Origin of the sequence: Lysobacter sp. Hz25 (assembly GCF_046097045.1) — a bacterium.
Classification (GTDB): Bacteria; Pseudomonadota; Gammaproteobacteria; order Xanthomonadales; family Xanthomonadaceae; genus Lysobacter; species Lysobacter antibioticus_B.
Map to the genome: position 1 here is coordinate 1,043,291 of NZ_CP175666.1, position 56,123 is coordinate 1,099,413.

51 protein-coding genes (2 of these 51 running past the window's edge) are annotated in these 56,123 nt (G+C 67.8%); 33 read left to right on the top strand and 18 right to left on the bottom strand.

Annotated features, from left to right (window positions below; all coding sequences use genetic code 11):
* From ACKN61_RS04330 to ACKN61_RS04360, 7 genes are all read left to right on the top strand, one after another.
* A protein-coding gene (locus tag ACKN61_RS04330) for a hypothetical protein (protein WP_408952462.1) crosses the window boundary here: on the top strand, positions 1-138 show its end. It extends 303 nt beyond the left edge of the window; the window shows 138 of its 441 coding nt (coding positions 304-441); its start codon lies off the left edge, out of view; its stop codon occupies positions 136-138.
* A 226-nt stretch (positions 139-364) separates the two neighbouring features.
* The gene (locus ACKN61_RS04335) at positions 365-985 is read left to right on the top strand and encodes a lysozyme inhibitor LprI family protein (RefSeq protein ID WP_408952463.1); all 621 of its coding nucleotides are present in this window, start codon (positions 365-367) and stop codon (positions 983-985) included.
* Positions 975-2,510: an XVIPCD domain-containing protein gene (locus ACKN61_RS04340; RefSeq protein WP_408952464.1), complete on the top strand. Its 1,536-nt coding sequence runs from the start codon at positions 975-977 to the stop codon at positions 2,508-2,510. Before ACKN61_RS04335 ends, ACKN61_RS04340 begins: the two co-directional genes overlap by 11 nt.
* A gap of 340 nt (positions 2,511-2,850) precedes the next feature.
* Entirely contained in the window at positions 2,851-3,849 is a 999-nt protein-coding gene (locus ACKN61_RS04345; protein ID WP_408952465.1) for a hypothetical protein, read from the top strand.
* Positions 3,850-4,083: 234 nt separating this feature from the next.
* Positions 4,084-4,734: an energy transducer TonB gene (locus ACKN61_RS04350; RefSeq protein WP_408952466.1), complete on the top strand. Its 651-nt coding sequence runs from the start codon at positions 4,084-4,086 to the stop codon at positions 4,732-4,734.
* A gap of 148 nt (positions 4,735-4,882) precedes the next feature.
* A complete protein-coding gene (locus tag ACKN61_RS04355) occupies positions 4,883-5,788 on the top strand; it encodes a LysR family transcriptional regulator (protein WP_408952467.1) in 906 nt (301 codons plus the stop codon).
* Positions 5,789-5,949: 161 nt separating this feature from the next.
* Positions 5,950-6,936, top strand: coding sequence for a cyclase family protein (locus tag ACKN61_RS04360; RefSeq protein WP_408952468.1), 987 nt, complete (start codon positions 5,950-5,952; stop codon positions 6,934-6,936).
* Between the two features lie 4 nt (positions 6,937-6,940).
* Here the strand turns inward: ACKN61_RS04360 and ACKN61_RS04365 are convergent, their stop codons facing one another.
* The 3 genes from ACKN61_RS04365 to ACKN61_RS04375 are packed head-to-tail and all read right to left on the bottom strand — an operon-like array spanning position 6,941 to position 8,456.
* Positions 6,941-7,414: an SRPBCC family protein gene (locus ACKN61_RS04365; RefSeq protein ID WP_408952469.1), complete on the bottom strand. Its 474-nt coding sequence runs from the start codon at positions 7,412-7,414 to the stop codon at positions 6,941-6,943.
* Positions 7,411-7,770 carry an ArsR/SmtB family transcription factor gene (locus ACKN61_RS04370; protein WP_408952470.1) on the bottom strand — a complete coding sequence of 120 codons (360 nt, stop codon included), beginning with the start codon at positions 7,768-7,770 and terminating at the stop codon, positions 7,411-7,413. Before ACKN61_RS04370 ends, ACKN61_RS04365 begins: the two co-directional genes overlap by 4 nt.
* Positions 7,767-8,456 carry a glutathione S-transferase family protein gene (locus ACKN61_RS04375; protein WP_408952471.1) on the bottom strand — a complete coding sequence of 230 codons (690 nt, stop codon included), beginning with the start codon at positions 8,454-8,456 and terminating at the stop codon, positions 7,767-7,769. The genes ACKN61_RS04370 and ACKN61_RS04375 overlap by 4 nt, the downstream gene beginning before the upstream one ends.
* A 266-nt stretch (positions 8,457-8,722) precedes the next feature.
* Between ACKN61_RS04375 and ACKN61_RS04380 the strand changes: the two genes are divergently transcribed.
* Positions 8,723-9,208, top strand: a complete 486-nt coding sequence (locus ACKN61_RS04380; protein ID WP_408952472.1) for a hypothetical protein — start codon at positions 8,723-8,725, stop codon at positions 9,206-9,208.
* A gap of 104 nt (positions 9,209-9,312) precedes the next feature.
* Here the strand turns inward: ACKN61_RS04380 and fabR are convergent, their stop codons facing one another.
* Positions 9,313-9,981 (bottom strand): HTH-type transcriptional repressor FabR, encoded by a 669-nt coding sequence (gene fabR / locus ACKN61_RS04385; RefSeq protein WP_408952473.1) that lies wholly within the window; start codon positions 9,979-9,981, stop codon positions 9,313-9,315.
* A gap of 97 nt (positions 9,982-10,078) precedes the next feature.
* On the opposite strand from fabR, the gene ACKN61_RS04390 reads away from it, so the two are divergent.
* Positions 10,079-11,185 carry a ferredoxin reductase gene (locus ACKN61_RS04390; RefSeq protein ID WP_408952474.1) on the top strand — a complete coding sequence of 369 codons (1,107 nt, stop codon included), beginning with the start codon at positions 10,079-10,081 and terminating at the stop codon, positions 11,183-11,185.
* A gap of 7 nt (positions 11,186-11,192) precedes the next feature.
* A complete protein-coding gene (locus ACKN61_RS04395; protein ID WP_408952475.1) occupies positions 11,193-12,341 on the top strand; it encodes a fatty acid desaturase family protein in 1,149 nt (382 codons plus the stop codon).
* 363 nt (positions 12,342-12,704) lie between these two features.
* On the opposite strand, the gene ACKN61_RS04400 is transcribed toward ACKN61_RS04395, so the two are convergent.
* Positions 12,705-13,409 (bottom strand): glutathione S-transferase family protein, encoded by a 705-nt coding sequence (locus ACKN61_RS04400; protein ID WP_408952476.1) that lies wholly within the window; start codon positions 13,407-13,409, stop codon positions 12,705-12,707.
* A gap of 119 nt (positions 13,410-13,528) precedes the next feature.
* On the opposite strand from ACKN61_RS04400, the gene ACKN61_RS04405 reads away from it, so the two are divergent.
* Positions 13,529-14,419, top strand: coding sequence for a LysR substrate-binding domain-containing protein (locus ACKN61_RS04405; RefSeq protein WP_408952477.1), 891 nt, complete (start codon positions 13,529-13,531; stop codon positions 14,417-14,419).
* Positions 14,420-14,439: 20 nt separating this feature from the next.
* On the opposite strand, the gene ACKN61_RS04410 is transcribed toward ACKN61_RS04405, so the two are convergent.
* Together ACKN61_RS04410 and ACKN61_RS04415 are read right to left on the bottom strand one after the other, a co-directional pair.
* On the bottom strand, positions 14,440-15,489 hold the full coding sequence (locus tag ACKN61_RS04410) for a pyridoxal-phosphate dependent enzyme (RefSeq protein WP_408952478.1): 1,050 nt from the start codon (positions 15,487-15,489) through the stop codon (positions 14,440-14,442).
* A 126-nt stretch (positions 15,490-15,615) separates the two neighbouring features.
* Positions 15,616-16,092, bottom strand: coding sequence for an Lrp/AsnC family transcriptional regulator (locus tag ACKN61_RS04415; protein WP_408952479.1), 477 nt, complete (start codon positions 16,090-16,092; stop codon positions 15,616-15,618).
* A gap of 115 nt (positions 16,093-16,207) precedes the next feature.
* Between ACKN61_RS04415 and ACKN61_RS04420 the strand changes: the two genes are divergently transcribed.
* From ACKN61_RS04420 to ACKN61_RS04430, 3 genes are all read left to right on the top strand, one after another.
* Complete coding sequence (locus ACKN61_RS04420; RefSeq protein ID WP_408952480.1) at positions 16,208-17,626, top strand: M20/M25/M40 family metallo-hydrolase; 1,419 nt, start codon at positions 16,208-16,210, stop codon at positions 17,624-17,626.
* Between the two features lie 110 nt (positions 17,627-17,736).
* On the top strand, positions 17,737-18,354 hold the full coding sequence (locus ACKN61_RS04425) for a glutathione S-transferase family protein (RefSeq protein ID WP_408952481.1): 618 nt from the start codon (positions 17,737-17,739) through the stop codon (positions 18,352-18,354).
* A gap of 221 nt (positions 18,355-18,575) precedes the next feature.
* Positions 18,576-19,016 (top strand): hypothetical protein, encoded by a 441-nt coding sequence (locus ACKN61_RS04430; RefSeq protein WP_408952482.1) that lies wholly within the window; start codon positions 18,576-18,578, stop codon positions 19,014-19,016.
* A gap of 33 nt (positions 19,017-19,049) precedes the next feature.
* On the opposite strand, the gene ACKN61_RS04435 is transcribed toward ACKN61_RS04430, so the two are convergent.
* From ACKN61_RS04435 to ACKN61_RS04445, 3 genes are all read right to left on the bottom strand, one after another.
* Positions 19,050-19,895 carry a sterol desaturase family protein gene (locus ACKN61_RS04435; RefSeq protein WP_408952483.1) on the bottom strand — a complete coding sequence of 282 codons (846 nt, stop codon included), beginning with the start codon at positions 19,893-19,895 and terminating at the stop codon, positions 19,050-19,052.
* Entirely contained in the window at positions 19,895-20,404 is a 510-nt protein-coding gene (locus ACKN61_RS04440; RefSeq protein ID WP_408952484.1) for an SRPBCC family protein, read from the bottom strand. Before ACKN61_RS04440 ends, ACKN61_RS04435 begins: the two co-directional genes overlap by 1 nt.
* Positions 20,405-20,523: 119 nt before the next feature.
* Positions 20,524-21,204, bottom strand: coding sequence for an SIR2 family NAD-dependent protein deacylase (locus ACKN61_RS04445; RefSeq protein WP_408952485.1), 681 nt, complete (start codon positions 21,202-21,204; stop codon positions 20,524-20,526).
* A 370-nt stretch (positions 21,205-21,574) separates the two neighbouring features.
* On the opposite strand from ACKN61_RS04445, the gene ACKN61_RS04450 reads away from it, so the two are divergent.
* The 3 genes from ACKN61_RS04450 to ACKN61_RS04460 all read left to right on the top strand — a co-directional run bounded on the left by ACKN61_RS04450 (position 21,575) and on the right by ACKN61_RS04460 (position 24,185).
* On the top strand, positions 21,575-23,101 hold the full coding sequence (locus ACKN61_RS04450; RefSeq protein ID WP_408952486.1) for an amidohydrolase family protein: 1,527 nt from the start codon (positions 21,575-21,577) through the stop codon (positions 23,099-23,101).
* 45 nt (positions 23,102-23,146) lie between these two features.
* Positions 23,147-23,455, top strand: a complete 309-nt coding sequence (locus ACKN61_RS04455; RefSeq protein WP_408952487.1) for a hypothetical protein — start codon at positions 23,147-23,149, stop codon at positions 23,453-23,455.
* A gap of 85 nt (positions 23,456-23,540) precedes the next feature.
* Positions 23,541-24,185: an HAD-IA family hydrolase gene (locus ACKN61_RS04460; protein WP_408952488.1), complete on the top strand. Its 645-nt coding sequence runs from the start codon at positions 23,541-23,543 to the stop codon at positions 24,183-24,185.
* Positions 24,186-24,210: 25 nt separating this feature from the next.
* On the opposite strand, the gene ftrA is transcribed toward ACKN61_RS04460, so the two are convergent.
* On the bottom strand, positions 24,211-25,233 hold the full coding sequence (gene ftrA, locus ACKN61_RS04465; RefSeq protein WP_408952489.1) for a transcriptional regulator FtrA: 1,023 nt from the start codon (positions 25,231-25,233) through the stop codon (positions 24,211-24,213).
* Between the two features lie 74 nt (positions 25,234-25,307).
* On the opposite strand from ftrA, the gene ACKN61_RS04470 reads away from it, so the two are divergent.
* The 4 genes from ACKN61_RS04470 to ACKN61_RS04485 all read left to right on the top strand — a co-directional run bounded on the left by ACKN61_RS04470 (position 25,308) and on the right by ACKN61_RS04485 (position 28,419).
* Positions 25,308-25,712: a rhodanese-like domain-containing protein gene (locus ACKN61_RS04470; protein ID WP_408952490.1), complete on the top strand. Its 405-nt coding sequence runs from the start codon at positions 25,308-25,310 to the stop codon at positions 25,710-25,712.
* A 568-nt stretch (positions 25,713-26,280) separates the two neighbouring features.
* Positions 26,281-26,709: a RidA family protein gene (locus ACKN61_RS04475; RefSeq protein ID WP_408952491.1), complete on the top strand. Its 429-nt coding sequence runs from the start codon at positions 26,281-26,283 to the stop codon at positions 26,707-26,709.
* 199 nt (positions 26,710-26,908) lie between these two features.
* Positions 26,909-27,463, top strand: coding sequence for an HD domain-containing protein (locus tag ACKN61_RS04480; protein WP_408952492.1), 555 nt, complete (start codon positions 26,909-26,911; stop codon positions 27,461-27,463).
* Positions 27,464-27,537: 74 nt separating this feature from the next.
* Positions 27,538-28,419: an aldo/keto reductase family oxidoreductase gene (locus ACKN61_RS04485; RefSeq protein ID WP_408952493.1), complete on the top strand. Its 882-nt coding sequence runs from the start codon at positions 27,538-27,540 to the stop codon at positions 28,417-28,419.
* A 70-nt stretch (positions 28,420-28,489) separates the two neighbouring features.
* Here the strand turns inward: ACKN61_RS04485 and ACKN61_RS04490 are convergent, their stop codons facing one another.
* A complete protein-coding gene (locus ACKN61_RS04490; RefSeq protein WP_408952494.1) occupies positions 28,490-29,023 on the bottom strand; it encodes an SRPBCC family protein in 534 nt (177 codons plus the stop codon).
* A gap of 24 nt (positions 29,024-29,047) precedes the next feature.
* Entirely contained in the window at positions 29,048-29,482 is a 435-nt protein-coding gene (locus ACKN61_RS04495) for a YciI family protein (RefSeq protein WP_408952495.1), read from the bottom strand.
* A 265-nt stretch (positions 29,483-29,747) separates the two neighbouring features.
* Here ACKN61_RS04495 and ACKN61_RS04500 point away from each other — a divergent pair, with 265 nt between their 5' ends.
* The 5 genes from ACKN61_RS04500 to ACKN61_RS04520 all read left to right on the top strand — a co-directional run bounded on the left by ACKN61_RS04500 (position 29,748) and on the right by ACKN61_RS04520 (position 35,506).
* The gene (locus ACKN61_RS04500) at positions 29,748-30,803 is read left to right on the top strand and encodes an alpha/beta fold hydrolase (RefSeq protein WP_408952496.1); all 1,056 of its coding nucleotides are present in this window, start codon (positions 29,748-29,750) and stop codon (positions 30,801-30,803) included.
* 257 nt (positions 30,804-31,060) lie between these two features.
* Positions 31,061-31,966 (top strand): phosphogluconate dehydrogenase (NAD(+)-dependent, decarboxylating), encoded by a 906-nt coding sequence (gnd, locus tag ACKN61_RS04505; protein WP_408952497.1) that lies wholly within the window; start codon positions 31,061-31,063, stop codon positions 31,964-31,966.
* Positions 31,967-32,187: 221 nt separating this feature from the next.
* Positions 32,188-33,324, top strand: a complete 1,137-nt coding sequence (locus tag ACKN61_RS04510) for a DUF1624 domain-containing protein (protein ID WP_408952498.1) — start codon at positions 32,188-32,190, stop codon at positions 33,322-33,324.
* A gap of 269 nt (positions 33,325-33,593) precedes the next feature.
* Entirely contained in the window at positions 33,594-34,844 is a 1,251-nt protein-coding gene (locus tag ACKN61_RS04515; RefSeq protein ID WP_408952499.1) for a glycosyl hydrolase family 8, read from the top strand.
* Between the two features lie 209 nt (positions 34,845-35,053).
* Positions 35,054-35,506: a hypothetical protein gene (locus ACKN61_RS04520; RefSeq protein WP_057916772.1), complete on the top strand. Its 453-nt coding sequence runs from the start codon at positions 35,054-35,056 to the stop codon at positions 35,504-35,506.
* Between the two features lie 75 nt (positions 35,507-35,581).
* Here ACKN61_RS04520 and ACKN61_RS04525 read toward each other — a convergent pair whose 3' ends face one another.
* The gene (locus ACKN61_RS04525; protein ID WP_031371981.1) at positions 35,582-35,776 is read right to left on the bottom strand and encodes a hypothetical protein; all 195 of its coding nucleotides are present in this window, start codon (positions 35,774-35,776) and stop codon (positions 35,582-35,584) included.
* 290 nt (positions 35,777-36,066) lie between these two features.
* On the opposite strand from ACKN61_RS04525, the gene ACKN61_RS04530 reads away from it, so the two are divergent.
* Entirely contained in the window at positions 36,067-36,855 is a 789-nt protein-coding gene (locus tag ACKN61_RS04530; protein ID WP_408953755.1) for an N-acetylmuramoyl-L-alanine amidase, read from the top strand.
* A 6-nt stretch (positions 36,856-36,861) separates the two neighbouring features.
* On the opposite strand, the gene ACKN61_RS04535 is transcribed toward ACKN61_RS04530, so the two are convergent.
* Together ACKN61_RS04535 and ACKN61_RS04540 are read right to left on the bottom strand one after the other, a co-directional pair.
* Entirely contained in the window at positions 36,862-37,437 is a 576-nt protein-coding gene (locus tag ACKN61_RS04535) for an NADPH-dependent FMN reductase (RefSeq protein WP_408952500.1), read from the bottom strand.
* Between the two features lie 170 nt (positions 37,438-37,607).
* On the bottom strand, positions 37,608-38,843 hold the full coding sequence (locus ACKN61_RS04540; RefSeq protein ID WP_408953756.1) for an APC family permease: 1,236 nt from the start codon (positions 38,841-38,843) through the stop codon (positions 37,608-37,610).
* Positions 38,844-39,457: 614 nt separating this feature from the next.
* Between ACKN61_RS04540 and ACKN61_RS04545 the strand changes: the two genes are divergently transcribed.
* Both ACKN61_RS04545 and ACKN61_RS04550 read left to right on the top strand, forming a co-directional pair.
* On the top strand, positions 39,458-39,640 hold the full coding sequence (locus ACKN61_RS04545) for a hypothetical protein (RefSeq protein ID WP_057916776.1): 183 nt from the start codon (positions 39,458-39,460) through the stop codon (positions 39,638-39,640).
* 219 nt (positions 39,641-39,859) lie between these two features.
* On the top strand, positions 39,860-40,654 hold the full coding sequence (locus ACKN61_RS04550; RefSeq protein ID WP_408952501.1) for a lytic transglycosylase domain-containing protein: 795 nt from the start codon (positions 39,860-39,862) through the stop codon (positions 40,652-40,654).
* Positions 40,655-40,709: 55 nt separating this feature from the next.
* Here the strand turns inward: ACKN61_RS04550 and ACKN61_RS04555 are convergent, their stop codons facing one another.
* Positions 40,710-41,864 (bottom strand): PQQ-dependent sugar dehydrogenase, encoded by a 1,155-nt coding sequence (locus ACKN61_RS04555; RefSeq protein ID WP_408952502.1) that lies wholly within the window; start codon positions 41,862-41,864, stop codon positions 40,710-40,712.
* Positions 41,865-42,064: 200 nt separating this feature from the next.
* The gene (locus tag ACKN61_RS04560) at positions 42,065-42,568 is read right to left on the bottom strand and encodes a hypothetical protein (RefSeq protein ID WP_031371974.1); all 504 of its coding nucleotides are present in this window, start codon (positions 42,566-42,568) and stop codon (positions 42,065-42,067) included.
* A 279-nt stretch (positions 42,569-42,847) separates the two neighbouring features.
* Between ACKN61_RS04560 and ACKN61_RS04565 the strand changes: the two genes are divergently transcribed.
* The 4 genes from ACKN61_RS04565 to ACKN61_RS04580 form a co-directional block, all read left to right on the top strand.
* The gene (locus tag ACKN61_RS04565; RefSeq protein ID WP_057919899.1) at positions 42,848-43,036 is read left to right on the top strand and encodes a CPXCG motif-containing cysteine-rich protein; all 189 of its coding nucleotides are present in this window, start codon (positions 42,848-42,850) and stop codon (positions 43,034-43,036) included.
* Positions 43,037-43,097: 61 nt separating this feature from the next.
* Entirely contained in the window at positions 43,098-44,270 is a 1,173-nt protein-coding gene (locus tag ACKN61_RS04570) for a winged helix DNA-binding domain-containing protein (protein ID WP_408953757.1), read from the top strand.
* Positions 44,271-44,632: 362 nt separating this feature from the next.
* The gene (locus ACKN61_RS04575; RefSeq protein ID WP_408952503.1) at positions 44,633-45,019 is read left to right on the top strand and encodes an EF-hand domain-containing protein; all 387 of its coding nucleotides are present in this window, start codon (positions 44,633-44,635) and stop codon (positions 45,017-45,019) included.
* A gap of 1,201 nt (positions 45,020-46,220) precedes the next feature.
* Positions 46,221-56,123 carry the 5' portion of an isopeptide-forming domain-containing fimbrial protein gene (locus tag ACKN61_RS04580; protein ID WP_408952504.1) on the top strand. The gene runs 2,592 nt beyond the window's last position, so only the first 9,903 of its 12,495 coding nucleotides appear in the window; the start codon lies at positions 46,221-46,223; the stop codon falls past the right edge of the window.

Sequence of the window (56,123 nt, forward strand, 5' to 3'; positions counted from 1 at the left end):
GATGGTTGGTGCGGCACCGAGGTCGCATGGTGGTCCGAGCCCGACGAAGCCTGGCGTCCGTTGGTGGAGGCGTATGAGCGCACGATCGCCCGCCTGGAGGCCAGGCTGCCGGCCAGCACGTTGCGGGCCAAGGCTTGAGCGGTGAAGGCAGGAGCTGGTTGCTGGCAGGTGCCGAACTGAATCAATGCTCGATTAACGTGTCGTGCCGGGGTCAGATTTTTCTGATTGCCAAGCCTCGCCAGTCGCGATAAAGGTGTTTCTCGTTGCCAACCGATGTTTCACTGGCACAACCGGTCACGGGATCTGTACCAGTCGTCCCAGCGTGGTTCGCGTGAGGACGGCGGTGCCTAGCGAAAGGACACGTATGCCGATCCAATCTTTCGACAAGGGGCATCGGAATCGCCGGTGGCCGGCACACGCCGTCTCCGCAATCGCGGGCGCTGTGGCGTTCCTGCTGCTTGGTTGCGCCGCGGCGGCCCCGCCCAGGGTGACACAGCAGAGCAGGGCACCGAACAGCCCAACTGCGCCGAAACCCCAGCGTTACCACCCGGGCGACGACTGCCTGGCGATCGGTGACATAGACGCGCGCGAGGAATGTTTCGCTCTGTCGGAGGACTACCGGCAGTGCACCACCGGCGACCTGCGTTGTGCTCCCTACAAGGAGATGTATGCCCTGCGTGGGGAACTGGCCAAGCTGGAGGCCGACGCCTATGCACTGGCCGATAAGACCTATGGCGGTCTGAAGATGTGGGACCGGGCTTATCTGGCCGATATGAAGCAAAGCTTCGCCGAATCCAACACGGCGTGGCGCACGTATCGCGACAGCCATTGCACCGCCGAGCAGTTCTACGCCGGCACCACACGCAAGGACATCGGCGATCTGGCCGAAGCCTGCAGAGCGCGTCTGACCCAGGCGCGGATCAAGGAAATGAACATGCTGATTCAAGGATTGAAGCCTCTGGAGGATGGAGACCATGAGCGATGAACCGAGCCGGTATGTCTATAACCCGTTGGATCGCACCACTTTTGAAGCCATCGCGTACAACGCCATAGGCCGCGGCAGCGAGGTCAATACGCTGCCGGCCTATCGTCTGAGCCATAGCAGCGCGGCTTCGGGTTGGTCTGTCGGTCTTATGCAATGGGACTTCGGCCAACCCGGGCGACGGGAAAAAGTGCCGGAACTGCTGGCCGGCTATCAGCAATGGGCACGCGGCGAAGATGCATTCACGCCGGCCGAAATCGCTTCGCTGAGCACACGCTTGCAAGCACCGGGGCAAACTGGAAACGCCCTGAGCCGCGACGAGAAAAGCCGGTTGAACGAATACCTGCGTTCCGACCCGGGGCGTGAATTCGTCAACGGGTTGGACCGCGAGCAGATCGCGTACAAGTGGGAGAGCGTCGGGCAGCCTCTTTCGCGGATTTCGTGGCTTCAGCAGCTCAATCGGACCGATCCGGGCCAGGTGGCGGAAATCGTGACGATGGCTGCCAAGCGATTCAATCAGGGCGAAGTGCGAGGACGCGAGCTGATTTCGCACTTGCGGCAGAACGAAACGACTTCGCAGGGGCTGAGCGACTGGATCGCAGACCATAGCGCCCGGGCGCCGGCCAATCGCGAAAGTGTCGTGAGTGGGCGGGATGCGGCGGTGTCGGCGGTGCGCTTGATGAATTCGTTGGAGCTGGGCGACGGCCCCCTCAGTCGGGCTTGGCGCGAGCAAGTTCACAGCCAGGGCGACGTCGGCCTGACTCAGGATTTCAACTCCAGGACGGACTCGCAGTTGCTCGACGCGATGATGCGAGACCCTGCCAGCGGTGGTCGGATCTTCGCCCAGTTCGATGAAGGGGCGCCGGCCACGGCGGTCGCGATCGCTGGCGCGAACGAGCAGGCGCGAATGGAAATGGCCAGCGTCCGGGTCGACCGCGACGGCGTCCTGACGATGAACACCACTCAAGGCATGGACTATTCGCTGACGCAAGACGGTTGGCAGGTGACCCATCCCCAGCCGGAGCGGCGCGCGCCGGACAGCTTGGATCACATGGAACCCGGGATGTTGCCTTTCGGCCCCGCAGGACGCGGCGCTGGCGCCGATGCCGGCGGTACCAGGCCGGATGCACTACCGCAGGCACCGGTCGACAGCCCCGTCATCCGATCCATTCGCGAACGTTTGCCGGATGCTTTCGCCCAGCACGGCCCGGTGCCGCCGGCCCAGGACCTCGACCGCATCGCCGCCGGCCTTGCGGTCGAGTGCCGGCAGAGTGGCATCGGCAGACCGGATCATGTCGTGGTCGGGCATCCCGCGCCCGATGGCTCGGGCCGGCACGTGTTCGCGGTCGCTGGCGCGTTGAACGACCCGGCGCATCTGCGGGCGCAGGTAACCGGACAGCAGGCGGCAATGACGCCGGTGCAGGACTCGTTGTCGAAGCTCGAGGCCTTGCAGGTCCAGCGCGGTGAGGATCAGAGCCTGGCCCAGCAGCAAGCCGAATATCAGCGCCCACCCGCGATGAAGATGTAGCAATACTTCCCTGCGCTTCGAGTCGCCGTCGATGAACGAGCGCGACCCACATCGCGCTTCAGATTCGCCGTAGCGCACGTTGCATCGGAAGCGTTCCCGCCGGCGCCCGATTCGTTCCCGGATTCTTCCTCGAAACCACGTCGCCGACTGCCTAGCGTGGTCGGGCCGGCGCGGTTGCGCGCCGATTCGGTGGTCTCGGGTTCGAACGGCGTGCGTCATGCGCCGCTGCCGGCGCAAGCCGGCCGACGGGCCGCCGAATCGGGCGTGTCGTCCCTTTGCGTTTCGATCGGGCGCCGTTGCCGGCTTTGCTCGCCATGCGCCATCAACTCAAAGGAATGTCATGAACAAGAAAGTGCTGGTCACTGCGCTGTGCGCCCTGGTCGTGGGCCTGCCGCTATCGTCCTGGGCGGAAGAGTCCGAACAGGAAAGCCCCAAGGAAGAATGGGAGCTGGCCGCGGCCACCGATCCGACGCCGCCGCAGGTGAAGAAGTTCGCCTCGATCCTCGAAGACCTGGATCGGCGCTATCCCGACAGCGGCCAGGTCGATGTCGAGAAATTCATGGAAGCCGAAGGCGAGGGCGTGGCGCTGAGCTATTGCGCGGTGCTCGGCTTCGACGGCGCCTGCGTGATCGAAGAGAAGGAGGGCGAAGAGTTCTTCGTGCCTTACGCCCCGGCCCAGACCACCGCCAAGGGCCTGCTGCGCTGGTGGAGCTGGCTGGAGCCGCGCTTGTTCAGCGTCGGCGTGATTCCGCAGAGCAACTACTGCCCGAGCGGCTATTCCTGGTCGCAGATCCACATGGACGACGAAGACCGCCGCAACGCCAATGGCCGCGGCGGCTGGATCGGCGCGACGTCTTCGGGCGGCAACACCACCTGGCGCTTCTGCAAGGTCGACACCGTGCGCGCGCTGTCGTTCCGGCCCTTGCCGAGCACCGGCAACCAGCACGATTACGCGGTGCTCAACATGGGCGTGTTCTGCCCCTCGGGCGCGCGCCGCTACACCCGCGTGCAGGAGAACGAGATCTGGCGCAACGCCAACAGCTCCTCGGGCGTGATCTTCCCGAACTTCCGCGTCTACAACACCTGGTTCACCAGCTACTGCCACTTCGACGGCGGCGCCTCGTCCTGGCTCGGCCACATGTCGAGCTTCCCGAAACTCGGCTTCGCCTATGGCGTGTTCGGCCCGCAGTCGATGCCGAGCAAGTACGCGCTGGCGCGCGGCTGGGTCCATCAGGACGACGAGGACATCCTCAACTGGAACGGCTGGTGGTTCGGCAGCGGCGACGACGTGATGCACGGCGGCCGCAACACCTGGCGCGGTCTGGTCAAGGTCGAGTGAGTTCGGGCCGCACCGTGGCCGTCGCCGGTCTCCCCTGTAGAGCGGCGGCGGTTGCGGCGCGGTTTGGGCCGGCGTCGCGACGGGGCAGGCATGTCCCGTCGCGATGCATAGGTCGCCAATACAAGGCCTCGTCCGGACTATCCGGGGTGGTTGCAAGCCTGGCCGCAAGCGCGCATTTTGGCGGCGTGGAAGCGGCATCGCCCTTCCCAACCACGGCAGTCGAGGGGGCGGCTTATGGAAGGTGCTGGCGTCTTGCGTGGCGGTTCCGGGCTCAGCCTGTCGCGGGCCGTGGTCATCGCCGGTGTCGTCGCCGTGCATGCGGCTTTGTTGGTGTTGCTGTCCTTGCCGGTCACCGATCCCCTGCGTTCGGCGATAGGCCCCGGCGACGATGAAATCGTCACCGTTGCGATGCCGCGTTTCGACCCGCCCATCATCGGCTGCGGTTTCGGCTGGCAGCGCGGGCAGGCGCGCGAGCGCGAACGCAGACTGATGACGACCCAGGGCGCGATCCGTTCGTCGGTCAGCCCCGTCCCGGCAGCGGATCCGATCGTGCCGGATGTGTTCGGTCGGGTCATGACGCCCGAGACAGCCGGCATGCCCGAGTTCGCCGACACGGTGTTGCGGATATTGGCCGCGCCCGCTCCGGCCTATCCGCTGCAGGCACGACGCAACCGCCTCAGCGGCGTGGTCGAGGTCGAAGTCTTGGTCGGGGTCGACGGCAAGGCGCTGTCGGTGTCGATCGTGCACAGCAGCGGCCATCGAGTGCTCGACCTGGCCGCACGCGAGGTCGTCATGAAGCGCTGGCTGTTCGAGCCGGCGACGCGCGGCGGGGTGCCTGCGCAGGCCTTGACCCGGGTGCCGATCGAGTTCGTGCTCGAAGGTTGAGGCTGCTCCCGGTTGGAGCAAGGCCGCGCGACGGCAGCGCTATCGGAGCAGAACCCGATCGACGTGCGCGACGGCTGCAGCCGCGCCGGTTGTCTGCAGGCGCTCCAAGCGGACAATGGCGGGTCCTCCGCTCTCAGTGCCGCTCTTCATGGATGCCTTCACCCTCATGCGTTCGTTCCGCCGCATCGTCGAGCTCGGCGGGCTGGCCAAGGCGGCCGAGGATCTCGGCGTCTCGCCGGCCGGGCTGAGCAAGCAGTTGCGCACGCTCGAAGCGCATCTGGGCGCGGTGTTGATCCAGCGCACCACGCGGCGCATGAGTCTGACCGAGACCGGCCAGGCTTACTTCCGCGAATGCGTGCGGCTGCTCGACGAGCTCGATGCGCTGGAGGCCTCGGTGCGCCAGCAATCGCAACAGGTCGGCGGGCGCCTGCGGGTCAACGCGCCGGTGTCGTTCGCCTTGAGCACGCTGTCGCCCCTGGTGGCGGAGTTCCTGCTGCGTTATCCGGCGTTGAGCCTGGACCTGACCCTGGAGGATCGATTGCTGGACGCGGTCGGCGAAGGCTTCGACGTGTCGATCCGGTTGCGCGCGCAGTTGCAGGATTCATCGCTGATCGCGCGCCAACTCGGTTCGGTCCGCCAGATGCTGTGCGCGGCGCCGTCCTACCTGGCTCGGCATCCGCCGCTGGCGTCGCCCGACGAACTGCAGCGGCATTCGCTGCTGCATTACAGCCTGGCCGAGCCGCCGGGGTTGTGGCCCTTGCATGGGCCGCAGGGGCCGGTGTCGGTGCAATGGCCGGCGCGGGCGACGGTCGGCAACAGCCTGGTGTTGCGCGATCTGCTGGTCGCCGGCCTCGGCATAGGCGCCTTGCCGTCGTTCCTGGCGGCGCCGGCGTTGGCCAGCGGCGCCTTGGTCGAGGTTTTGCCCGAGTACCGGTTCGCGCCGCGCCAGGTGTTCGCGGTGTACCCGACCTCGCGCCACCTGCAGCCGAAGGTGCGGGCCTTCGTCGACTTTCTCGCCGAACGCCTGCCGGCCGCGCTCGCCGCGCATTCCTGAGCCGCAGCGAAAACTGTCGCAACGCCGCGGCGCTGTTTCCGCCGCGGCGGCTTGCGCATCCTGGCGCCTGTTCCGAATCGTCCCACGCTCGCCGAGCGCCGGCGCTTCGGCGCTTCCCCTTCATGCGTCGGCCGCGTTGCCGGCGCGCCTCAGGAGTCGAAATGAAACTGCGTAGCCTATTGCCGCGCCTGGGCCTGTTGGCCCTCGGCGCGATCGCCGCCTTGTCCGTCCATGCCGCCGAAGGCGTCGGCACCAGCCCGTGGGGGGCCGCCGACGAGATCGGCCGGCTCAACCTGATCACGCCCGAGTCGCGCGCGGCGATCCTGTCGCGCGTCGACGGCCGCAAGGCCTATGACCTGGCCACCGACTACTACATCGGCATGCCGAGCTGGCAGGCCGCGGGCGACCCGCACTACCAGTTCTGGATGACCCACACCCCGCGCGGCACCGTGGTCGACGACCCGATGGCCGTGGGCCGCGAGATGAACCACAGGGTCAGTTACACCGGCGCTGCGTTCTCGATGTACAGCCACAGCGGCACCCACATCGACGCGCTCAACCACTTCGGCCTGGACGGCAAGATCTGGAACGGCTTCCGCGCCGACGAGCATCTGGGCGATCGCGGCTGGAAGAAGACCGGCATCGAGAAATTCCCGCCCTTGATCGCGCGCGGCGTGCTGCTCGACGTGGCCGCGGCGCAAGGGCTGCCGATGCTGCCGGAGAACTACCGCATCACCCGCCAGGACCTGCAGAACACGCTGGCCAAGCAGAAGGTCCGCCTGCAGCGCGGCGACATCGTGTTGATCCGCACCGGGCGCATGCAGCGCTTCGGCGACGCGAGCGGCTACATGGCCAACCCGCCCGGACTGGGCCTGGATGCGGCCAAGTTTCTGGTCGAGGACGGCGGAGCGATGATCGTCGGCGCCGACAACCTCAGCCTGGAGACGTTTCCTTCCGAGGTCGCCGGCGACTACATCCCGGTGCATACCTATATGTTGGCCCAGCACGGCGTGCCGATCATGGAGCTGGTCGCGCTGGAGGAGCTGTCGCGCGATAAGGTCTACGAGTTCGCCTTCATCGGCGGGCCGCTGAAGATCCGCGGCGGCGATGCCGCGCCGCTGCGGCCGATCGCCTTGCCGCTGCGCTGAGGGCTCAGTGAGCGACGGCCGGCTCGTCCAGCAACAGCGCGAGCCGGTCGAGTCCGAGTTCGGTGCCGCGGATGCGTTCCTCGCGGTCCTGGTAGCCGTCGAGGAACACCACTTGTTCGGTGAAGCGCATGCGCGTGCCGGCGCCGCCGGCTTCGAACTCGACCGTCGCCAGCGAGATCGACAGGTGGCGTTCGCCGACGTGCATGTCGTAGGCATAGACGATGCGCTGGTCGGGCACGACATCGAAGAAACGCGCCTGGAACAAATGTACGGTGCCGGCCGGCGTGACGACGCGGTTGAGTTCGTTGCCGCCCGGGCGGAAGTCGAGTTCGTAGCCGGTGTTGGCCATGTCGTCGTGGCAGACGAACCAGCGGCGTTTGGCTTGCGGGTCGGACCAGGCGCGGAAAGTCCGTGCCGGCGACGCCGGGAATTCGCGTTCGATGACGAACTGGGTATGGATGGTCGAGCGTGGGTTCATCGCAAATCTCCTGAGCCGGATTCGTCTTCGAGCAAATAGCGGGCGAGGGCGTCGAACTGACGGTTCAACTGCGCCTTGCGCGCGGCGACCCAGGCTTCGACGTCGGCCAGCGCATCGGGTGCGATGCGATAGGTGCGAACGCGCCCGACTTTTTCCGACACCACGATGCCGCCGGATTCGAGCACCGCGAGGTGCTTGACCACCGACGGCAGCGCCATCGCCAGTGGGCGTGCGAGTTCCGACACCGAAGCCGGGCCTTCGCTGAGGCGATCGACCATGCCGCGCCGGCTGGCGTCGGCGAGGGCATGGAACATGCGGTCGAGCCGCGTCGGGTCGACGGCAGGCCTGGGGTTCATGGCGCATCACCTTGCAGGAAGCGTGCAGGCATCGCATCCACGAACGGAAACATAGGGAAGTAAGGGCGCGCCTCTGCGATGGTGCGCTGGACCGACGGCCGCGCCATCAGTCGCTCGAAATACGCGGCGAGGTGGGTGTGGCCCGGCGGAAACGGCGCGACGATGCCCGCATAGAACAGGGCCGGCGATGCCGCGCAATCGGCCAGGCTGAAGTCCTCGCCGCAGGCCCACGTCCGCTCGCGCATGCGCTGTTCGAGCATGTCGTACGCGTTCGCCAGCGTGGCCTGGGCTTCGGCTACGCCGTAGGGATCGCGCGAAGCTGGCGGACGGATGCGGTCGACGACGATCTTCTGCACCGGCACCTGCACGTACAGATCGAAGAAGCGGTCCCACAGCCGCACGTCGAGGCGTTCGTCCTGGCCGGGCGGCAGCAGCGGCCGCGCGCCGGGATAGTGCTGATCCAGGTATTCGATGATGACCGTGGTTTCCGGCACCGTGCGGTCGAGCGCCTCATCGCGCAGCACCGGCATCTTGCCGACCGGCCACAGCTCGCAGAACCCGGCCCTGGCGTCGGGGGTGCCGAGGTCGACCAGATGGGTCTCGAAGGCCGTGCCGTTCTCATACAAGGCGATCAGCACCTTGTGGCAGAACGACGCGAGGGGATGCTGATACAGGGTCAGGGACATGGCGGTTTCCTGGGCGTTGCCTGGGCTTGATCGTGGTTGGGGCTTGGGTGGTCGGCTCGGGGACGCCCTCACCCCAACCCTCTCCTGCAAGCGGAGAGGGCCCCCGGGCTACGAGTATGGTTTCTCTATTGGCTAAGTATTAACCTGAATGTTCGGCCTTGGCAAGAATTGTTTCCAAGATGGCTTAGTGTTGGGCGGCTTTGACCTCACGAAGACGCCTTAGGGCCGGCCGACAATTGCCCATCGGCGAATGGAAGGACCCACCGATGGATCTCATCGCAGAAGGCGGTTCCAAGCCGTCGAAGGCGTGCGCAAACGCAACAGGGCGTGTCGCGACGCTTTGCGCTGCGGCAATCGCCGTTGCCGGCTGCGGTCCGTTCGATTCACGCCTGGAGTGGGAGTCCGGTGCGTATGCGGTGTTGTGGATCGACGAGCCTTCGAACAGCAAGCTGTCGTACCGGGTTCATCCAGACACGTCGGTTTCGGTCGTCGACGCCTGCGTATCGGCGATCGCCGACAGTGCGCAATTCATCGGGGCGAGACAGCAGCCAAGTGCGCAAGATGCCGGCGAACGTTATTTCGTCGTACGCAAACAGGAGTTCGCGAGTGGCGTCTATCCGACGCCGAGCGTAGCCGGGCCGTTGTCAGCTGCCGAGTACGACGCGCTTGTGTCCAGACTGAAGTTGCCTGCGCTGGAGTCGGTAGGCAGCCCGGGCGCGTGCGATCCGAAGGGTGCAACTGGCCCGCGGTAGCACCGTATCGAAACCGGCGATCACGCACTCGCAGTGCGCCCGGGACTGGCTGCCGGCGATGTTCGATTCAACGAAACGTTGCATCGAAACCGTTGCGTAGAGTGCTAGTTCCCAACGTTCGCCGCTTTCCCCACCGCCGCCATCGCCCGCGACCCCGCCAGGATGATCCGCACCATCGTGCTCATCTGTTCGATGAGTTCGTGGTCTTTCTCGCGCGGCATGTCCATCGCGGTGGCGCCCATGGCGAACACCAGGCGAGTGATCGAGCGTGCGACCAGGGCCGGTTCGTGCAGGGTGATCTTGTCGATCGCGGCCAGGCGGATCAGGTCGACGCGCAGTTCTTCCTCGAAGAACGACAGCTCGCGGTCGACCGCGCGCTTGAAGGCGTCCGAGCCGACCGTGCCCTCGCGCAACAACACATGCAGCAATTTGTCGTCGGCGCGTAACTGTTCCATGAAAGCCTCGATGGAACTGCGCACGATGCTGCGCCGGGTCGCGGCGCGGTGGCGCGCCTCGCCGACGATCTTGCGCAGCGACTGGCCGGCCAAGTCGATCAGGGCCACGGCGAGTTCGTCGGTGTCGCGGAACTGGCGGTAGAAGCTGTTCGGCGCGATGCCGGCCTCGCGGGCGACCTCGCGTAGGCTCAGGCTCGACACGCTGCGGTGCGGCCCGATGAGTTTGAGCGCGGCGGCGATCAGGTCCTCGCGCGAAATCGTCGCCTTGCGGCCCGGATGCGAATCGACATCTATGTCTGAATGGAGGCGTTGGCTCACGGGGCTGGCACCAGGACGATGGCGAACATGATACTCCCGGCACGGAATTAATATACGGTTGTGCACACATCTGTGCTCATATGTGTATAGTGCCGCCATGAACGCTGCTCTTCGTCCCTCCCGCGCCCGCCCGCACAGTCGCCTCAAGCGCCTGATCGCGCCGCTGGTGGCGCCGCAAGTCTTTGATTTCTGGGCCTCCCGCTTCCATCCGACCTGGAGCTGGGAGCGCCCGCTGGCGCGCATCGTCGCCCGCGAGCCGGCTTCGGCCGACGCGGTGACCCTGCTGCTGGCGCCGAACCGGCACTGGGCCGGCTGCCGGCCCGGCCAGCATTTGATGATCGGTGCGCGCATCGACGGCGCCCTGGTCTCGCGCAGCTACAGCGCGGCGCAGGCGCATCGCGCCGACGGCCGCATCGCGATCACGGTCAAGGCGATCGAAGGCGGCAAGCTCAGCCGTTACCTGCACGACCACGCGCAGGTCGGCGACGTCCTCGAAATCGGCGCCGCCTTCGGCGAGATGACCTTGCCCGAGCGCGTCGACGGCGCATGGTTGTTCCTCGCCGCCGGCAGCGGCATCACCCCCTTGATGTCGATGGTGCGCGAGCTGGCGGCGAAGGGCATGCCGGCCGAACTGACCGTGCTGTATTGGGCGCGCCGTCGCGAAGAGCTGTGTTTCGTCGACGAGTTGCGCGCGATTGCTGCAGCGCATCCCGGCTTCCGCGTGCGCTTCTTGCTGACCCGGCAGGAGCCGCTGCATGCGGACGAAGCCGCGGGCCGCATCGATGCAGCCTTGTTGTCCGGATTCGTACCCGATCTGGCCTCGCGCCAGGTCTATGCCTGCGGCCCCGGCGGTTTCGTCGACAGCGCACGCGCGCTGTCGCAGACCCAGGCGCGCTCGTTCGCCGCCGAAGCCTTTACCCCGCCGCCGCGCACGCTCGACGAAAGCGGCACCGTCCAAGTCACCCTGGCGCGCAGCGGCCGCACCCTGCAACTGCCGCGCGGCCAATCGCTGCTGACCGCGCTCGAAGCCGAAGGCCTCAAGCTCGCGTCCGGCTGCCGCATGGGCCTGTGCAACACCTGCTCCTGCGGCAAGAGCTCAGGCAGCACCCGTCATCTGCATACCGGCGACGTCCAAGACGAGCCGGTTTCCGCGCTGCGCTTGTGCGTGAACAGCGCCGACAGCGACCTCGTCCTCGATCTGTGATCCGTCCATGACCCGTACTTTCCGCAATCGCGCGCTGACCCCGCAGGAACTCGACCGCTTCGGCGAAGAGCTCGACGCGCTGCGCGCGCGCACCGTCGCCCAGATCGGCGGCGTCGACGCCGCCTACATCCGCCGCGTCGTCGCCTCGGTGCGCTACACCGGCCTGCTCGGCCGCCTGCTGCTCTACGTCGGTGCCCTGGGCCTGGCGCTCGGCGGCGCGTTCGTGACCTGGATGATGGTGCCGGCGTGGATCCTCGGCACCTTGCTGCTGGGCCTGTCGAAAATCCTCGAGAACATGGAAGTCGGCCACAACGTCATGCACGGCCAGTACGACTGGATGCGCGACCCGCACCTGGACGGCAAGACCTACGAGTGGGACATCGTCGCCACCGGCGACAACTGGCGCAGGACCCACAACTACCAGCACCACACCTGGACCAACGTGCGCGGCATGGACGACGACATCGGCTACGGCCTGCTGCGTCTGTTCCCCGAGCAACGCTGGCGGCCGTTCTATCTCGTCCAACCGTTCATCGCCGTGGTGTTCGCGCTGCTGTTCGAGTGGGGCGTGGCGATACAGGATCTGCGCCTGGGCCGCTGGCTGACCGGCAAGACCAAGCACAAGGCGATGTGGCGCAAGTTCGTGCCGGTCGGCCGCAAGATGGGCAAGCAGATGCTCAAGGACTACGTGTTGTTTCCGCTGCTGGCCGGCCCGTTCTTCCTGCCGGTGCTGCTCGGCAACGTGGTCGCCAACGTCATGCGCAACCTGTGGACCTATACGGTGATCTTCTGCGGGCATTTCACCCACGACGCGGAAGTGTTCCCGAAGGAATCGGTGCGCAACGAATCGCGCGGCCATTGGTATCTGCGCCAGCTGCGCGGTTCCTCGAACCTCAGCGGCGGCAAGTGGATGGACCTGATGACCGGCAACCTCAGCCATCAGATCGAGCACCATTTCTATCCCGACATCCCGGCCTGGCGCTACGCCGCGATCGCGGTGGAAGTGCGCGATATCTGCGGCCGTTACGGCCAGCATTACGACACCGGCTCGCTGCCGCGCCAGTTCGGCGAAGTGGTCTGGCGCATCCTGCGCCACGCCTGGCCGAGCCGCCCGCGCGGCCGCAGATCGCTGGTGCGGGCCGAAGCGCAGGCTTGAGGCTGCGGCTGTCGGTCGACGCGGGTTTGTTTGCTGCGGCCATGGCCGCGGGAACCGCAACGACAGCAACAGCAACGACAGCAACAGCAACAGCAACAGCAAATCCCCCGCGCCCGCTGTGCGGTCGCCGCCCCCTTCTAAAAGGGGGCTACGGCATGAGCGCGGTGAGTGGGTCGGTGCGCTTGCTGCCTGGCCTGGCCACCGCGCCCTTTAGGGCCTGCTGCCACCGAGGTCGATTCCTCACGGCCACGCGATCCACCGAGGTCGCCCCCCCCTTTGAAAAAGGCGGGCAGGGGGATTTGCTCTGCACTCCGAAACAGCGGCAACGGCGCTGCCGCCGTTGCCGCCAATCCATCCATCGCATCAAGCCGCGCGCTTCAACCCGGCTGCCGCTTCCAGGCCGATCTCGCCCTCGAAACCGCCGCTGCTCGTTGCCGGGCGTTGGTCTTCGATGGCATGGGCGAAGATCACCGCCGGGTCGGCTTCGAGCTTGTCGTACAGGCGCTGCAGGTTGGGGTAGTCACTGCGGTCGACGACGGCGTGGTACTTGGTCCAGCGCGCGATGCCGATGAAGTAGGCGTCGGCCAAGGTGCGCTGTTCGCCGAGCAGCCAGGGCTTGTCGCCCAGCATCTTTTCCAGTTCGGCATGCGCGCGCTCGACCTTGGCGCGGCCGTACTCGGTCAGCGCGGCCTTGGTGGCCGGGTCTACTTCGTGTTCCAGCACATGCCACAGCGAGCTGAAGGCATTGAAGAAAGTGGTGTTGAGGAAGGCGAGCATACGGTTGAGCTCGTCGAACTCGCGGCTGCCCTGCTCGAAGGCGATGCCGCTGGCGACGGCGCGGGCGCCGATGTGGTTGAGGATCGCCATGCTCTCGACGACCACGTCGCCGTTCGCGCTCATCAGCGAGGGCGTCTCGCCGACCGGGTTGATCGCGCGGTAGGCGTCGGTGTGGATCATCTCGGGCATTTCGACGCGGACCAGGCGATAAGGCAGGCCGGACCATTCGAGGGCGACGATGGAGCCGAACGAGCAGCCGGACGGAACGCCGTAATAAAGGATCGGGGACATGAGTTTCTCCAGTGAGGGGTGGGCCCGTCTTGCGGGTGAGCTCACTGTATTGATGTGGACTTTGGCTGTGTAGTCGGTCAAAAGTGGACGCAAAGTCTATATATGTGTACTTTGCCGGCATGCTGAATCTCAACGATCTGGTCCTGTTCGCCGCCGCGGTCGAGCACGGCGGCTTTGCCGCGGCCTCGCGCCGGCTCGGTGTGCCCAAGTCGACGGTCAGCAAGCGCGTCGCCGCGCTTGAAGACGAACTCGGCGTGCGCCTGATCCATCGCACTTCGCGCAGCTTCACCCTCACCGAAACCGGCCGCGCGTTTCACGAGCATGCGCATGCGGCCTTGATCGAGACCGAAGCGGCGGAAGAGGTCGTGCGCAGCCGCGTCGCCGAGCCCAGCGGCAAGGTGCGCATCACCGCCGGCGTGCCGACCGCGCAAGACTATCTGGCGCCGCATTTGCCCGCGCTCGCACGCGCCTATCCGCGCCTGCACGTGCAGCTCGACGTCACCGACCGTTTCGTCGACCTGGTGCAAGAGGGTTACGACATCGCCGTGCGCAGTCACTTCGCGCCCTTGCCGGACTCGGGCCTGATCCAGCGCCAGGCCCTGGTCGAATCGATCGTGTTGGTCGCCGCGCCGTCGTATCTGGCCGAGCGCGGTTGGCCTGCGACGCCGCAGGAATTGGTTGCCCACGATGCGCTGTCGACCGGGCAGTCGTCGGCCACGATGTGGAATCTGTCGAATGGCGACGGCGACAGCGTCCAGGTCGCGCCGATCGCGCGCATGACCGCGAACGAGAGCCGGGTGCTGTCGACCGCGGCGGTGGCCGGGCTCGGCATCACCTGTTTGCCGGAGCGGATGTGCCGCGCCGAGATCGACAGCGGTCGGCTGGTGCGGGTGCTGCCGGAGTGGATCGCCGGGCGCGTCACCACGACCTTGGTGATGCCGCATCGGCGCGGGCAACTGCCCGGGGTGCGGGCGACGGTCGAGTTCCTGATCGATTGCCTGAAAGTTTGATCGATCCCGCATCGGCGGCGTCAGTCGCGAAGCGCGGCGTCGCCTTCGCTGATCACCAACAGCACCCGGCTGTCGCCATCGAGCGCATGGGCCGCGCGCAGCGTGGGGTCGGCCGAGGCGCGCAACAGGCCGGCGAGTCCCGCGGCACCGGATGCGGTGCTGTCCGGGCCGCCGGCCTCGAGCAGGGCAGCGACGGCATCGCGCAACATCGCCTCGTCGACGCTCAAACCGCGTGCACCGTGACGCAGCAACACCGCCAGTGCCGGCGCGGAGGCGAGCCCGCACGACAGCATCTCGGCGGCGGTGTGCAGGTCGCCATCGACAGCCACCGGCATGCCGGCTTCCAATGCACGTGTCACGCATGCGGCCGAGTCGGGTTCGACGACCACGATGCGGACCGAGGCACGCAACTGTGTCTGCAGGCCGTCGGCCATTGCCGCGGCCAAACCGCCGACGCCGGCCTGGACGAAGGCGTGGCTCGGCGGCCCGCCGGCGTGGTCGGGCCACTGCCCGGCGAGCTCGCGCGTCAGCAGGCCGTAACCGTGCATGACGTCGGCGACGACGGCGTCGTCGGCATCGCCACTGGTATCGGCGATCAACACGCCCTCGCCACGCCCGGCTGCGGTTGCCGCGAAGAGCACGGCATCGTCATAGCTGCCGTCTACGCGGACGACCTCGCCGCCGAGCGCTTCGATGCGCGCGGCGCGGCGTTCGTCCACTGCGGTGGGCAGATAGATCCTGGCGCGGGCACCGACGCGTTGCGCGGCCGCGGCGACGGCGAGGCCGTGATTGCCGTCGCTCGCGCATATCAATTTCATCGGCGCGGGGGCCTGCCGGCAGTGCCGCTGCAAGGCATCCAGCGATTCGGCGCCGGTAGCGCGGGCGAGCGCGCGCAAGCCGGCGGTCATGCCGCCGAGCGACTTGAAGTTGCCGAGCGGGCGTTCGTTCTCGGCCTTGGCGAAAACATGGGCGACGCCGCAGCGGCGCGCGAGCGCCGGCAGTTCCAGCAAGCGGGTCGGGTGGTAGTCCGGCCACAGTTGCGCCGGGTCGATCAGCCAGGGGGTGGTCATGGCGCCAGTGTGGCGGCGGCCGCGCGAGCGTGCGCCGCGAATCGGGGCGATGTTTGCGGCTAAACCGCGCATGCGCATCGGTGCGCGGCGAAAACGGGCGCGTCGGCGCTCAGCCGGGGCGTGCCTTCATTCCTCGTCGTCGAGCGCGACCGGAATCGTCAGGCCGCGCTTGACCAGGCTCAAGGCGACATTGGTGGTGAAACGCTTGATGTTGGGGTTCTCGCCGACCATGCGGATCATCAGCGCGTCGTAGCTTTCGGTGTCGGGTGCGGTCACCACCAGCACGAAATCGGCCTCGCCGGTGACGTAGAAGACCTGCTGCACCTGTTCCTCGCCAGCCAGCCAACGACGCAGCTGCGCCAATAGTTCCGGGCGCTCGCGTTCGACCTGCAAGGCGACGATGAAGAAAGTCGGTTTGCCGACTTGCCTGGGGTCGACCACCGCCGCCTGGCGCACGATCACGCCCTGCTCGCGCATGCGCCGCAGGCGGCGCTGGATCGCCGACGGCGACAGCGCGACCTGTTCGGCGAGTTGCTCGGCGGTCTGGCCGGCGTCCTCCTGGACCAGGTTGAGCAATTGGCGGTCGAAGCGGTCGAGTTTCATGGTCCGGGCATCCTAGTGGGCGAGTCCGCCGAAAAACCGCAAGCGGCAGTGGCCGATCGCGGCGAAAGCGCGCGGCCGCGCCGCTAGCATTTTCGCCTCATCCCGAGGCGACGTCATGGATTTCCCGAAGCTGCAGCTGTTCGTCGATCGTATCTGGCCGGCCGAGATCCTGCCGGCCTTGTGCGAGTACATCGCGATTCCCTGCGAGTCGCCGGCATTCGACCCCGGCTGGGACGCGAACGGCCATATGCAGCGCGCGGTCGAGTTGATGACGGGCTGGGCGCGCGAGCGCCTGCGCGAGGTGGCGGGCGCGAGCGTGGAAGCGCTGCGCCTGCCCGGGCGTACGCCGCTGATCTTCATCGACCTGCCGGCGGTCGGCAGCGCCGGCGCGCCGGTGTTGATCTACGGCCATCTCGACAAACAGCCGCCGATGGCGGGCTGGGCGATGGGCCGCAGCGCCTGGGCGCCGAGCCTCGAAGGCGATCGCCTGTATGGCCGCGGCGGCGCCGACGACGGCTATGCGATGTTCGCGGCGATCGCCGCCGTGCTCGGTTTGCGCGAGCAAGGGCTGGCGCATCCGCGCTGCATGATCCTGATCGAAGCCAGCGAGGAATCCAGCAGCATCGATCTGCCGGCGTACATCGAGCATCTCGCGCCGCGCCTGGGCGTACCGGGGCTGATCGTCGCTTTGGACGCAGGCTGCGGCAACTACGAGCAGTTGTGGACGACGACTTCCTTGCGCGGCCAGGTCGCCGGCACCCTGAGCGTGCGCGTGCTCGACGACGGCGTGCATTCCGGCGACGCCTCCGGCATCGTGCCGTCGAGTTTCCGCATTGCACGGCATTTGTTGTCGCGGCTCGAAGACGCCGACAGCGGCGAGGTCATCGCTGAGTTCCAGGCCGAGATTCCGCCGGCGCGCCGTGCCCAGGCCGAGACCGCGGCGGCGGCCTTGGGCGAGGGACTGGTCGAGGGCTTTCCGTTCCATCGCGACACCCGGGCGGTCAGCGAGTTGCCAGCCGAACTCGCTCTCAACCGTGCCTGGCGCGCGCAACTGGCGATCACCGGTCTTGATGGCCTGCCGGCCGTGGCCCAGGCCGCGGCGGTGATGCAGCCGTTCACCGCGCTCAAGCTCAGCCTGCGTCTGCCGCCGACGTTGGATCCGGTGGCTGCAGGACGACGCCTGACAACCTTGCTGGAAGCCGACCCGCCGTATCGCAGCGAGGTCTCGTTCGCGATCGATTTCACCAGCCCGGGCTGGCATGCGCCCGCGGTCTCGCCCTGGCTCGAAGCCAGCCTGGAGCGCGCCTCGCAACTTGCCTTCGGCCGGCCCAGCGCCCTGATCGGCGGTGGCGGCGGCATTCCGTTCCTGGCCATGCTGGGCGAGCGTTACCCGCAGGTGCAGTTCGTCGTCACCGGCGTGCTCGGGCCGCAATCCAACGCACACGGACCCAACGAATTCCTGCACCTGCCGAGCGCGCGCCGCATCACCGCGGTGGTGGCGCAACTGCTGCACGATGCCGGTGAGCCGCGCTAACCGCCAGCTTGCGCAGCGTTTGCGGCGTAACGGCGCCAAGCCGATCCGTGCACGTTGTCTTTCGTGCACGCTGTCTTTCACTCACCTCGTCATCCCGTAAAGGCCCCCGTATGCAACTGCTCTATCAGACTCACTCGCCGTACGCGCGCAAGGCCCTCGTGTTCGCATACGAAGCCGGCCTGGCCGGGCGCATCGAGGTCGTGCACCACGAGACCAGCCCGACCCTGCGCAACGAAGCGGTGTATGCGCAGAACCCGCTCGGCAAAGTACCGGTGCTGATCCGCGCCGGCGAGCCGGCGATCTTCGATTCCGACATCATCTGCGCCTATCTCGACACCCTGCACGAGGGCCGGCCGCTGATTCCCGCGCAGGGCGAGGCGCGCTGGCATGCGCTGCGCTTGCAGGCGGTCGCGCAGGGCCTGGCCGATGCCGGCATCAAGGTGCGCTGGGAAACCGTGCGCCGTCCGCAAGCTTTGCGCTACCCGGCCTTGCGCGACGGCTATACCGGAAAACTGATCGAGAGCTACGACTGGCTGGAACAGGAGCTGGACGTCGATGCGCCGGTCCACGTCGGCCACATCGCCGTCGCCACCGCGCTGAGCTGGCTCGAATTCCGCGAGTTGCCGGACTTCCGCGAGGGACGCCCGCGTCTGGTCGCCTGGTTCGATGCGTTCGAGCAGCGCGCCTCGATGCGCGCCACGCCTTTGTCCGGCGAAACCCACGACTGAGCACCAGCCGCCATTGCGAAGCACGGTGGCCTGCGCTGCGCCGCGACTGCGTTCGATCAGGTAGGCGCGGCGGTCGTCGCGCCGGACAGGGGAATGCGGATGCAGGCGGCCGGACAGGTCCGCCGAGACATCGCGCAATGCCGTGCCGGGCGCCCGCCCTGCGCAGGTTCTTTCCTGCCGACCCGGCCGCAGCATCGCGGCGTCCGACCAGGAGTGGAATCGTGCACAAGATCTTCGGCGGCCTGATTTCGGTGATCCTGCTCGGCGTCTACGTCCACCTCATCACCGTGGCGGTGGAGGTGGTGAACTGCGGCGGCGCCCCCAACTGCACGGTGTTCAACGACGGCATGGCCCAGGCCTTTTCGGTGATCGGCGGCCTGGTGTCGGCGCTGGTCATCGCCGAGCTCGCGATCGCCAAGCCGGGCGAGGCGCCCGGGGCCCGCGTGCTCGATTCCGGCGCTTCGGTCGGCGCGGTGCGCACGGTCACCATCGTCTCGGTGGCGTTCGTGCTGGTGTGGATCGGCGCGGGGCTGACCGCCTTCATGGTCGGGCTGTACCACCCGAAGGGGCTGCCGGTGCTGACCACCCACGGCCAGGCCTGGCTCGGTCTGGCGGTGTCGGCGGCCTATGCCTATTTCGGACTTTCGCCCGGCGGCCGTTGAGCGTCGCCGCCGGAGTCGGACGACAGGGCGCCGTCAGTCGCGCGGTTGCGTATGCGACAGCGCCCGTTCCGGCGGCCCGAACAACTGTCCGACCACACCGCGCAGACCGCGCGCGCGCCAGGCGTCGCCGAACATCGCGATCCATTCGTGGAACGTCAGCCGGATCGGGTTGTGCCCGCGCACCTGACCGACGATGCCGTACTCGCAGGGCACGTCCGCGTCTTCTTCGGTGTAGGTGCCGAACAGCTTGTCCCAGACGATCAGCACACCGGCGTAATTGCGGTCGATGTACTGCGGGTTGCGCGCATGGTGGACGCGGTGATGCGAGGGCGTGTTGAAGATCTTCTCGAACCAGCCGAGCTTGCCGACCGCCTGGGTGTGGACGAAGAACTGGAAGCCCAGGTTGATCGCGACCACCGCGACGATATGGCGGGGCTCGAAACCGATCCAGGCCAAGGGCAGCCAGAACAGCCACATGCCCGAAATCGGATAGGTCAGGCTTTGCCGGAACGCAGTCGACAGGTTCAGCCGTTCGGAAGAATGGTGGGTGACGTGCGAGGCCCACAGCCAGCGCACGCGATGGCTGCTGCGGTGGAACCAGTAATAGAAAAAATCCTGGGCGACGAACAAGCCGGCGATGGTCCACCACGATGCCGGCGGCAGTTCGAACAGGCGGTGGGCGTAGACGGCGTAATACAGGCCGATCACCAGCAGCCAGGCGATGGCGTCGCTGGCCTGGTGCATCAGCACCAGCGCCGCGTTCGAGAGGGTATCGCGCAGGCTGTATTGCTCCGGCCGGCGCTTGCGCCAGTACCAGGCCTCGACGCCGATCAGCAGCAGGAAGACCGGCGCCATCGCCAGCAGTATCCACTCTTGCATCAATCGCGCTCCCGTCGCCAGGCGGCTTCCAGGGCCTCGGCCATGCGTTCCAGGCATTGCCGCATCGCCACCTGCATGAAGCCGCGCAGCAAGGGCCAGGCGAACGGCCAGGCCAGGGCGTTGGTCAGCTCGAAGTCGTAGCGCCAAAGCACCCGCGTGGAGGTCGGCGTGCCTGGCGAGCGCTCGATCGATTCGGCGGCGAAGGTCCAGTCGGCGTGGCCTTCGCGCGCGAGCCAGGCCAGCGGCCCGCGGAACCCGCTCAAGGTATAGGCGTGTCGGCGCGGCGGATCGAATACGGTGATGCGCTCCATCAGGCGCGAGCCGTCCTGGTTCTCGAGCGTGCGCATGCTGCCGACCGCGGGCGGCGCCAGCGGAGTGATGCGGCGCAGGCCGGGAATCGGGCCGTAGCCTCCGAACAGGGCCGGGAAGCGCTCAGGGTCCAGGGCCAAGGCGAATACCGCCTCGGGCGTGGCGGAGATGCTGCGTTCGGCGAGTAGGGAGACGCGCATTCAGCGAGTCTAGAAGGTCGCGCGCGACGAATCCATACGCCGGCGCAGGTTCTGCGTGGACGGTCGCGATTCCCTGCCGGCCGGGGCCGGGATCCAGTTTGCCGGTTATCGACTCGCGCTCAGCGCAGCCATTCCTCGACCAGCGGCGGCACCACCGCGGTCGCCGTGCCTTGCAGGAAGCGATAGCCGCGCGGCACCTCCTGCAGCTCGGGCGAGACGAAGCAGCGCTCGGCCGAGAACGGGGCATACGCGACCAGGCCGGCGGCCGGGTAGACGCTCAACGAGGTGCCGATCGCCAGCACCTTGGCCGCGGTCGAGAAATGCGCCTCGGCCTCGTCCATGTGGCGTACGGCCTCGCCGAACCAGACCACGTCGGGGCGCAACTGGCTGCCGCGTTCGCACAGGTCGCCGAGTTCGATCAGCGGGCGCTTCAGCGGATAGATCCGTTCCGGCGCGACGGTATTGCGCGCCTTGAGAATTTCGCCGTGCACGTGGATCACCGCCGACGAACCGGCGCGTTCGTGCAGATCGTCGATGTTCTGGGTGATCACCACGACCTCGTACTTCTCTTCGAGCCGGGCGATGGCCAAGTGGGCGGCGTTCGGCCGCGCCGCGAGTACGCCCTTGCGGCGCTCGTTGTAGAAGCGCAGCACGGTGGCCGGATCGCGTTGCCAGGCCTGCGGCGAGGCGACGTCTTCGAGGCGGTACTCGTGCCAGAGCCCGCCCATGTCGCGGAAGGTCTTGAGCCCGCTCTCGGCGCTGACGCCGGCGCCGGTGAAGACGACGATCTTGTCTTTCACGACGGTGTCCGCTCGGTCGACACGATGAATCCGTTGCGATGTACCCGATGAGTGGCGTGTTGCATGGCTCCAACCTGTTGCCGGAGAAAGCGGAGGCGCGGCTCCGGACAGGAGGATATCCGAGACCGCCGCTCGCCGTTCTCGCGGCAGCCGGGGCGAGCGCTTGCCGATACGGTCGAACCGAGGGGCGGCGGGAGCTAGGGTGGCGAGAGCGAGGATGGCGAGCGCTTTCAACCCTGGCGCCGGTCCGCGCATCTGTCGCTGGGCGCGGGCGTGCTGGTCCGCGTGGGGTCTGCGGCCGATGCCGCCGGATCGTCCGTTTACCATCGTCGACGGATCGTCGGCACGAGAACGAACCAGGAGCCGGAGAATGATCGCTTACTTGTTGGCCTTGACCCTGGGCGCCGCGAACCCTTCGGCGGCGCCCGATAACGGCGCGACGGCCGTGGCCCCGGCGCAAGCGGCCGGCACCTGGCTGGTCTCCGACGTCACCGTGATCCCGGCCGATACCGACGAGGTGCTGCCGCACCGCAGCGTGCTGATCCGCGACGGCCGCATCGTGCGGATCCTGGCGCCGGGCGCGAAGGCGAAAGCGCGTGGCGCGACCATCGTCGACGGACGCGGCAAATACTTGGTGCCCGGGTTCGTCGATGCGCACGTGCACCTCGCCAACGAGGGCGCGATCCGCGACCGCAAGGACCCGGCGATCTCCACGCTCGATCTTGGCCAGGCGCACCGCTACGACCGCCAGGTGATGCTCGGCTTGCTCAAGGCCGGGGTGACCGGCGCGGCCAATCTCGGCGGCGGCCCGCGCAGCGACGAAGACCTGCTGTGGCTGCGCGAGGAAATCGCCGCCGGCCGTATCGCCGGCCCGCAGTTGTATGTCGGCAAGCGCATCAACGGCCCGCGCGCCGCGGTCGCGCTGCAACCGGCCACAACGGTGCCGGCCTCGAAGCCGGAGGCGCCGACCACCGCCGCCGACGGCGTCGCGGCGGTGCGCCAGGCGCGCGAGCGCGGCTACGATTTCATCAAGCCCTACCAGTTCCTCAATCGAGAGACCTATCGCGCGGTCGTCGACGAGGCCGGGCGCCAGGGCATGATCACCAGCGGCCATCTGCCCGAGCTGGGTTGCGCGAGCTGCGCCGACCGCGCCTTCGCCTTCGCCCATCCGATGGACAACATCGCCCACAGCGAAGAGCTCACCCGCTACGCGCGCATAGGCAGCGACCTGTCGCCGCGCGACCTCGACGCGCTGGCCGATGCGGTCGCCGAACGCAAGATCGCGGTCACGCCGACCCTGGTCACGCTCAAGACCATCGTCGGCATGTACGTGCAGCGCGCGGTGCCGCCGGTGCCGGGCGATTGGGCGGCGCGCGTCGATCCGGTCACCCGCATCGACTGGGCGCCGCCGGCCAACCGCTATCTGAGCCAGGCCTTCCGCGACCAGGACGGCGCCGATACTTTCTCGGCCGGCTACGACTTCGCCCGCGTGCTGACCCGGCAGTTGTGGAAACGCGGCGTGCCGCTCACGGTCGGCACCGATGCCTCCCTGCCGGGCCTGGTCTTCGGCGTCTCGGTGCAACAGGAAATGATCGAACTGCGCGAGATCGGCCTGCGCCCGATCGAGGTGCTGCGCGCGGCCTCGATCAATGCGCATCGTCTGTTCGACCCCAAGGGCGGCAGTGGCGCGGTGCGCGAAGGCGAGCGCGCCAATCTGGTGTTGCTCGACGCCGACCCGCTGGCCGACCTCCACAACGTCGCCAAGATCGCCGGCGTCTTCGCGCAAGGGCGTTGGCTGCCGACGGCCGAGATCGACCGCCGTCTGGACGAAGGGCGGGCCTTCGAGCAGGCATTGTCGCGGCAGATCCAGGCGCACCCGGCGCATCCGGCCGACTGAGCGCCGCGGCTTACACTCACCGCCGCGGTCGGGCAAAATCGCAGCATGGTCTGCGAACACCTGCGCCCGCTCGAACACGCCCTGGCCGCGGCCGGCATTGCGGTCGGCTTTCGCGGCCAGGCCTGGTCGGAGCAATGCCGCGAATGGGTGTATTACTCCGCGGTGCTCGACATGAAGTCGATTCGTCCCTACCTGCCCGACTGCGTCGAGCCACACGAGAACCTGGACCCACGTTCGGGCCAGGAGCGCGGCTTCTATTGCACGCAATGCCACGACGCGGTCATGGGCTTGCTCAAGGGTGGGCGCAAGTTTCGCATGCCGCCGCGCAAGGGCACGTTGCCGCGCGAGGCCTGATCGCGCGCGGGCGCGTGCTTGCCGCGTCGTATTCATCGCGTCGCTGCCCGTGGCGAGTCGCCGCGGACGCGCGGATAATCGCGGCATGAACGACCACGGCCTCGCTACGGCCCAGGCGCCGCGCTATGCGGCGTTGTTGATCGATTTCGACGGCGTGCTGCGCCGATGGCCGGCCAGCGACGATGCGATCGAAATCGCCCACGGCCTGCCGATCGGCAGCCTGCGGCGCATCGCCTTCGTGCCGGCCTTGCTGGACCAGGCCTTGGCCGGCCGCATCACCGACGAGCAATGGCGCGAGCAAGTGGCCGAGCGCTTGCGTGCGATCTATCCCGGAAGCGCGGCCGAGGCTGCGGTCGGGCAGTGGTCGCAGCCTTGCGGACAGCTCGACACCGAGGTCATGGCCTTGCTCGACGACTGCCGTCCCGATCTGCGCCTGGTCCTGGTCAGCAATGCGACCACGCGGCTGGCGCGCGATCTGCAGACGCTCGGGCTGAGCGAACGCTTCGACGCCGTGGTCAATTCCAGCGAGCTCGGCTGGCTGAAGCCGGAGCCGGAGATCTTCCGCGCCGCGTTCGCCCGCGCCGGGGTCGAGGCGCGGCAGGCGCTGTTCGTCGACGACGACCCCGACAACGTCGCCGCCGCGGTGGCGCTGGGCGCGCGCGGCCTGCGTTATCGCGATTGCGAGGGACTGCGGGGTTGGCTGGAGGCCGCCGGGGTGTTGCGCGACTAGCTGGGTCGATGCGGGTTGGGGCGACTTAGCGATTCGCAGCCGCTGAGGCGTCGCGGGCGAAGCGCTCGCGGTAATCGCGCGGGCTCAGCCCGAGCTTGCGGTGGAAGTGATGGCGCATGGTGATGGCACTGCCGAAGCCGGTGCTGCCGGCGATGCGGTCGATCGCCCAGGCCGTGGTTTCGAGCAGTTCGCGCGCGCGGTCGACGCGCGCCTGGATCAGCCAGTCGGCCGGGGTCATGCCGGTGCTCTGCTTGAAGCGGCGCATGAAGTTGCGTTCGCTCATCGCGGCCATGTCGGCGAGCACCGCCACCGGCAGCGGTTCGGCGAGGCGCTTGCGCATGCGTTCGAGCAAGGGCGACAGCGCGTTGCCGGCCTCGCGCTCGATCGGGCGGTCGATGTACTGGGCCTGGCCGCCTTCGCGGTGCGGCGGGATCACCAGGCGGCGGGCGACGTGGTTGGCGATCTTCGGCCCCCAATCGCGGCGTACCAGGTGCAGGCACAAGTCCAGGCCGGCGGCGCTGCCGGCCGAGGTCAGCAGGGTGCCTTCGTCGATGTACAAGGCATTCGGATCGACACGGATGCGCGGATAGCGCTCGCGCAGCGCGTCGACGTAGCGCCAGTGCGTGGTCGCGCGGTGTTCGTCGAGCAGCCCGGTCGCGGCGAGCGCGAACGCGCCCGAGCAGATCGACAGCAGGCGCGCGCCGCGCGCATGGGCTTCGCGCAGCGCGTCGACGATGCGTGCCGGCACCGGCGCATCGATCGAACTCCAACCGGGAATGATCACCGTGCCGGCGCGCACCAGGCGATCGAGTCCGGCATCGGCGGAGATCTTCAGCCCGTACTGGCCGCGCAAAGGGCGGCGTTGCGCGGCGCAGGTCTCGAAGCGGTACCAGCCCGCGCCGAGTTCGGGCCGCGCCAAGCCGAACACCTCGGCGGCGCAGGAGAATTCGAACGCGCACAGGCCGTCGTAGGCGAGCACGGCGACGCGCGGGTTGGCGGGGCCGGGGCGGGGTGTCGACTTCGGCATGATCTGATCGATGCTTGGCATTCCTGCCAATAGTGGCCGGCGCCGGCCGCGCCGACAATGGCGGCACCTCCTCCCATCGTTTCCCGGAACCCGCCATGCGCAACGCCGTCACCGAGATCCCTGCCGCTGCGTCCGAGTTGGCCCTGCAACACTTTCAATCGCAGTTCGCCTTCGAGACCGATTGCTGGGACACCCACGAAGCCTTGCAGTCGGGCGCGCCCGGTTTCGTCCTGATCGACGCGCGCAGCCCCACGCTTTACGCGAAAGGCCATTTGCCGGGTGCGATCAGCCTGCCGCACCGCAAGATCATCGCCTCGAAGATGAGCGCGTACCCGCCCTCGACCCTGTTCGTGGTCTATTGCGCCGGGCCGCATTGCAACGGCGCCGCACGCGCCGCGGTCCGCCTCGCTCAGCTGGGCCTGCCGGTCAAGCTGATGGCCGGCGGCATCACCGGCTGGCTAGACGAAGGCTTCGCACTGAGTGTCGGCGACAGGCCCTGAAACCTTCGTCGGGACGCAGGCTCCTGCCGGACGCCACGCTGCCCGACCCACTCCGCACTCCCCCTATGTTGAGAGGGGCAGGGGGAGTGCTCTTGCTCTTCCTTTCGCCTCATCTTGCAAAGCAAATCCCCACCCGCCGGCGCGTCGGGCTTCGTGCATCTCGGGCGTGGCCCCCTTTGCCAAAGGGGGCGACAGAACGCGCGTGCCGCTATCGCCGGAATGCAGCGTCGTGTTGGCTGCCACGCTGACCGACGCAGTCCGCACTCCCCGAACCAGTCCGCACTCCCCCCTTTGAAAAAGGGGGGCTGGGGGAATTTGCTCTTGCTCTTTCTGTCGCCTCATCGGCTGAAGCAAATCACCACGCGCCGGTGCGTCAGGCTTCGTCTGCATCCAGCCGCCGATGCAGGCCGATAGCTACGCTGGCGGGGCAAGCCGAGCCGGCGATGTCACAGACCGATGCAGTGAATCGTCGCGAGTTGGAGAGCGAGTCGAAGCGCCGTGCTGTCCGCTGTATTGAATATGACGGCGATCGACCGCAGTTCGATAACCCCACATCGAAGGAATCGCAATGAACGCTGCAAACCCGAAGCCGATCCTGATCCTCAGCAATCCGGCCGGCCTCTACGATCCCGCCCCCAATGGTTACTCGCACGTGGCCGAAGTCGCCGGCGCGGTGCGATGGGTGTTCGTCGCCGGGCAGGGCGGCGAAACCGCCGACGGCGCGCTCGCCGACGATTTCCAGGCGCAGGTGCGTCAGGCCATGCAGAACCTGGTCACCGCGCTGAGGTCGGCCGGCGCATCGCCGACGGACGTGGTCAAGCTGACCGTGTTGATCGTCGATCACAGCGAAGCGCGCCTGCATACGTTCGGCGCCGAACTGGCCGCGGCCTTCGGCAGCGAGCACCGCCCGACCTGCACTTTGATTCCGGTACCGAGACTGGCCCTGGACGGCATGCTGTTCGAGATCGAGGCGCTCGCTGCGGTGCCGGCGGTCTAAACGCAGCGCCGGCAGGCGGGATGTCCCGCGCAGGCTCTTGTTCGACAGCCTTGGCGGCCGCGGCGGTCTATAATGGCCGCAGCGGCCGTGCCGGTTCGCAGCCCGCGAACGACCCGTCGCCATCCCCTTTCCGATTCCTGTCGCGCAGCCGATGCTGCGCGGCGCGAGCCGCTGGGCGGAGACCTGCAAGGAGCAGCTCATGCACACGACCCATGGATTGTTGATTCGCGCCGCCGCCTTCGCGGCCGAGCGCCACCGCCATCAACGCCGCCGCGATGCCGAGGCTTCACCCTACATCAATCACCCCATCGCCCTGGCCGACGTGCTGGCCAACGAAGGCGGCGTCGACGACGCGAACGCCTTGTGCGCGGCCTTGTTGCACGACACCGTCGAAGACACGCAGACCAGCGCGGCCGAGATCGAAGCGCTGTTCGGCGTGCGTATCGCCGCCATCGTGTTGGAGGTCAGCGACGACAAATCGCTGCCGAAGGCCGAGCGCAAGCGCCTGCAGATCGAACACGCGCCGCAGCTGTCGCGCGAGGCTCAGCTGATCAAGCTGGCCGACAAGATCTGCAACCTGCGCGATCTGCTCGCGCAACCGCCGGCGGATTGGCCGGCGCAACGCAAGCAGGAGTATTTCGATTGGTCGGCGCAGGTCGTCGCCGGCGTGCGCGGCGTCCACCCGGGTCTGGAGGCGGTGTTCGACGCGGTCCATGCGCGTGCGGGCGAACTGGTCGAGCGCCCGCCGGCCTGATCGCCGAGGCGGCGCGGACTTCTGCCGTCGCGGACAGTCCCCTAGACTGGGGTCTTTCGACTTCGGCCCCGCCCATGTCCCACCCGGATCCGTTCCTGTCTCCGATCGTCGCCGGCGCCTGGCGCATGGCCGAGTGGAATTTCGACGTCCAGCAACGCCTGCACTGGATCGGCGCGGCCCTGGATCTCGGCATCACCAGCTTCGACCACGCCGACATCTACGGCGACTACGGCGTCGAGGCCTTATTCGGCGAAGCCCTGGCGGCGAGTCCCGGATTGCGCGAGCGCATCCAGATCGTCAGCAAGTGCGGGATCAAGCTGACTTCGGCGCAACGCCCGTCGCACCGGGTCAAGTCCTACGACACCTCGCCCGCGCACGTGATCGCTTCGGTCGAGAATTCATTGCGCGCGCTGCGCACCGATCGCCTCGACCTGTTGTTGATCCACCGCCCCGACCTGTTGATGGACGCCGATGCGCTCGGCCGTTGTTTCGACGAGCTCAAGGCGGCCGGTAAAGTCTTGCAGGTCGGCGTGTCCAATCATTCGCCGTCGCAACTGGCGCTGCTGCATTCGCGGCATTCGCTGGCGACGCACCAGGTCGAACTCTCGCCGCTGCATCTGGCGGCGCTGGACGACGGCACGCTCGACCAATGCCAGACCCTGGGAATGCGGCCGATGATCTGGTCGCCGCTCGGCGGCGGGCGTTTGTTCGGCCAGGGCGAAGCCCAGGCCGTACGCGTGCACGAAGTGTTGGCCGCGCTCGGCGAACGTTACGGCGCCTCGGTGGCGACGATGGCCTATGCGTGGTTGCTGCGGCATCCGTCGCGGCCGTGGCCGATCACAGGCAGCGGCCGCGTCCAGGGCCTGCGCGATGCGGTTGCGGCGCTGTCGATCGAACTCGATGCCGAAGACTGGTATCTGATCTGGCAAGCCGGCGCGGGCCGCGAGGTCGCCTGACCGGAGCGCGAAACGACGAAGGCCGCATCGCGGCGGCCTTCGTGGGTAGTCCGTTGCCGGACTGGCGCGCTCAGGCGCGCGCCTGGCCTTCGGCGATGCTCTTGAGTTGCCTCAGGCCGTCCTCGAACTGAGCGCCGAGCACCTGTTCCATGTTCATGAACAAGCCCACCGCCTTGAACATGAAGCTCTTCTCGCCGCTCATCGACCAGGTCACCTCGGTCTTGTCGCCGACCGGCTTGAAGGCGAACTCGGCGATGTTGGTGGCCTGGAAGGGCTTGCGGAACGCGAGCTGGATCCGCATCCGTTCGCCGGGCCGGCTTTCGAGTACTGTCGCGCGGCCTTCGCCGGCGTCCTTGTTGCCGGTCCAATCGTAGATCGCGCCTTCGCCGATGGCCGGGCCTTCGTAACGACGCTGCAGGTTGGGGTCGAGCTTCTCGTACGGCGACCACGCCGGCCATATGCGGAAATCATCGACCTGAGCGAAGGCCACGGCGGGCGGCGCAGCGACAAGGATGCTGCGGGCGATGCGGAACTTCGATGGCTGCAGGGCGGCGACGATGGCGAACACGACGACGAGTGCGACGATGACGAGCAAGATGGTCATGAACATGCGGGTGTCTGCTTAAGTTTAGAGGAAAGGGATGGGGCTCAAGATGCCGCGATTCTGCAACTGCTCGAAGCCTGCGGCGGCCTGCTGCACGTCTTCGGGAAAGTCTTCCATTTCCTGGACTCGGCGGACCTCGATGGTTTCGTTGTCCGAGCCCGGGCAGCGCGTGGCCCAGGCGATCGCTTCTTCGCGCGAGGCGACATCGATCATCCAGTAGCCGCCCAGCACTTCCTTGGCTTCCGGGAACGGGCCGTCGGTGACTTTGGGCTTGCCGCCGGCGAAGCTGACCCGCGCGCCCATCGACGGAGGGTGCAGGCCGTCGAGCGCGATCAACACGCCGGCCTCCTGCAATTCGCGGTTGTAGGCCATCATCGCCTCGACCGCTTCTGCGCTCGGCAAGGTGCCGGCTGCGGCGGATTCGTAACCTTTGGGAATCATCAGCATCATGAAGCGCATCGGGGTATCTCCTGGGGATGTCGTTATGGGAAGCGGCGGCCGTCCGGTGTCGTAGCGTGTTGCGAAGCCGCGCTCTTGTAATGACGACGAACCGGCGACCGCCGGATCGACACGTTCGCAAAAATATTTTTTGCAGCTGCCGTCGGCGCGTCCGGGCCTGGCTGCGGAACTGAATCGCATCTGTCTCGGCCGCCGCGGTCCCCATCTCGCTGCGGCGCACTCCTGCTTACCATCGCCGCTTCATTGACCGAAGGCGAGGGCGGTAATGAGCAGTCCAAACAAGACCTGCGGCAGGCTGGCGACGGCGCTGCTGGCGACCGTGGCCTGGGCGGCCGGCGCGGCCGATGCGCTGCCCGGGCCGACAGCGAAAGCCGTTCCGGATCTGGCCTTGGACGCCTATGCCGAACCTGGGCAGCGGGTCGACATCGGCAAGGGCCGCCATCTCAATCTGCGCTGCAGCGGCCAGGGCGAGCCGACGGTCCTGTTGGACGCCGGCGTCGCTGCGGATTCGCTGTCCTGGGCCAAGGCGCAGCCGCTGATCGCCGAACGCAACCGCGTCTGCGCCTACGACCGCGCCGGCGTCGGCTACAGCGACCCCGGCCCGCTGCCGCGCGATCTCGATGCCGACGTCGCCGACCTGCACGCCTTGATCGAGGCCGCCGACCTCGACACCCCGCTGATCCTGATCGGCCATTCCTACGGCAGCCAGGTGGTGCGCCGTTTCGACGAGCGTTATCCCAAGCAGGTGGCGGCGTTGGTGCTGGTCGACCCGCCGGTACAGAATGTCGCCGAATTTTCCCCCGGCTATGCCCAGCGCGAAGCCGAGATCGCGCCGAAGATGCTGGCGATGTACCGCAGCTGCGAACAGGGCGCGCGGGACGGTCGGCTGACCGCGACGCCGCCGGCCGAACTTAAGTCCTGTCTGCGTGGGCCGAATCCGAACTACAGCGAACGCTTGAATGCGGCGATCCTCGCCTGGCGTTCCAAGCCGGCGTTCTGGGCCGGGTTGATCTCGGCTTCGGAACAGCGCGGCGCGCTGTACGACGGGCCGGTGCCGAAGAGCGAACGCCACGACGGCAAGCCGGTGATCGTGCTGAGCGCCGACCGGCCTTATCCGGGCGCCTCGCCGAAAGACCAGCAGTCGCTGATCGCGGCCCGCGAGCAGACCCACACCGCCCTGATCGGCACCACGCGCCTGGGCAAGCGGGTCATCATCGAGAACAGCTCGCACGACATCCCCGTCGACCAGCCGAGCGCGCCGGCCATCGCGGTGTTCGAGGCGATGCAGATGCGCCAGCGGGCGAAGACCGGCAAAGACTAGGCCGCCGCATCGGCGACGCGATCGGGCGCCATGCGATCGATGCGGCGCCGAGGTTCGTGTCCGCGCCAGGTCGTGTCGGTGTTGGATCGGAGCGTTGCGCATGCTGCGATTGCGACGTTTCGCTTTGCGACCATTTTCTTTGCGATCACACCCGATTTGCATCGCAGACGCGACAATGGCCTCGACCCGGTCGCCAGAGCGCACCGGAACCCGATGGATTGCGGCGTCTGCCGTCCGAATACAACAAAGGAGACATCATGGATCTGGGCATGGTCGGTCTGGGGCGCATGGGCGCCAACATGGCCGAACGACTGGTGCGCAGCGGACATCGCGTGGTCGGTTTCGACCCCGGTCCGGCGGCGCGCGAGCAGGCGGTGACGCGCGGTATTGAGGCGACTGCTTCCCTGCGCGAACTGGTTGCGGCCTTGCCGGCGCCGCGCACGGTCTGGCTGATGGTGCCGGCCGGCGCAGTGGTCGACTCGACCCTGGCCGAACTGCTGCCCTTGCTCGCCCCCGGCGACAGCGTGGTCGACGGCGGCAACTCCAACTACAAGGACAGCATGCGGCGCGCCGCCCAACTCGCCGAGCACGGTCTGCACTATGTCGATTCCGGCACCAGCGGCGGCATCTGGGGCCTCAAGGAAGGCTATAGCCTGATGATCGGCGGCGACGAAGCCGCGGTCGAACGCCTGCGTCCGATCTTCGAGACGCTGGCGCCGGCCGCGGATCGCGGTTGGGGCCGGGTGGGGCCGAGCGGCGCGGGCCACTTCACCAAGATGGTCCACAACGGCATCGAATACGGTCTGATGCAGGCTTACGCCGAGGGCTTCGCGATCATGGGGCACAAGGCCGACTTCGGCCTGGACCTGCACCAGATCGCCGAGATCTGGCGGCACGGCAGCGTGGTGCGCTCGTGGTTGCTCGACCTGAGTTCGGACGCGCTGGCCAAGAACCCTTCGCTCGACGGCATCGCGCCCTATGTCGAGGACTCGGGCGAAGGCCGCTGGACCGTCGCCGAGGCGATCGACCTCAACGTCTCGGCGCCGGTGATCACCGCTTCGCTGCTCGAACGCCTGCGCTCGCGCGACAAGGATTCCTTCGCCGACAAATTGCTGGCGGCGATGCGCAACGAATTCGGCGGCCACGCCATCCGCACGGAATAAATCGGCACTGGCCGGCGCCGCGATGGCGCCGGCCAGGGCCGCGGTAACGGGGCAGCCGGTGCCGGTAGCGGGCCCGCGCAGGCGCTATGCTCGCGGCCAGGCCATCGGAAGCCGCCGCCATGCCGAGTACGCCGTCTGCTGTCGCCGCATCGGATCGGCCCGATGCCGACCCGCTCTCGTCCGTTCCCGGCCCGCCCCGCCTCGGCGCAGCGCGCCTGGACATGGTCGATGCCCTGCGCGGTCTGGTGATCGCGCTGATGGTGCTCGACCACGTGCACGACTACTTCCACTGGCAGGCGTTCGTGTTCAGCCCGACCGACCTGGCCAAGACCACGCCGTTGTTGTTCGCGACACGCTGGGTTACTCACCTGTGCGCGCCGAGTTTCGTCCTGCTGGCCGGCGTGTCGATCTTCCTGCAACAGGCTGGCGGCGCTTATCCGCGTCCGGCGCAGTCGCGGTTCCTGCTCAGTCGCGGCCTGTGGCTGATCGGGCTGGAACTGACCGTGATCGTGTTCGGCTTCAACTTCGTCTGGCCGTTCCTGTTCCTGCAGGTGATCTGGGCGATCGGCGTCGGCATGGTCGCGATGGCGGCCTTGATCTGGCTGCCGCGCACGGCGGTGCTCGCGCTCGGCATCGTCATCATCGCCGGGCACGGCTTGCTGGCGGGATTCGACCCGAGCCGATGGGGTGCGCTGGCGCCGCTGTGGACCTTGGCGATGCGGCCCGGCGCGGTGCCCGGCCTCGAAGGCTTCGTCGCCTATCCGGCACTGCCCTGGGTCGGCATCCTCTGCCTCGGCTATGGCCTCGGCCCGCTGTTCCTGTTCGATGCGCAGCGACGCCGGCGCGTCGTCGCCGCGCTTGCGCTGGCGATGCTGGCGGCGTTCGCGATCCTGCGTGCCGGCACCGGCTTCGGCGATCCTTCGGCGTGGCAGCGCCAGGCCGACCCGCTCTTCGACGCGATGGCTTTCGTCAACGTTTCCAAGTACCCGCCGTCGCTGTTGTACGCCTTGGTCACGCTCGGCGTCTCGCTGCTGGCGATGTTGGCGTTGGAGCACTGCGCGGGTTGGCTGCGGTGCGTATTGCTCGCGTTCGGCCGCACGCCCTTGTTCACCTACCTGCTGCATATCTACCTCGTGCACGGCCTGGCCCTGCTGGTCGGTGTCGCCAGCGGCATTCCGGCGGCGGTGTTCGTCGGCATCCTCGGCAATGCCGGGCGCATCGCCGAATCGGGTTGGGGGCTTAGCCTGCCGGCGGTATTCGGGCTGTGGCTGGGCGTGCTGGCGGCGCTGTATCCGCTGTCGCGCTGGTTCGCCGGGGTCAAGGCGAGGCGCCGCGATCGCTGGCTGAGTTATCTCTAGGCCTACGACGATCGTCGATCTGCGAAGCCTGCCCGCCGCATTCACGCGCGCGGTCACGTCTGAACGAATGCTGCGCTGCACCGCGCGCTAGCCTCGGTCTGCGTCCGGCGCGGTGCATCGCGCGTTGTCGGACGCATAACGCCGCCGCGCCCGCACTCGATCCGCTCATCGAACACCAGCCACGCCGCGCCGGCGCATCGGAGCGGCGAATGGCGAAGTGCGCGCGCGGTTCCCGCCAGGCCTTCGTTCCCCACCTTCGGAGACACCCCATGTCAGTGCACACGAAGACGACGCGCCACCCCCCGCTGCGACGCTGTCTGCAATCGCTCGCTCTCGCCGTCGCCACCACCGCCGCGTTCTCGGCCGCGGCCGCACCCAACTTCCCGTTCGGCAGTCATCGCCAGGCTTATGCCAGCGGCACCTTGAGCCCGAGCGTCGGCCGCGCCGCGGCCGACCAGTCCACGGCCTCGTTCTATCGCACCTGGAAGCAGCGCTACCTCGTTCCGGCCTGCAAGGCCGGCGAGTACCGGGTCAAGGCCGATACCGAGGACGCCTACGTAGTCTCGGAGGGGCAGGGCTACGGCATGCTGATCACGGTGATGATGGCCGGTGAAGACCCGCAGGCGCAGACCTTGTTCGACGGCCTGCACCGCTACAACCGTGGCCATCCGAGTTCCAACGACAGCGACCTGCTGGCCTGGGCGCAGAACGCCAGCTGCAACAACATCCTCGACCCGGACTCGGCCACCGACGGCGATCTCGACATCGCCTACGCCTTGCTGCTGGCCGATCTGCAATGGGGTTCGAGCGGCGCGATCAACTACGCCGCCGAGGCGCGCCGGGTGATCGCCGCGATCCGCCGCAGCAACGTCAATCCCACCACCAAGCTGGTCAACCTAGGCGACTGGGTCAGCACCGACACGCCGAAGCATTACTACGCCACCCGCAGTTCCGACTGGATGCTCGGCCACTTCCGCTCCTTCGCCAGCAAGCTCGGCGACAGCTATTGGACCGGCGTGCTAGGCGCACACCAGAACCTGTTGTCGACGATGCAGACCAGTTACGCGCCGAACACCGGCCTGGTGCCGGACTTCATCGTCAACACCAACACGACCGCCAAGCCGGCGCCGGCGAACTTCCTCGAAGCCGACACCGACGGCTATTACTCCTGGAACGCCGGACGGGTGCCGTGGCGGATCGGCATCGACGCCGCGGTCAGCGGCGACAGCCGTTCGCGCAGCGCCGCGCGCAAGCTGAGCCAGTGGATCCGGGTCAAGGCCGGCAACGATCCCAACCGCGTGCGCAGCGGCTATCGCCTCGATGGCCAGGTGGTCGAGAACTACAACAGCATGTTCTTCACCGCGCCGTTCGCGGTCGCCGCGACCGTCGACCCGAACGCCCAGGCCTGGCTCGACAAGCTGTGGAGCTACACCGTCGCCAGCGGCCCCAGCGACTACTACGGCGACAGCGTCAAGCTGCTGTCGATGCTGGCGGTGTCGAATAACTGGCTGAAGCCCTGAGCCGGCCGGGATCTTCGGCTGAACCGCCCGATTAGGACAATCGCCTAGGTCGAAAGTCTATGGAGTGTGCCCGGCGTCCCGATTAGGATCGGGACGCCGGGCGTCGATTTGCGATGGCGCCGGCATCGACCATCCATGACAGGGAAGGCGAACCGGACGGTTCGCCGCCCCGCGGCGTCCGCGCCGCTATCGACGAGGCATAAGGGACCATGCGAAAGATTCTATCGACCTTGATTCTGGCCGCGGCTTGCGCGACGGCCACGGCATCGCCCGACCGGGCACCGTTCGAAGTACAGGGCGTGCTGGAGCAGCAAAAGCAGATTCGCGCCGAAGTCGAGGCCGGCAAGGGCGCCTATGGCGGCCTCGATGCGAATGCCCGTCGGGAACTGACGACGCGCCAGGAGCGCTTGGTCAAGCTGCTCGAAGGCCGTCGCTATGAGGACCTCAGCGAGAGCGAACGCGAGAGTGCGCACGGCGACCTGGCCTGGATCGCGCAGGCCGCGCGCAGCGACGAGGAGAAGTTGATTTGCGAGCGCGTGCGGCCGATCGGCAGCAACCGGGTCGAGCGCGTGTGCAAGACCGCATCGCAGCGTCGCAAGGAGCAAGAGGCCCGCGGCCAGGATCCGGAGTTGCTGCGCCAGCAGGGCCGGCCGACGATGTAATCGGCCGCTTGCCGCGCGGATCGACCCGCGCGGCAAGCGCCTGCGTCAATCGCCTGCTTTAGTCGCTATCGCGGCTCAATCGCAGCAGCGACAGGGCTGGCCGTTGCCCGGGTACCAACCCGGCATGCCGCCGCAGCGGTCCTGACAGATCTTGTAGCTGCACAGTGCCTGGTCGGCCGGCGCCGACGAGGCCGCCTGGGCGATGCCGAAACCGAAGCCGAACGCGGCCAAGGCGAATGCGGCGACGAGTCCGAAACCTTTGCGCTTCATGCGTGATCCTCCTGTCGTGGCGAATGGTCGTGACGAATCGTCCGGCGCCGCGCGGCACGCTGGTCCGGCGGCGCCGGGGCGCGGACGAGTGCCCGTGCCGGCGGCCACTGTAGGCGCCCGTGTACCGGCGTTTTGGCGAGCGCGTCACCAAAGCGCAGGCCGCAGCGGATGAACAGGCGGTCGAATCGGCCTGAGGCGCGATCTTGCCGCACTCGCGTACATTTGCCCGCGATCGCCGGCTCGCGCGATCATCGGCGCATCGATCGCCTCACGAGCGCCACCGCGTGTCCATGCCCTATCGTCGTCCGCTGCATTCGTGCGCCGCAGCGCTGATCCTCGCCCTGGGCGCCTGCGCGACCGCGCCGTCGCATAATCCGCTCGCGCAATGGCACGGCTCGCCGAACTACAACGAGCGCGGCGCGCAGCTCATCGTGCTGCACCACACCCAGATGGAAAGCGCCGAGCGCGCCTTGCTGACCCTGCAGACGCGCAACTCGCAGGGGCGGGTCAGCGCCCATTACCTGATCGGCGCCGACGGACGCATCTATCAGTTGGTCGCCGACACGAAGCGCGCCTGGCATGCCGGCGCCGGCAGTTGGGGGGAGACCAGCGATCTCAATTCGGCTTCGATCGGCATCGAACTCGACAACGACGGCAGCGAGCCTTTCGAGCAGGCCCAGATCGACAGCCTGCTGCGCCTGCTCGACGACCTGACCCGGCGCCTGAACATTCCACGCCATGCGATCGTCGCTCACGGCGACCTCGCGCCGACGCGCAAGACCGACCCGAGCGTGCTGTTTCCGTGGCAACGCCTGGCCGAGGCCGGCTTCGGCCTGTGGCCGCGCGCCACGCCCACGGAACCGCCGGCGGGTTTCGATGCTTGGGCGGCGTTGCGTTTGGTCGGCTACGACCTGCGCGACCCCGGGGCGGCGTTGGCGGCGTTCCATCGCCGTTTCCGCGGCAACGAAGCGCGCGAATGGCAGCCGGGCGATGCCGCGATCCTGTTCGATCTGCAACGCCAGCTCATGCAGTTGCCGGACGGCGCGCCCGCGCCGCCGCCGGCGCCGCCGTTGCAATAAGCGAACTCAGGCCGCGGCTTCGTACGGCGTGGCCGAACGCGCATCGCGCAGCGCCTGCGACCACCAGTTCAGCCGCGACAGCATGGTCGTCATGGCCTTGCCCGCGGCGTGCGGCTCGCGCAGTTCGCCATCGGGGCCGAACTGGCGCCAGGCGCTGACCAGGTTGACGCTGTCGCGCAAGGTCACCGCGTGCAGCTCGGCGAAGACCTGGCGCAGTTGCTCGATCGCGCGCAGGCCGCCCGAACTGGCGCCGTAGCTGACGAAGGCGACGGGCTTGGCCTGCCAGGGTTCGTAGCAGGCATCGATCAGCGCCTTCAGCGGCGCCGGGTAGCCGTGGTTGTATTCGGGGGTGACGATGACGAACGCGTCGGCGGCGTGCAGGCGCTGGCGCAACTGTTGCAGTTGCGCTTCGTCCTGGCGCAGGACGCGACCCGACAAGGGCCAGTCGGCGGGATCGATGGGTACGGTTTCGAAGCCGCCGTGGCGGTCGATATGGCGTTGGGTCCATTCGGCGACGACGTCGCAGAAGCGGCCCTCGCGCGCGCTGCCGTAGATCAGCGCGAGTTTGATGGTGGGATGCATGCAGGTCGGTGGTTGGGGAACATGCCAGGCAGCTTAAAACCTCAAGTAATGTCGAGGTCAAGCGCTGCTGCGGATGCCCATACCGATGCCGCGGCGCGGTTCTTGTTCGTGCCCGGGTTGTTGCGCTGCGCCGTGCCGGCGGCGAACCGCCGGCGTGCGGTGTCTGCGGCTCAGGCCTCGGGCTTGCGCCGGAACTTGTAGATCACCGCGCCGACCGCGAGCGCGATCGCCGCCGCGATCAGGTTGGCGGTGCTGGCGCTGGCGAGCAGGCCGAGCGACAGCACGATCGCCGCGATCGGGATGATCGGGCCGCCCGGCAGTTGCAGCGCGCCTTCGCTCTTGCCATGACGCTTCTGCAGCACCAGCACCGACACCGCGGTGCCGATGTAGGTGCACAGGCGCGCCACCACCGAGAGCAGGGCGAGTTGCTGGAACGAACCGGTCAGCGCCAGCGCCAGCGCGACCACGCCCAGCAGCACCACCGCACGCGCCGGTGTGTGGAAGCGCGGATGGATCGCCGACAAGGCGCGCGGCCCATAGCCATCCTTGGACAAGGCCAGCAGATAGCGCGGGCCCATCATCACCGTATTGCTGTTGGTGCCGAGGATCGAGATCGCCGCGCCGACCGTCAGCACCAGCGCCAGCCCGGTGCCGCTGAAATGCGCGGCGGCTTCGGCGAGCGGGCTCGAGGATTGGGCGATGCCCGGCAAGGTGCCGAGCGCGACCAGCTGCACGGTGAAATAAATGATGGTGACCAGGACGATCATGGTCAGCAGCGCGAACGGCACGTCGCGGCGCGGATTGCGGTATTCGCCGGCGGCCGCCGGCAGGTTCTCGAAGCCGGCATAGGCGAACAGCAGCAACAGCGCGGCCTCGCCGAGGTGATCCATCGGCATCGGCGTGTCCGAGGACAACAGCGAAGCATCGAAATAGAACGCGCCGATGGCGACGAACAACAGCAGCGGCAGCAGCTTGCCGATCGCCAGGGCCACGCCGGCCCGCGCCGCGGTGCGCACGCCGATGACGTTGATCAGCACCAACAGGGCGAGCGAGCCGGCGACGACTACCACGCGGGCGACGCCGCCCTTGGCGGCCGGCCAGAACAGCCCGACCGCTTCGGCCAAGCCGTTGCTCAGCGAGGCCGCGGTCGAGATGCGCGTGACCAGCAGCATCCAGCCGACCTCGAAACCGGCGAAGGGGCCGAAGGCCTCGCGGGCGTAGAGATAGCCGCCGCCGGGTTGGTCGAAATAGCTCGCCGCCTGGGCGTAGCACAGCACCAGCAGGGCCACCGCGAATCCGGCCAGCAGCACCGCCCACAGACTGGCCGGGCCGAGCAGGGCGGCGGCGGTGGCCGGCAACAGATAGATGCCGCTGCCGATCACGTCGTTGATGGACAGGCCGACGATCTGCCAACGGCTGACGGCGCGGACGGTGCCGGGGCGTCCTTCGTCCGGAGCAGGGGCCGCAGCGGCGGCGGGCGAGGACGAAACGGGCGCGTGCGGCGTCGGCTGGCTCAAACGGTGGTTCCCCTCGCTCGGTGGCGGTGCGGCGGACCGCATGCGGCGCCGATCTCGTCGCACCTTAGTGCCTGCGGCCTGCCGCTTTCAATCCGCACTGCGGCATGTGGGCCGGAGCGAAGCGCATAAGCAGGCTGGGCCGGGTCGCAGCGGGGCCCGTCCGATGCGCGCCAACCTCGCCATGCGATCGAGGAGCGTCGAGCTGCGCCGAATGCGCGCCCGGTTCGTAAACGTTTTGTTGCGTTCAGTCGCGGTCGCGCCATCGCCGAAGGCGCGAATGAGGCCTGACGCACGTTTTCGCCGGTTCATCGGACCGCGTCTAACGCGTATCGCCGGCGGGCTGGTTAAAGAAACGTAGCCGCCGGGCTTAGCGGCGCGTTTTCGTTCATGGCGATGACGGCAGTGTGCAGTCCGTGCCTACGAACCACGGCACGCGTTGCAACAACGACGATTCAACCGATCCGATCGATTCGATTCACACGACACCGGAGGTAACCGCATCCATGAAGACCACCATTCGCACCGCACTGTACGGCCTGGCCGCGATCAGCGTGCTCGGCCTGGCCGCTTGCGCCAGCAAGGGCGAGACCACCGACGCGCCGGCGGCATCGAGCGCACCGGCGGCCGAAGCCGCCCCGGCCGATGCGGCCGCTCCGCCGGCGAGCGGAGACGGTTCGGGCACCTGATTCCAGGACGACGGCCATCGCTCGCGATGGCCGTCCCCAGCCAATGCAGAAGGGCGGCCGCGAGGCCGCCCTTTCTGTTGCGCCGGCCTGGGCGCCAGGGTCGATCGGGGTTCGAGCCGCTTTTGTGGCTGAACGCGATCTTGGCAATCGTGAACCCAGCGCCGCCGCCCTGACCTTCGGCGCTGGCGCGGGCCGCCGGCGGGCCTAGAATCGCGCCCAATGAACCCCCGTCCGTCCGCTACCGCCCTGCGTATCGTCGCTGCCGCCGTCCTGTTGGCGCTGGCCGCGGGCGCACAGGCGCGCACCGTGTATCGCTGCGTGCGCGACGGCACCGTCAGCCTCGCCACCGCGCCCGAACCCGGTTCGCGCTGCGTCGCCAAGGAGTTCGACGACAACGCCGCCAAGCTGCCCAATCTGTGGGGCGAGATGGGCGTGATCAACGGCAACCTCTACGAGCGCCAACAGGACGGCAAGACCGTCTACAGCACGCGCAAGCTGCCCGGTTCGGTGCGGGTGATGGGTTTCACCGTGGAAACGCCGCCCGGCGAGCCGGCGCATCCGGGCCTGGGCAAGGTCGGCAAGGCCCAGCTCGATAAATTCCCGGCGCAGTTCCGTTCCGCGGCCAAGGCCAGCGGTGTCGACGATGCCTGGTTGCGCGCGATCGCCCATGCCGAGAGTGGCTTCGATGCCAAGGCGGTTTCGTCCAAGGGCGCGCAAGGGGTCATGCAACTGATGCCGGAGACCGCCAAGGAGTACGGCGTGCTCGACCCGTTCTCGTCGACCGAATCGATCAACGCCGGCGCCCGCCACCTCAAGGCCCTGATGCGGCGCTACAAGGGCGACCTGATGTTGGTCGCGGCCGCCTACAACGCCGGCATCGGCACGGTCGCCCGTTATGGCGGCGTGCCGCCGTATCGCGAAACCCAGGAATACATCGCCAAGGTGCAGGCCCTGCACCAGCGTTATCAACTCGCCCTGGGCACGCGCAAGCCGGTGTTGAAGGCCGCGCAATAAGGCCGTGGCCCTCTCCCGCGTTCGGGAGAGGGCGTGGCCGGCACGGCGCCTGGGCTTACAGCGGGGTCAACCGCAGCAGGCGTGCATTGGTGCCGTCTTCGAGCAGCCAGACGTCGCCGTTCGGGCCTTGCTCGACTTCGCGGATGCGCTTGCCCATCGGATAGCGCTCTGCTTCGGCGGCGGTGTTGCCGCTGAAGCGCACGCGGATCAGGGCCTGCGAGGCCAGGCCGCCGATCAGGCCGTTGCCGGCCCAGGCCGGGAAGCGGGTGCCGGAATAGATGACGAAGCCGGCCGGCGCGATCACCGGGGTCCACCAGGCTTCCGGCGCGTTGAGGTCCGGGCGCGTGCTGTGGCGCGGGATCGGCGTGCCGTCGTAGTGATCGCCCTGCGACACCAGCGGCCAACCGTAATTGGAACCGCGTTCGATCAGGTTGATTTCGTCGCCGCCTTTCGGCCCCATCTCGTGGATCCACAGCTTGCTCTGCGCATCGAAGGCGATGCCGAGCAGGTTGCGGTGGCCGTAGGACCACACCGTCGCGGCGACGCCGCCGCGGCCGTAGAAGGGGTTGTCGGTCGGCACGGTGCCGTCGTCGTTGAGGCGGATGACCTTGCCGAGCGGGGAATTGAGGTCCTGGGCCGGATCGAACTTCTGCCGCTCGCTCGAGGTGATCCACAGCTTACGATCGGGGCCGAACGCGAGCCGGTGGCCGTAGTGATTGCTGCCGCTGACTTTTGGCTGGCGCCAGATCACCCGCAGTTCGCTCAGCGAAGCGCTGGTCGAGGTGATGTTGAGCTTGGCGCGCGCGACCGTGGCGCCGGCGGTGCCGCTGGTGCTGCCGCGTTCGGCGTAGCTGATGTAGATGTATTTGTTGGTCGCGTACTGCGGATGCAGGATCACGTCGCCGAAGCCGCCCTGGCCGCCATAGGCGACCGCGGGCACGCCGCTGACGGTGCGCGCGCTGCCGCCGATGGTCTGCAGCTTGAGCACGCCGCGCTTCTCGGTGACCAGCAGGCGGCCGTCGGGCAGGAAGGTCATCGCCCAGGGTTCGTTGAAGCGCGCGACTTCGGTCGCGGTGAACGGCAGCGCCTTGGTCGATTCGGCCGCGCTGGTCGCGCTGGCGCTGGCGTTGTCGAGGGCGCAGGCCGCGGGCGCGGCGAAGGCGCCGAGCAGCGCGGTGGAGCAAACGAGAGAGAGCATCGAGCGGTTCATGGTGGGTCTCCGATGTCCGGCAGGCGTGGGTTTGAGGCCGGCCGAGAGTGCCATCGAAGAACCGCCGGTCTTGCGACCGGATCGGCAGTTCGCGGCGTACGCAAGGCCGGCGCCGCGATTCGCAAACGCGATCACGCAGGCAATGAGGCCTGGACGCTACGAAGTCGTGAGTGCGCCGCCGTCGCGGCGGCGCGCAGGGCTCAGGCGAAGGCCTTGAGCGAATCGAACGGCAGCAGTTCGGCGCCGACCGCGTTGCGCAGCACCCGTGCCTCGGCTTGCAGCAGCAGGTCGCGGTCGCCGTCGATCACCACCAGGATGCGGCCTTGCTGGATATGCGCGTCGAACTTGCGCCGGATCGGGTCGGGCAGGGCCGAGCCCATCAGCGCCGAGGCCCAGCAGCCGACCATGGCGCCGGCCACGGTGGCCGCCGCCGCGCCGGCGATGGTCAGGCCGATCGGACTGATCACGACCGCGAGCAAGCCGGCCAGCAAACCGGTGGCGCCGCCGTAGCCGGCGCCGCGCAGCGCCGCCGACATCAGGTCGGTATCGGCTTCCTTGCGGTCGTTCGGAATCGACTTGAGTTCGATGTCGGAACGCGCGATCAGCAGGATGTCGTCGTCGTGCACGCCGGCTTCGCGCGCGGCATCCATGGCCGCTTGCGCGGTGGCGAGGTCGGGCGTGCTGAACACGTGGCGGGTCTTCATGTCGCATCTCCGGATGCGGACGGTTCGCCTTGATGGGCGCATGCCGTCATGGGGCGCCTGAGGGCGCCGATCGCATCGGCCCGGCAAGCGGCTGCTGCCAGCCCGGGGGGCCGTATCGTCATCAGCTTCCGCCGCGGCTGGTTAGTCCAGAGTGAGCGCGCGAGCGCAGGCGACGAACGGTCGCTCGCGATGCGCTGCCGCAGTCAGGAACGAGGAATCACTGGACTCAGGAATCGCCCCGGCACCATGCTATGCGCAGTCCGTTACCGGGGCATCGCCATGTTGCCGAGCGTCGAAGTCCAATGTCCTTACTGCGGCGAGCCGATCGACCTGGTCGTCGACGATTCCGCCGGCGACCAACGTTATATCGAGGACTGCCAGGTCTGTTGCCGGCCGATCGTGGTCGCGGTCAGTCTCGACGAGGACGGCCAGCCGCACGTGGCGGTCTACGCGGAAGACGAGGCGTGATGCTCCTGGCGCCGCACGGGGCAATGTTCTCGGTTCGTCGTTCGAGCGGGGTTTGACCACGATGCCGAGCGCGAAACGCGTCGCGACGGCGAGTTCGGGCAAATCCAGGCAGGCTGCCGCCGAGGTATTGAGCGCACGTGCGCTCAACCGCGCGCTGTTGGCGCGGCAGTCCTTGCTCGAACGCAGCGGCGAATCCGTGCCGGCGATGGTCGAACGCCTGCTCGGCCTGCAGGCGCAGGCGCCCAATCCGCCTTACCTGGGGCTGTGGACGCGCTTGCGCGACTTCGCCCTCGACGACCTGACCGCTGCAATGCAGGCCCGCGAAGTGGTGCGCGCGACGATGATGCGCGGCACCTTGCATCTGGTCAGCGCGCAGGATTATCGAAGGCTGCGCCCGGTGTTGCAGCCGGTACTGCAGCGGCTGTCGTTGCAGAGCGGTCATGCGCGGGCGCTGCAAGGTTTGGACTTGGCGGCGTTGCGCCGGGCCGGCTTCGAGGCCTTGCGCACGCAGCCGCTCAGCGCGACGGCGCTGGGCGAGGCGCTGCGTGCGCATTGGCCCGATCACGACGCAAACGCACTGGCTTCGTTGGTACGCGGCGCCGAGCCCTTGGTGCACGTGCCCCCGGCAGGCCTGTGGGACTCGCATAAGCCCGCGTGTTTCGCCACCGCGATCGATTGGCTGGGCGCCTCGATAGACGACAGCGCCGACGAGGCGGCGATCGACGCGATGCTGTTGCGTTATCTCGGCGCCTTCGGCCCGGCCAGCGCACGCGACGCGACGACCTGGTGCGGGCTGACCGCGACGCGCGAACGGCTCGAGCGCTTGCGCCCTGCCTTACGGGTGTTTCGCGACGAGGCCGGCACCGAGTTGTTCGACCTGCCCGATGCACTGCGTCCCGACCCCGCTACGCCGGCGCCGGCGCGGTTGCTGCCCGAGTTCGACAATGTCTTGCTGTCGCACGCCGAGCGTTCGCGCATCTTCGACGAATCCTTGCGGGGCGCGATCTTCACTCGCAACGGCCTGGTTGCGGCGACGATCCTCGTCGACGGCTTCGTCGCCGGCACCTGGAAGCTGCAGCGCGACGCCCGCTCGGCGAGCTTGACCCTCGCCCCGTTCAAGCGGCTCAAGGCCGCCGATCGCGAGGCCCTGGAGCTCGAGGCCGAGCTGTGTTTGAGCGTGGCGGCTCCGAGTCAGGCGCAGCGCGAGCTGCGTTTCGTTGCAGCGACCGCATAGAGACGCCGCGGCCTGCGCTTTGCGCCGCCTGTGAATCCGACCTTGAACGATGAATGCGCGGTTGCGCGAAGGGCGTATCGATCGCGTTGACCTGTGCATTCGTAAAGGTTGTGTTGTGTTCAGCGAATGCGCGTCGTCGTCGCGCCGGCTATTGGCGCTATAGGTCACGTTTTGCCGTGCTCCGGCAACTCACTTCGCCGATGGCCTAACGGCATCGGCCGCGCTTGTGGTTAAGCGAACGTAGCTTTAACGCTTACGGACGCCGATCGGTTCAGAAGCGCGGCGGCAAGGTGGACTCGTGCGGTAAGCGCCACCGGCAGTCGAGACCGCGCAGTACAGCAAACTCATTCCAGGAGACATTCATGAACCAGATTTCCCGCAAGTCGCTGATCGGTACCTTGGCTCTGGTCGCTTCGCTGTCCGCGCCGCTCGCGTTCGCACAGTCCACGACCGCCGCGCAGACGCCGCCGACCGAGGACGCCGCCGCAGCGGCCACCGGTGCACAGGACGCAGCAGCGACTTCCGCCGCCCAGCCGACGGCCGCCGCCGCCCCGCAGAAGAAGAGCTGGGCCGACGTCGACGGCAACAAGGACGGCAATCTGAGCAAAACCGAGGCCGCTGCCGTGCCGGCGCTGGGCCAGGTCTTCGAGCAGGCCGATGCCGACGCCAACGGCGCGTTGACGCCGGACGAATACAAGGCTTACGTCGCCAAGGTCCAGTCCAACGGCGGCGCCAAGAACGGCGGCTGATACCGCCTATCGGGGTGCAGGATCTCCTGCGTTGTGTAAAGGGCGGCCCTCGGGCCGCCCTTTTTTATGGACGCGATTCCCAGCGACGGCGGCTTCAGCCGGCTGGCCGGCACGCTTCTCCCAGTCCGCAGACTGCCGCCGGGTCGCGACCATAGCGGTCTTTGAGGGGCGTCGCCGCCGAAAGACCGGGGCCGCGGGAGCGACTCGCTTATCCCAGGACTGACATCTGACTTTTGCCGGCTGCCCGAGTCCGCCTGGCAGCTTGGCCGTGGCCGCCGGCGAGGCTTGGTGGCGGTCGCGATCGCCAAGGCCAGTACGGCTCTTCTTAGACGTTGGCTGAACGGTTCAGGCATCTCATTCAGTTAATGACAACGGTTCAGCCAATCAAACCTGTAACCGATGAGCGGTCACCGAAATTCCGTGACTCCGGAGCAATCTGTGTTTATCGTCACATTAACGGGCGATGAGGTTAGTGGATCGTTAAACGCAAGGTGGGAAGCACACTAGCTATCGAAGTGCTGATTTCGTCGAGATCGGTGCCGTCTTCGGACAGGGGTTGGGGCTTTAACGAGTTGTAGCGATAGGACTCTCAGAGGGGAGAGGGATATGGCTCGACGCGGGACCGAGACAGAAGTTTCATTTGAAACAGTTTGCGGCGCAGGCCGGCCCAAGCGCGGCCGGCCGCTTTGCTGCATCCGCGGGGAAGACATAGCTGTCCCGTCCGCCTTGCCCCTGCTGGCGCCAACTGGCGCCACTAGTAACCAAAGTGACGCTTTGGGGCACATCCAGACCAAGCCGCTTTTTGAGATCTTCAGATTTCATAAAAGTGAGACCGCTGGCACAGTTTTTGCAGCCGCAGTGAGCATGTCCGTGTCCGTTCTTCCCTCCAATCGGCGTTCATCCACTCATTTATGTGAAGGGTGAATCCAGTGGCCGCTTGCGACGTACGCAGGCGGCAGTCGCGCCAGATCGGGCGACAGGGGTAGTCGGGGCCGGGGAAGCATTTCGAGCACTTAGCTAGCAACACGTCGCGTGCCAACGAGCTCGGCACGGCGGCAATCGGGGAGCAAACAGCGTGATCGCCAAATTCCAATCCCTCGCGACAGCGTTCAGCCGTCGCATGATCATGCCGGTCGCGCTAGCGGCCTCCCTTTTGCTGTCCGCGGATCCGGCGCATGCCCAGGCCGTCAATACCGCGAGCGTGACGCCCCCGACCGGGGTGACCGATCCGACCTGTAACGTCGCCAATCCCCCGTGTAACAGCGCGACCGACAGCGACTCGATCCTGGCCTCCCTGACCCTGGTCAAGACGGTCACCAACGACAACGGCGGTACCGCGGTTGCGACGGCCTGGACCTTGCAGGCGGCTGGCCCGACCAACATCAGCGGCGCCACCGGCGCCACCGCCGTCACCAATGCCCCGGTCAGCCCGGGCAGCTACACCCTTTCCGAAACCGGTGGCCCGAGCGGCTACACCGCCAGCACCTATAGCTGCGTCGTCAACGGCGGCGCCCCGGTCGTCTCGAACAGCCTGACGCTCGCCTTCGGCGATACCGCGACCTGCACCATCAACAATAACGACCAGGCGGCGACGCTGACCCTGGTCAAGACGGTGACCAACGACAACGGCGGTACCGCGACGATCAGCGACTTCCCGCTGACCGCCACCGGCCCGACCACGATCACCGGTGTGAGCGGCACGGCGACGGTGACCAACGCACCGGTCAGCGCCGGCGTCTACACCCTGACCGAAGCTGCGGTGGCCGGCTACACCGCCGGTGCCTGGAGCTGCACCGCGGGCACCTTGTCGGGCAACAGCCTGACCTTGGCCAACGGTGTTTCGGCGACTTGTACGATCGTCAACGACGACCAGGCCGCGACGCTGACCCTGGTCAAGACGGTGACCAACGACAACGGCGGCACCGCGACGATCAGCGACTTCCCGCTGACCGCCACCGGCCCGACCACGATCACCGGTGTGAGCGGCACGGCGACGGTGACCAACGCACCGGTCAGCGCCGGCGTCTACACCCTGACCGAAGCTGCGGTGGCCGGCTACACCGCCGGTGCCTGGAGCTGCACCGCGGGCACCTTGTCGGGCAACAGCCTGACCTTGGCCAACGGTGTTTCGGCGACTTGTACGATCGTCAACGACGACCAGGCCGCGACGCTGACCCTGGTCAAGACGGTGACCAACGACAACGGCGGCACCGCGACGATCAGCGACTTCCCGCTGACCGCCACCGGCCCGACCACGATCACCGGTGTGAGCGGCACGGCGACGGTGACCAACGCACCGGTCAGCGCCGGCGTCTACACCCTGACCGAAGCTGCGGTGGCCGGCTACACCGCCGGTGCCTGGAGCTGCACCGCGGGCACCTTGTCGGGCAACAGCCTGACCTTGGCCAACGGTGTTTCGGCGACTTGTACGATCGTCAACGACGACCAGGCCGCGACGCTGACCCTGGTCAAGACGGTGACCAACGACAACGGCGGCACCGCGACGATCAGCGACTTCCCGCTGACCGCCACCGGCCCGACCACGATCACCGGTGTGAGCGGCACGGCGACGGTGACCAACGCACCGGTCAGCGCCGGCGTCTACACCCTGACCGAAGCTGCGGTGGCCGGCTACACCGCCGGTGCCTGGAGCTGCACCGCGGGCACCTTGTCGGGCAACAGCCTGACCTTGGCCAACGGTGTTTCGGCGACTTGTACGATCGTCAACGACGACCAGGCCGCGACGCTGACCCTGGTCAAGACGGTGACCAACGACAACGGCGGCACCGCGACGATCAGCGACTTCCCGCTGACCGCCACCGGCCCGACCACGATCACCGGTGTGAGCGGCACGGCGACGGTGACCAACGCACCGGTCAGCGCCGGCGTCTACACCCTGACCGAAGCTGCGGTGGCCGGCTACACCGCCGGTGCCTGGAGCTGCACCGCGGGCACCTTGTCGGGCAACAGCCTGACCTTGGCCAACGGTGTTTCGGCGACTTGTACGATCGTCAACGACGACCAGGCCGCGACGCTGACCCTGGTCAAGACGGTGACCAACGACAACGGCGGCACCGCGACGATCAGCGACTTCCCGCTGACCGCCACCGGCCCGACCACGATCACCGGTGTGAGCGGCACGGCGACGGTGACCAACGCACCGGTCAGCGCCGGCGTCTACACCCTGACCGAAGCTGCGGTGGCCGGCTACACCGCCGGTGCCTGGAGCTGCACCGCGGGCACCTTGTCGGGCAACAGCCTGACCTTGGCCAACGGTGTTTCGGCGACTTGTACGATCGTCAACGACGACCAGGCCGCGACGCTGACCCTGGTCAAGACGGTGACCAACGACAACGGCGGCACCGCGACGATCAGCGACTTCCCGCTGACCGCCACCGGCCCGACCACGATCACCGGTGTGAGCGGCACGGCGACGGTGACCAACGCACCGGTCAGCGCCGGCGTCTACACCCTGACCGAAGCTGCGGTGGCCGGCTACACCGCCGGTGCCTGGAGCTGCACCGCGGGCACCTTGTCGGGCAACAGCCTGACCTTGGCCAACGGTGTTTCGGCGACTTGTACGATCGTCAACGACGACCAGGCCGCGACGCTGACCCTGGTCAAGACGGTGACCAACGACAACGGCGGCACCGCGACGATCAGCGACTTCCCGCTGACCGCCACCGGCCCGACCACGATCACCGGTGTGAGCGGCACGGCGACGGTGACCAACGCACCGGTCAGCGCCGGCGTCTACACCCTGACCGAAGCTGCGGTGGCCGGCTACACCGCCGGTGCCTGGAGCTGCACCGCGGGCACCTTGTCGGGCAACAGCCTGACCCTGGCCAACGGTGTTTCGGCGACTTGTACGATCGTCAACGACGACATTCCGCCGACCCAGACGATCGCCAAGACCATGACCAATGCCGATAACGACGGCAGCGGCACAGTGTCCTTGGGCGACGTGCTGACCTACACGGTGACGGTGACCAATACCAGTACGACCACGAATCTCAATAACGTGGTGGTGAGCGACAGCAAGATCACGCCGACGGGCGGCACGACGCCGTGTGCCAGCGTTGTTCCGGGCGGTACCTGCACTTTGGTCGGCACGTACACGGTGACGGCGGCCGACGTGACTGCCGGTTCGATCAGCAACACCGCCACTTCGACCAGTGCGATCTGCCCGGCGGGCAGCACCGATCCTGCGTGCACCACCACGGTGAACACGCCGGTGACGCCGCTGAGCCAGACCCTGGCGAAGGCGATGACGGGCAATGCCGACGAAGACGGTTCGGGCACGGTGTCGCTGGGCGACACGCTGACCTACACGGTCACCGTGACCAACACCAGCGCGAGCGGCAACCTGACCAACGTGGTGGTGAGCGACAGCAAGATCACCCCGAGCACGATCACCTGCGCCACGGTGGCGCCGACGGCGAGCTGCGTGCTGACCGGCACCTACGTGGTGACCGCGGCCGATGTGACCGCCGGTTCGATCAGCAACACCGCGACTTCGACCAGCCCGGCCTGCCCGGCGGGCAGCACCGATCCTGCGTGCACCACCACGGTGAACACGCCGGTGACGCCGCTGAGCCAGACCCTGGCGAAGGCGATGACGGGCAATGCCGACGAAGACGGTTCGGGCACGGTGTCGCTGGGCGACACGCTGACCTACACGGTCACCGTGACCAACACCAGCGCGAGCGGCAACCTGACCAACGTGGTGGTGAGCGACAGCAAGATCACCCCGAGCACGATCACCTGCGCCACGGTGGCGCCGACGGCGAGCTGCGTGCTGACCGGCACCTACGTGGTGACCGCGGCCGATGTGACCGCCGGTTCGATCAGCAACACCGCGACTTCGACCAGCCCGGCCTGCCCGGCGGGCAGCACCGATCCTGCGTGCACCACCACGGTGAACACGCCGGTGACGCCGCTGAGCCAGACCCTGGCGAAGGCGATGACGGGCAATGCCGACGAAGACGGTTCGGGCACGGTGTCGCTGGGCGACACGCTGACCTACACGGTCACCGTGACCAACACCAGCGCGAGCGGCAACCTGACCAACGTGGTGGTGAGCGACAGCAAGATCACCCCGAGCACGATCACCTGCGCCACGGTGGCGCCGACGGCGAGCTGCGTGCTGACCGGCACCTACGTGGTGACCGCGGCCGATGTGACCGCCGGTTCGATCAGCAACACCGCGACTTCGACCAGCCCGGCCTGCCCGGCGGGCAGCACCGATCCTGCGTGCACCACCACGGTGAACACGCCGGTGACGCCGCTGAGCCAGACCCTGGCGAAGGCGATGACGGGCAATGCCGACGAAGACGGTTCGGGCACGGTGTCGCTGGGCGACACGCTGACCTACACGGTCACCGTGACCAACACCAGCGCGAGCGGCAACCTGACCAACGTGGTGGTGAGCGACAGCAAGATCACCCCGAGCACGATCACCTGCGCCACGGTGGCGCCGACGGCGAGCTGCGTGCTGACCGGCACCTACGTGGTGACCGCGGCCGATGTGACCGCCGGTTCGATCAGCAACACCGCGACTTCGACCAGCCCGGCCTGCCCGGCGGGCAGCACCGATCCTGCGTGCACCACCACGGTGAACACGCCGGTGACGCCGCTGAGCCAGACCCTGGCGAAGGCGATGACGGGCAATGCCGACGAAGACGGTTCGGGCACGGTGTCGCTGGGCGACACGCTGACCTACACGGTCACCGTGACCAACACCAGCGCGAGCGGCAACCTGACCAACGTGGTGGTGAGCGACAGCAAGATCACCCCGAGCACGATCACCTGCGCCACGGTGGCGCCGACGGCGAGCTGCGTGCTGACCGGCACCTACGTGGTGACCGCGGCCGATGTGACCGCCGGTTCGATCAGCAACACCGCGACTTCGACCAGCCCGGCCTGCCCGGCGGGCAGCACCGATCCTGCGTGCACCACCACGGTGAACACGCCGGTGACGCCGCTGAGCCAGACCCTGGCGAAGGCGATGACGGGCAATGCCGACGAAGACGGTTCGGGCACGGTGTCGCTGGGCGACACGCTGACCTACACGGTCACCGTGACCAACACCAGCGCGAGCGGCAACCTGACCAACGTGGTGGTGAGCGACAGCAAGATCACCCCGAGCACGATCACCTGCGCCACGGTGGCGCCGACGGCGAGCTGCGTGCTGACCGGCACCTACGTGGTGACCGCGGCCGATGTGACCGCCGGTTCGATCAGCAACACCGCGACTTCGACCAGCCCGGCCTGCCCGGCGGGCAGCACCGATCCTGCGTGCACCACCACGGTGAACACGCCGGTGACGCCGCTGAGCCAGACCCTGGCGAAGGCGATGACGGGCAATGCCGACGAAGACGGTTCGGGCACGGTGTCGCTGGGCGACACGCTGACCTACACGGTCACCGTGACCAACACCAGCGCGAGCGGCAACCTGACCAACGTGGTGGTGAGCGACAGCAAGATCACCCCGAGCACGATCACCTGCGCCACGGTGGCGCCGACGGCGAGCTGCGTGCTGACCGGCACCTACGTGGTGACCGCGGCCGATGTGACCGCCGGTTCGATCAGCAACACCGCGACTTCGACCAGCCCGGCCTGCCCGGCGGGCAGCACCGATCCTGCGTGCACCACCACGGTGAACACGCCGGTGACGCCGCTGAGCCAGACCCTGGCGAAGGCGATGACGGGCAATGCCGACGAAGACGGTTCGGGCACGGTGTCGCTGGGCGACACGCTGACCTACACGGTCACCGTGACCAACACCAGCGCGAGCGGCAACCTGACCAACGTGGTGGTGAGCGACAGCAAGATCACCCCGAGCACGATCACCTGCGCCACGGTGGCGCCGACGGCGAGCTGCGTGCTGACCGGCACCTACGTGGTGACCGCGGCCGATGTGACCGCCGGTTCGATCAGCAACACCGCGACTTCGACCAGCCCGGCCTGCCCGGCGGGCAGCACCGATCCTGCGTGCACCACCACGGTGAACACGCCGGTGACGCCGCTGAGCCAGACCCTGGCGAAGGCGATGACGGGCAATGCCGACGAAGACGGTTCGGGCACGGTGTCGCTGGGCGACACGCTGACCTACACGGTCACCGTGACCAACACCAGCGCGAGCGGCAACCTGACCAACGTGGTGGTGAGCGACAGCAAGATCACCCCGAGCACGATCACCTGCGCCACGGTGGCGCCGACGGCGAGCTGCGTGCTGACCGGCACCTACGTGGTGACCGCGGCCGATGTGACCGCCGGTTCGATCAGCAACACCGCGACTTCGACCAGCCCGGCCTGCCCGGCGGGCAGCACCGATCCTGCGTGCACCACCACGGTGAACACGCCGGTGACGCCGCTGAGCCAGACCCTGGCGAAGGCGATGACGGGCAATGCCGACGAAGACGGTTCGGGCACGGTGTCGCTGGGCGACACGCTGACCTACACGGTCACCGTGACCAACACCAGCGCGAGCGGCAACCTGACCAACGTGGTGGTGAGCGACAGCAAGATCACCCCGAGCACGATCACCTGCGCCACGGTGGCGCCGACGGCGAGCTGCGTGCTGACCGGCACCTACGTGGTGACCGCGGCCGATGTGACCGCCGGTTCGATCAGCAACACCGCGACTTCGACCAGCCCGGCCTGCCCGGCGGGCAGCACCGATCCTGCGTGCACCACCACGGTGAACACGCCGGTGACGCCGCTGAGCCAGACCCTGGCGAAGGCGATGACGGGCAATGCCGACGAAGACGGTTCGGGCACGGTGTCGCTGGGCGACACGCTGACCTACACGGTCACCGTGACCAACACCAGCGCGAGCGGCAACCTGACCAACGTGGTGGTGAGCGACAGCAAGATCACCCCGAGCACGATCACCTGCGCCACGGTGGCGCCGACGGCGAGCTGCGTGCTGACCGGCACCTACGTGGTGACCGCGGCCGATGTGACCGCCGGTTCGATCAGCAACACCGCGACTTCGACCAGCCCGGCCTGCCCGGCGGGCAGCACCGATCCTGCGTGCACCACCACGGTGAACACGCCGGTGACGCCGCTGAGCCAGACCCTGGCGAAGGCGATGACGGGCAATGCCGACGAAGACGGTTCGGGCACGGTGTCGCTGGGCGACACGCTGACCTACACGGTCACCGTGACCAACACCAGCGCGAGCGGCAACCTGACCAACGTGGTGGTGAGCGACAGCAAGATCACCCCGAGCACGATCACCTGCGCCACGGTGGCGCCGACGGCGAGCTGCGTGCTGACCGGCACCTACGTGGTGACCGCGGCCGATGTGACCGCCGGTTCGATCAGCAACACCGCGACTTCGACCAGCCCGGCCTGCCCGGCGGGCAGCACCGATCCTGCGTGCACCACCACGGTGAACACGCCGGTGACGCCGCTGAGCCAGACCCTGGCGAAGGCGATGACGGGCAATGCCGACGAAGACGGTTCGGGCACGGTGTCGCTGGGCGACACGCTGACCTACACGGTCACCGTGACCAACACCAGCGCGAGCGGCAACCTGACCAACGTGGTGGTGAGCGACAGCAAGATCACCCCGAGCACGATCACCTGCGCCACGGTGGCGCCGACGGCGAGCTGCGTGCTGACCGGCACCTACGTGGTGACCGCGGCCGATGTGACCGCCGGTTCGATCAGCAACACCGCGACTTCGACCAGCCCGGCCTGCCCGGCGGGCAGCACCGATCCTGCGTGCACCACCACGGTGAACACGCCGGTGACGCCGCTGAGCCAGACCCTGGCGAAGGCGATGACGGGCAATGCCGACGAAGACGGTTCGGGCACGGTGTCGCTGGGCGACACGCTGACCTACACGGTCACCGTGACCAACACCAGCGCGAGCGGCAACCTGACCAACGTGGTGGTGAGCGACAGCAAGATCACCCCGAGCACGATCACCTGCGCCACGGTGGCGCCGACGGCGAGCTGCGTGCTGACCGGCACCTACGTGGTGACCGCGGCCGATGTGACCGCCGGTTCGATCAGCAACACCGCGACTTCGACCAGCCCGGCCTGCCCGGCGGGCAGCACCGATCCTGCGTGCACCACCACGGTGAACACGCCGGTGACGCCGCTGAGCCAGACCCTGGCGAAGGCGATGACGGGCAATGCCGACGAAGACGGTTCGGGCACGGTGTCGCTGGGCGACACGCTGACCTACACGGTCACCGTGACCAACACCAGCGCGAGCGGCAACCTGACCAACGTGGTGGTGAGCGACAGCAAGATCACCCCGAGCACGATCACCTGCGCCACGGTGGCGCCGACGGCGAGCTGCGTGCTGACCGGCACCTACGTGGTGACCGCGGCCGATGTGACCGCCGGTTCGATCAGCAACACCGCGACTTCGACCAGCCCGGCCTGCCCGGCGGGCAGCACCGATCCTGCGTGCACCACCACGGTGAACACGCCGGTGACGCCGCTGAGCCAGACCCTGGCGAAGGCGATGACGGGCAATGCCGACGAAGACGGTTCGGGCACGGTGTCGCTGGGCGACACGCTGACCTACACGGTCACCGTGACCAACACCAGCGCGAGCGGCAACCTGACCAACGTGGTGGTGAGCGACAGCAAGATCACCCCGAGCACGATCACCTGCGCCACGGTGGCGCCGACGGCGAGCTGCGTGCTGACCGGCACCTACGTGGTGACCGCGGCCGATGTGACCGCCGGTTCGATCAGCAACACCGCGACTTCGACCAGCCCGGCCTGCCCGGCGGGCAGCACCGATCCTGCGTGCACCACCACGGTGAACACGCCGGTGACGCCGCTGAGCCAGACCCTGGCGAAGGCGATGACGGGCAATGCCGACGAAGACGGTTCGGGCACGGTGTCGCTGGGCGACACGCTGACCTACACGGTCACCGTGACCAACACCAGCGCGAGCGGCAACCTGACCAACGTGGTGGTGAGCGACAGCAAGATCACCCCGAGCACGATCACCTGCGCCACGGTGGCGCCGACGGCGAGCTGCGTGCTGACCGGCACCTACGTGGTGACCGCGGCCGATGTGACCGCCGGTTCGATCAGCAACACCGCGACTTCGACCAGCCCGGCCTGCCCGGCGGGCAGCACCGATCCTGCGTGCACCACCACGGTGAACACGCCGGTGACGCCGCTGAGCCAGACCCTGGCGAAGGCGATGACGGGCAATGCCGACGAAGACGGTTCGGGCACGGTGTCGCTGGGCGACACGCTGACCTACACGGTCACCGTGACCAACACCAGCGCGAGCGGCAACCTGACCAACGTGGTGGTGAGCGACAGCAAGATCACCCCGAGCACGATCACCTGCGCCACGGTGGCGCCGACGGCGAGCTGCGTGCTGACCGGCACCTACGTGGTGACCGCGGCCGATGTGACCGCCGGTTCGATCAGCAACACCGCGACTTCGACCAGCCCGGCCTGCCCGGCGGGCAGCACCGATCCTGCGTGCACCACCACGGTGAACACGCCGGTGACGCCGCTGAGCCAGACCCTGGCGAAGGCGATGACGGGCAATGCCGACGAAGACGGTTCGGGCACGGTGTCGCTGGGCGACACGCTGACCTACACGGTCACCGTGACCAACACCAGCGCGAGCGGCAACCTGACCAACGTGGTGGTGAGCGACAGCAAGATCACCCCGAGCACGATCACCTGCGCCACGGTGGCGCCGACGGCGACCTGCGTGTTGACCGGCACCTACGTGGTGACGGCGGCCGACGTGACCGCCGGTTCGATCAGCAACACCGCGACCTCGACCAGTACCGTCTGTCCGGCGGGCAGCACCGATCCGGCGTGCACCACGACGATCAACACTCCGGTGGTGCCGTCGACGGTCAGCTACACCAAGTCCGCCAGCACGGCCGGTCCGGTCGTGGTCGGCGACGTGATCACCTACACCCTGACGACGACGGTGGCGAACGCGCAGACCATCGGTGTGCTGACCCTGACCGACACGCTGGGCGCTGGCCTGGACTTCGTGGCGGTGACGGGCCAGAGCCCGGCGAGCGCCTATACCTGCAATGCCGCCAACCCGCTGGTCTGCACGTTGCCGGCCGGTACGGTGCCGGGCGTTTAC

What these genes read in the sequence shown, in the direction of transcription:
- ACKN61_RS04455 (WP_408952487.1), top strand. Translation starts at nt 23,147, where the DNA reads ATGGTCTGCGAACACCTGCGCCCGCTCGAACACGCCCTGGCCGCGGCC.
- ACKN61_RS04390 (WP_408952474.1), top strand. Translation starts at nt 10,079, where the DNA reads ATGAACGCTGCTCTTCGTCCCTCCCGCGCCCGCCCGCACAGTCGCCTC.
- ACKN61_RS04520 (WP_057916772.1), top strand. Translation starts at nt 35,054, where the DNA reads ATGCGAAAGATTCTATCGACCTTGATTCTGGCCGCGGCTTGCGCGACG.
- ACKN61_RS04380 (WP_408952472.1), top strand. Translation starts at nt 8,723, where the DNA reads ATGGATCTCATCGCAGAAGGCGGTTCCAAGCCGTCGAAGGCGTGCGCA.
- ACKN61_RS04545 (WP_057916776.1), top strand. Translation starts at nt 39,458, where the DNA reads ATGAAGACCACCATTCGCACCGCACTGTACGGCCTGGCCGCGATCAGC.
- ACKN61_RS04335 (WP_408952463.1), top strand. Translation starts at nt 365, where the DNA reads ATGCCGATCCAATCTTTCGACAAGGGGCATCGGAATCGCCGGTGGCCG.
- ACKN61_RS04475 (WP_408952491.1), top strand. Translation starts at nt 26,281, where the DNA reads ATGAACGCTGCAAACCCGAAGCCGATCCTGATCCTCAGCAATCCGGCC.
- ACKN61_RS04405 (WP_408952477.1), top strand. Translation starts at nt 13,529, where the DNA reads ATGCTGAATCTCAACGATCTGGTCCTGTTCGCCGCCGCGGTCGAGCAC.
- ACKN61_RS04345 (WP_408952465.1), top strand. Translation starts at nt 2,851, where the DNA reads ATGAACAAGAAAGTGCTGGTCACTGCGCTGTGCGCCCTGGTCGTGGGC.
- ACKN61_RS04525 (WP_031371981.1), bottom strand. Translation starts at nt 35,776, where the DNA reads ATGAAGCGCAAAGGTTTCGGACTCGTCGCCGCATTCGCCTTGGCCGCG.
- ACKN61_RS04515 (WP_408952499.1), top strand. Translation starts at nt 33,594, where the DNA reads ATGTCAGTGCACACGAAGACGACGCGCCACCCCCCGCTGCGACGCTGT.
- gnd (WP_408952497.1), top strand. Translation starts at nt 31,061, where the DNA reads ATGGATCTGGGCATGGTCGGTCTGGGGCGCATGGGCGCCAACATGGCC.
- ACKN61_RS04440 (WP_408952484.1), bottom strand. Translation starts at nt 20,404, where the DNA reads ATGCGCGTCTCCCTACTCGCCGAACGCAGCATCTCCGCCACGCCCGAG.
- ACKN61_RS04555 (WP_408952502.1), bottom strand. Translation starts at nt 41,864, where the DNA reads ATGAACCGCTCGATGCTCTCTCTCGTTTGCTCCACCGCGCTGCTCGGC.
- ACKN61_RS04370 (WP_408952470.1), bottom strand. Translation starts at nt 7,770, where the DNA reads ATGAACCCCAGGCCTGCCGTCGACCCGACGCGGCTCGACCGCATGTTC.
- ACKN61_RS04350 (WP_408952466.1), top strand. Translation starts at nt 4,084, where the DNA reads ATGGAAGGTGCTGGCGTCTTGCGTGGCGGTTCCGGGCTCAGCCTGTCG.
- ACKN61_RS04565 (WP_057919899.1), top strand. Translation starts at nt 42,848, where the DNA reads ATGTTGCCGAGCGTCGAAGTCCAATGTCCTTACTGCGGCGAGCCGATC.
- ACKN61_RS04490 (WP_408952494.1), bottom strand. Translation starts at nt 29,023, where the DNA reads ATGACCATCTTGCTCGTCATCGTCGCACTCGTCGTCGTGTTCGCCATC.
- ACKN61_RS04500 (WP_408952496.1), top strand. Translation starts at nt 29,748, where the DNA reads ATGAGCAGTCCAAACAAGACCTGCGGCAGGCTGGCGACGGCGCTGCTG.
- ACKN61_RS04485 (WP_408952493.1), top strand. Translation starts at nt 27,538, where the DNA reads ATGTCCCACCCGGATCCGTTCCTGTCTCCGATCGTCGCCGGCGCCTGG.
- ACKN61_RS04365 (WP_408952469.1), bottom strand. Translation starts at nt 7,414, where the DNA reads ATGAACCCACGCTCGACCATCCATACCCAGTTCGTCATCGAACGCGAA.
- ACKN61_RS04420 (WP_408952480.1), top strand. Translation starts at nt 16,208, where the DNA reads ATGGATTTCCCGAAGCTGCAGCTGTTCGTCGATCGTATCTGGCCGGCC.
- ACKN61_RS04410 (WP_408952478.1), bottom strand. Translation starts at nt 15,489, where the DNA reads ATGACCACCCCCTGGCTGATCGACCCGGCGCAACTGTGGCCGGACTAC.
- ACKN61_RS04575 (WP_408952503.1), top strand. Translation starts at nt 44,633, where the DNA reads ATGAACCAGATTTCCCGCAAGTCGCTGATCGGTACCTTGGCTCTGGTC.
- ACKN61_RS04415 (WP_408952479.1), bottom strand. Translation starts at nt 16,092, where the DNA reads ATGAAACTCGACCGCTTCGACCGCCAATTGCTCAACCTGGTCCAGGAG.
- ACKN61_RS04495 (WP_408952495.1), bottom strand. Translation starts at nt 29,482, where the DNA reads ATGCGCTTCATGATGCTGATGATTCCCAAAGGTTACGAATCCGCCGCA.
- ACKN61_RS04340 (WP_408952464.1), top strand. Translation starts at nt 975, where the DNA reads ATGAGCGATGAACCGAGCCGGTATGTCTATAACCCGTTGGATCGCACC.
- ACKN61_RS04470 (WP_408952490.1), top strand. Translation starts at nt 25,308, where the DNA reads ATGCGCAACGCCGTCACCGAGATCCCTGCCGCTGCGTCCGAGTTGGCC.
- ACKN61_RS04400 (WP_408952476.1), bottom strand. Translation starts at nt 13,409, where the DNA reads ATGTCCCCGATCCTTTATTACGGCGTTCCGTCCGGCTGCTCGTTCGGC.
- ACKN61_RS04360 (WP_408952468.1), top strand. Translation starts at nt 5,950, where the DNA reads ATGAAACTGCGTAGCCTATTGCCGCGCCTGGGCCTGTTGGCCCTCGGC.
- ACKN61_RS04530 (WP_408953755.1), top strand. Translation starts at nt 36,067, where the DNA reads ATGCCCTATCGTCGTCCGCTGCATTCGTGCGCCGCAGCGCTGATCCTC.
- ACKN61_RS04435 (WP_408952483.1), bottom strand. Translation starts at nt 19,895, where the DNA reads ATGCAAGAGTGGATACTGCTGGCGATGGCGCCGGTCTTCCTGCTGCTG.
- ACKN61_RS04375 (WP_408952471.1), bottom strand. Translation starts at nt 8,456, where the DNA reads ATGTCCCTGACCCTGTATCAGCATCCCCTCGCGTCGTTCTGCCACAAG.
- ACKN61_RS04560 (WP_031371974.1), bottom strand. Translation starts at nt 42,568, where the DNA reads ATGAAGACCCGCCACGTGTTCAGCACGCCCGACCTCGCCACCGCGCAA.
- ftrA (WP_408952489.1), bottom strand. Translation starts at nt 25,233, where the DNA reads ATGCCAAGCATCGATCAGATCATGCCGAAGTCGACACCCCGCCCCGGC.
- ACKN61_RS04355 (WP_408952467.1), top strand. Translation starts at nt 4,883, where the DNA reads ATGGATGCCTTCACCCTCATGCGTTCGTTCCGCCGCATCGTCGAGCTC.
- ACKN61_RS04570 (WP_408953757.1), top strand. Translation starts at nt 43,098, where the DNA reads ATGCCGAGCGCGAAACGCGTCGCGACGGCGAGTTCGGGCAAATCCAGG.
- ACKN61_RS04480 (WP_408952492.1), top strand. Translation starts at nt 26,909, where the DNA reads ATGCACACGACCCATGGATTGTTGATTCGCGCCGCCGCCTTCGCGGCC.
- ACKN61_RS04550 (WP_408952501.1), top strand. Translation starts at nt 39,860, where the DNA reads ATGAACCCCCGTCCGTCCGCTACCGCCCTGCGTATCGTCGCTGCCGCC.
- ACKN61_RS04425 (WP_408952481.1), top strand. Translation starts at nt 17,737, where the DNA reads ATGCAACTGCTCTATCAGACTCACTCGCCGTACGCGCGCAAGGCCCTC.
- ACKN61_RS04460 (WP_408952488.1), top strand. Translation starts at nt 23,541, where the DNA reads ATGAACGACCACGGCCTCGCTACGGCCCAGGCGCCGCGCTATGCGGCG.
- ACKN61_RS04535 (WP_408952500.1), bottom strand. Translation starts at nt 37,437, where the DNA reads ATGCATCCCACCATCAAACTCGCGCTGATCTACGGCAGCGCGCGCGAG.
- ACKN61_RS04395 (WP_408952475.1), top strand. Translation starts at nt 11,193, where the DNA reads ATGACCCGTACTTTCCGCAATCGCGCGCTGACCCCGCAGGAACTCGAC.
- ACKN61_RS04510 (WP_408952498.1), top strand. Translation starts at nt 32,188, where the DNA reads ATGGTCGATGCCCTGCGCGGTCTGGTGATCGCGCTGATGGTGCTCGAC.
- ACKN61_RS04450 (WP_408952486.1), top strand. Translation starts at nt 21,575, where the DNA reads ATGATCGCTTACTTGTTGGCCTTGACCCTGGGCGCCGCGAACCCTTCG.